Source organism: Paenibacillus sp. GM2, from assembly GCF_900069005.2.
Classification (GTDB): Bacteria; Bacillota; Bacilli; order Paenibacillales; family Paenibacillaceae; genus Fontibacillus.
The window spans coordinates 463,784-521,454 of sequence record NZ_LN831278.1 but is presented as its reverse complement, the minus strand read 5'-3'; the positions used below and the strand labels follow the sequence as shown (position 1 = coordinate 521,454).

At 48.3% G+C, this 57,671-nt stretch carries 57 protein-coding genes and 1 riboswitch (1 of these 58 cut by a window edge); of the genes, 22 read left to right on the top strand and 35 right to left on the bottom strand.

Annotation, left to right across the window (positions count from 1 at the left end; genetic code table 11):
- From cysW to BN1360_RS08950, 4 genes are all read right to left on the bottom strand, one after another.
- Window positions 1-508, bottom strand: partial view of a sulfate ABC transporter permease subunit CysW gene (gene cysW, locus BN1360_RS08965; RefSeq protein ID WP_068779540.1) — the 5' portion only. Its footprint begins 356 nt before the window's first position; 508 of the gene's 864 nt are visible here — the first part of the coding sequence; its start codon is at window positions 506-508; its stop codon lies beyond the left edge, outside the window.
- A 48-nt stretch (window positions 509-556) separates the two neighbouring features.
- On the bottom strand, window positions 557-1,399 hold the full coding sequence (cysT, locus tag BN1360_RS08960; RefSeq protein ID WP_372776310.1) for a sulfate ABC transporter permease subunit CysT: 843 nt from the start codon (window positions 1,397-1,399) through the stop codon (window positions 557-559).
- 118 nt (window positions 1,400-1,517) lie between these two features.
- Window positions 1,518-2,585 (bottom strand): sulfate ABC transporter substrate-binding protein, encoded by a 1,068-nt coding sequence (locus tag BN1360_RS08955; RefSeq protein ID WP_068779538.1) that lies wholly within the window; start codon window positions 2,583-2,585, stop codon window positions 1,518-1,520.
- A 534-nt stretch (window positions 2,586-3,119) separates the two neighbouring features.
- Window positions 3,120-4,265: a lactonase family protein gene (locus BN1360_RS08950; RefSeq protein ID WP_229520937.1), complete on the bottom strand. Its 1,146-nt coding sequence runs from the start codon at window positions 4,263-4,265 to the stop codon at window positions 3,120-3,122.
- Between the two features lie 114 nt (window positions 4,266-4,379).
- Here BN1360_RS08950 and BN1360_RS08945 point away from each other — a divergent pair, with 114 nt between their 5' ends.
- From BN1360_RS08945 to BN1360_RS08925, 5 genes are all read left to right on the top strand, one after another.
- Complete coding sequence (locus BN1360_RS08945) at window positions 4,380-4,892, top strand: CcdC family protein (protein WP_068779536.1); 513 nt, start codon at window positions 4,380-4,382, stop codon at window positions 4,890-4,892.
- 183 nt (window positions 4,893-5,075) lie between these two features.
- Window positions 5,076-5,187, top strand: a riboswitch (TPP riboswitch).
- Window positions 5,188-5,679: 492 nt separating this feature from the next.
- Window positions 5,680-6,714 (top strand): ABC transporter substrate-binding protein, encoded by a 1,035-nt coding sequence (locus BN1360_RS08940; protein ID WP_068779535.1) that lies wholly within the window; start codon window positions 5,680-5,682, stop codon window positions 6,712-6,714.
- A 114-nt stretch (window positions 6,715-6,828) separates the two neighbouring features.
- A complete protein-coding gene (locus BN1360_RS08935) occupies window positions 6,829-7,122 on the top strand; it encodes a thiamine-binding protein (protein ID WP_068779534.1) in 294 nt (97 codons plus the stop codon).
- On the top strand, window positions 7,119-7,889 hold the full coding sequence (locus BN1360_RS08930; protein WP_068779533.1) for an ABC transporter permease: 771 nt from the start codon (window positions 7,119-7,121) through the stop codon (window positions 7,887-7,889). Before BN1360_RS08935 ends, BN1360_RS08930 begins: the two co-directional genes overlap by 4 nt.
- 15 nt (window positions 7,890-7,904) lie before the next feature.
- A complete protein-coding gene (locus tag BN1360_RS08925) occupies window positions 7,905-8,720 on the top strand; it encodes an ABC transporter ATP-binding protein (protein ID WP_229520933.1) in 816 nt (271 codons plus the stop codon).
- Window positions 8,721-8,748: 28 nt separating this feature from the next.
- Here BN1360_RS08925 and BN1360_RS08920 read toward each other — a convergent pair whose 3' ends face one another.
- A complete protein-coding gene (locus tag BN1360_RS08920; protein ID WP_148466544.1) occupies window positions 8,749-9,099 on the bottom strand; it encodes a hypothetical protein in 351 nt (116 codons plus the stop codon).
- A gap of 41 nt (window positions 9,100-9,140) precedes the next feature.
- Entirely contained in the window at window positions 9,141-9,758 is a 618-nt protein-coding gene (locus BN1360_RS08915; protein ID WP_068779531.1) for an HD-GYP domain-containing protein, read from the bottom strand.
- A 224-nt stretch (window positions 9,759-9,982) separates the two neighbouring features.
- On the opposite strand from BN1360_RS08915, the gene BN1360_RS08910 reads away from it, so the two are divergent.
- Both BN1360_RS08910 and BN1360_RS08905 read left to right on the top strand, forming a co-directional pair.
- On the top strand, window positions 9,983-10,948 hold the full coding sequence (locus BN1360_RS08910; RefSeq protein WP_068779530.1) for a tyrosine-type recombinase/integrase: 966 nt from the start codon (window positions 9,983-9,985) through the stop codon (window positions 10,946-10,948).
- 592 nt (window positions 10,949-11,540) lie between these two features.
- Window positions 11,541-12,368 carry a TatD family hydrolase gene (locus tag BN1360_RS08905; RefSeq protein ID WP_148466543.1) on the top strand — a complete coding sequence of 276 codons (828 nt, stop codon included), beginning with the start codon at window positions 11,541-11,543 and terminating at the stop codon, window positions 12,366-12,368.
- Between the two features lie 44 nt (window positions 12,369-12,412).
- Here BN1360_RS08905 and BN1360_RS08900 read toward each other — a convergent pair whose 3' ends face one another.
- The 11 genes from BN1360_RS08900 to BN1360_RS08845 all read right to left on the bottom strand — a co-directional run bounded on the left by BN1360_RS08900 (window position 12,413) and on the right by BN1360_RS08845 (window position 24,712).
- A complete protein-coding gene (locus BN1360_RS08900; protein ID WP_068779528.1) occupies window positions 12,413-13,072 on the bottom strand; it encodes a response regulator transcription factor in 660 nt (219 codons plus the stop codon).
- The gene (locus tag BN1360_RS08895; protein WP_068779527.1) at window positions 13,050-15,431 is read right to left on the bottom strand and encodes an ATP-binding protein; all 2,382 of its coding nucleotides are present in this window, start codon (window positions 15,429-15,431) and stop codon (window positions 13,050-13,052) included. Before BN1360_RS08895 ends, BN1360_RS08900 begins: the two co-directional genes overlap by 23 nt.
- A 62-nt stretch (window positions 15,432-15,493) precedes the next feature.
- Window positions 15,494-15,670, bottom strand: a complete 177-nt coding sequence (gene comX / locus BN1360_RS08890) for a competence pheromone ComX (protein WP_157259339.1) — start codon at window positions 15,668-15,670, stop codon at window positions 15,494-15,496.
- 199 nt (window positions 15,671-15,869) lie between these two features.
- On the bottom strand, window positions 15,870-16,685 hold the full coding sequence (locus tag BN1360_RS08885) for a polyprenyl synthetase family protein (protein WP_068779526.1): 816 nt from the start codon (window positions 16,683-16,685) through the stop codon (window positions 15,870-15,872).
- A 350-nt stretch (window positions 16,686-17,035) separates the two neighbouring features.
- Window positions 17,036-17,422, bottom strand: a complete 387-nt coding sequence (locus tag BN1360_RS08880; protein WP_068779525.1) for a GntR family transcriptional regulator — start codon at window positions 17,420-17,422, stop codon at window positions 17,036-17,038.
- 231 nt (window positions 17,423-17,653) lie between these two features.
- The gene (locus BN1360_RS08870; RefSeq protein WP_068779524.1) at window positions 17,654-18,400 is read right to left on the bottom strand and encodes a nitroreductase family protein; all 747 of its coding nucleotides are present in this window, start codon (window positions 18,398-18,400) and stop codon (window positions 17,654-17,656) included.
- A 44-nt stretch (window positions 18,401-18,444) separates the two neighbouring features.
- On the bottom strand, window positions 18,445-19,842 hold the full coding sequence (locus tag BN1360_RS08865) for a YcaO-like family protein (RefSeq protein ID WP_068779523.1): 1,398 nt from the start codon (window positions 19,840-19,842) through the stop codon (window positions 18,445-18,447).
- Window positions 19,839-20,426 carry a TOMM precursor leader peptide-binding protein gene (locus tag BN1360_RS08860; RefSeq protein ID WP_068779522.1) on the bottom strand — a complete coding sequence of 196 codons (588 nt, stop codon included), beginning with the start codon at window positions 20,424-20,426 and terminating at the stop codon, window positions 19,839-19,841. Before BN1360_RS08860 ends, BN1360_RS08865 begins: the two co-directional genes overlap by 4 nt.
- A gap of 255 nt (window positions 20,427-20,681) precedes the next feature.
- Window positions 20,682-22,337, bottom strand: a complete 1,656-nt coding sequence (locus tag BN1360_RS08855; RefSeq protein ID WP_068779521.1) for a S8 family serine peptidase — start codon at window positions 22,335-22,337, stop codon at window positions 20,682-20,684.
- A complete protein-coding gene (locus tag BN1360_RS08850; protein WP_068779520.1) occupies window positions 22,321-24,465 on the bottom strand; it encodes a peptidase domain-containing ABC transporter in 2,145 nt (714 codons plus the stop codon). Before BN1360_RS08850 ends, BN1360_RS08855 begins: the two co-directional genes overlap by 17 nt.
- Window positions 24,458-24,712 carry a response regulator transcription factor gene (locus BN1360_RS08845; RefSeq protein WP_229520931.1) on the bottom strand — a complete coding sequence of 85 codons (255 nt, stop codon included), beginning with the start codon at window positions 24,710-24,712 and terminating at the stop codon, window positions 24,458-24,460. Before BN1360_RS08845 ends, BN1360_RS08850 begins: the two co-directional genes overlap by 8 nt.
- Before the next feature lie 238 nt (window positions 24,713-24,950).
- On the opposite strand from BN1360_RS08845, the gene BN1360_RS08840 reads away from it, so the two are divergent.
- The 4 genes from BN1360_RS08840 to BN1360_RS08825 all read left to right on the top strand — a co-directional run bounded on the left by BN1360_RS08840 (window position 24,951) and on the right by BN1360_RS08825 (window position 30,072).
- Entirely contained in the window at window positions 24,951-25,139 is a 189-nt protein-coding gene (locus BN1360_RS08840) for a mersacidin family lantibiotic (RefSeq protein WP_069188315.1), read from the top strand.
- A 44-nt stretch (window positions 25,140-25,183) separates the two neighbouring features.
- Window positions 25,184-25,420, top strand: a complete 237-nt coding sequence (locus BN1360_RS08835) for a mersacidin family lantibiotic (RefSeq protein WP_068779519.1) — start codon at window positions 25,184-25,186, stop codon at window positions 25,418-25,420.
- Between the two features lie 189 nt (window positions 25,421-25,609).
- Complete coding sequence (locus BN1360_RS08830; protein WP_068779518.1) at window positions 25,610-26,704, top strand: hypothetical protein; 1,095 nt, start codon at window positions 25,610-25,612, stop codon at window positions 26,702-26,704.
- 104 nt (window positions 26,705-26,808) lie between these two features.
- Window positions 26,809-30,072, top strand: coding sequence for a type 2 lanthipeptide synthetase LanM family protein (locus BN1360_RS08825; protein ID WP_068779517.1), 3,264 nt, complete (start codon window positions 26,809-26,811; stop codon window positions 30,070-30,072).
- 130 nt (window positions 30,073-30,202) lie between these two features.
- Here the strand turns inward: BN1360_RS08825 and nfsA are convergent, their stop codons facing one another.
- Both nfsA and BN1360_RS08815 read right to left on the bottom strand, forming a co-directional pair.
- The gene (gene nfsA, locus BN1360_RS08820) at window positions 30,203-30,946 is read right to left on the bottom strand and encodes an oxygen-insensitive NADPH nitroreductase (protein WP_068779516.1); all 744 of its coding nucleotides are present in this window, start codon (window positions 30,944-30,946) and stop codon (window positions 30,203-30,205) included.
- Window positions 30,947-31,098: 152 nt separating this feature from the next.
- Complete coding sequence (locus tag BN1360_RS08815; protein ID WP_068779515.1) at window positions 31,099-31,770, bottom strand: stalk domain-containing protein; 672 nt, start codon at window positions 31,768-31,770, stop codon at window positions 31,099-31,101.
- Between the two features lie 216 nt (window positions 31,771-31,986).
- Between BN1360_RS08815 and BN1360_RS08810 the strand changes: the two genes are divergently transcribed.
- The 4 genes from BN1360_RS08810 (at window position 31,987) to BN1360_RS08795 (ending at window position 35,876) form a co-directional block, all read left to right on the top strand.
- Window positions 31,987-32,841: an SPFH domain-containing protein gene (locus BN1360_RS08810; RefSeq protein ID WP_179013269.1), complete on the top strand. Its 855-nt coding sequence runs from the start codon at window positions 31,987-31,989 to the stop codon at window positions 32,839-32,841.
- A gap of 17 nt (window positions 32,842-32,858) precedes the next feature.
- Window positions 32,859-33,059, top strand: a complete 201-nt coding sequence (locus tag BN1360_RS08805; protein WP_068779514.1) for a type II toxin-antitoxin system antitoxin — start codon at window positions 32,859-32,861, stop codon at window positions 33,057-33,059.
- Window positions 33,040-33,648, top strand: coding sequence for a hypothetical protein (locus BN1360_RS08800; protein WP_068779513.1), 609 nt, complete (start codon window positions 33,040-33,042; stop codon window positions 33,646-33,648). The genes BN1360_RS08805 and BN1360_RS08800 overlap by 20 nt, the downstream gene beginning before the upstream one ends.
- Before the next feature lie 149 nt (window positions 33,649-33,797).
- Window positions 33,798-35,876: a serine hydrolase domain-containing protein gene (locus BN1360_RS08795; protein ID WP_324254252.1), complete on the top strand. Its 2,079-nt coding sequence runs from the start codon at window positions 33,798-33,800 to the stop codon at window positions 35,874-35,876.
- A 75-nt stretch (window positions 35,877-35,951) separates the two neighbouring features.
- On the opposite strand, the gene BN1360_RS08790 is transcribed toward BN1360_RS08795, so the two are convergent.
- The 8 genes from BN1360_RS08790 to BN1360_RS08755 form a co-directional block, all read right to left on the bottom strand.
- Complete coding sequence (locus tag BN1360_RS08790) at window positions 35,952-36,299, bottom strand: metal-sensitive transcriptional regulator (protein ID WP_068779512.1); 348 nt, start codon at window positions 36,297-36,299, stop codon at window positions 35,952-35,954.
- A gap of 189 nt (window positions 36,300-36,488) precedes the next feature.
- Window positions 36,489-36,773, bottom strand: a complete 285-nt coding sequence (gene qoxD / locus BN1360_RS08785) for a cytochrome aa3 quinol oxidase subunit IV (RefSeq protein WP_068779511.1) — start codon at window positions 36,771-36,773, stop codon at window positions 36,489-36,491.
- 1 nt (window position 36,774) lies between these two features.
- Window positions 36,775-37,371 carry a cytochrome aa3 quinol oxidase subunit III gene (gene qoxC, locus BN1360_RS08780; RefSeq protein ID WP_068779510.1) on the bottom strand — a complete coding sequence of 199 codons (597 nt, stop codon included), beginning with the start codon at window positions 37,369-37,371 and terminating at the stop codon, window positions 36,775-36,777.
- Complete coding sequence (qoxB, locus tag BN1360_RS08775) at window positions 37,368-39,311, bottom strand: cytochrome aa3 quinol oxidase subunit I (RefSeq protein ID WP_068779509.1); 1,944 nt, start codon at window positions 39,309-39,311, stop codon at window positions 37,368-37,370. The genes qoxC and qoxB overlap by 4 nt, the downstream gene beginning before the upstream one ends.
- 24 nt (window positions 39,312-39,335) lie before the next feature.
- Window positions 39,336-40,295: a cytochrome aa3 quinol oxidase subunit II gene (qoxA, locus tag BN1360_RS08770; RefSeq protein ID WP_068779508.1), complete on the bottom strand. Its 960-nt coding sequence runs from the start codon at window positions 40,293-40,295 to the stop codon at window positions 39,336-39,338.
- Window positions 40,296-41,004: 709 nt separating this feature from the next.
- Window positions 41,005-41,991 carry an ABC transporter substrate-binding protein gene (locus BN1360_RS08765; RefSeq protein WP_068779506.1) on the bottom strand — a complete coding sequence of 329 codons (987 nt, stop codon included), beginning with the start codon at window positions 41,989-41,991 and terminating at the stop codon, window positions 41,005-41,007.
- 158 nt (window positions 41,992-42,149) lie between these two features.
- On the bottom strand, window positions 42,150-43,166 hold the full coding sequence (locus BN1360_RS08760) for a helix-turn-helix transcriptional regulator (protein WP_068779505.1): 1,017 nt from the start codon (window positions 43,164-43,166) through the stop codon (window positions 42,150-42,152).
- A 255-nt stretch (window positions 43,167-43,421) separates the two neighbouring features.
- Entirely contained in the window at window positions 43,422-44,417 is a 996-nt protein-coding gene (locus BN1360_RS08755; RefSeq protein ID WP_068779504.1) for a diaminopimelate dehydrogenase, read from the bottom strand.
- 245 nt (window positions 44,418-44,662) lie between these two features.
- On the opposite strand from BN1360_RS08755, the gene BN1360_RS08750 reads away from it, so the two are divergent.
- Window positions 44,663-46,435, top strand: coding sequence for a copper resistance CopC/CopD family protein (locus tag BN1360_RS08750; RefSeq protein WP_068779503.1), 1,773 nt, complete (start codon window positions 44,663-44,665; stop codon window positions 46,433-46,435).
- 19 nt (window positions 46,436-46,454) lie between these two features.
- Window positions 46,455-47,195: a YcnI family copper-binding membrane protein gene (locus tag BN1360_RS08745; protein ID WP_068779502.1), complete on the top strand. Its 741-nt coding sequence runs from the start codon at window positions 46,455-46,457 to the stop codon at window positions 47,193-47,195.
- Window positions 47,196-47,279: 84 nt separating this feature from the next.
- Here BN1360_RS08745 and BN1360_RS08740 read toward each other — a convergent pair whose 3' ends face one another.
- Window positions 47,280-48,491, bottom strand: a complete 1,212-nt coding sequence (locus BN1360_RS08740) for an SLC45 family MFS transporter (protein ID WP_068779501.1) — start codon at window positions 48,489-48,491, stop codon at window positions 47,280-47,282.
- An 88-nt stretch (window positions 48,492-48,579) separates the two neighbouring features.
- Window positions 48,580-49,308, bottom strand: coding sequence for a glycerophosphodiester phosphodiesterase (locus tag BN1360_RS08735; RefSeq protein ID WP_068779500.1), 729 nt, complete (start codon window positions 49,306-49,308; stop codon window positions 48,580-48,582).
- A gap of 420 nt (window positions 49,309-49,728) precedes the next feature.
- Here BN1360_RS08735 and BN1360_RS08730 point away from each other — a divergent pair, with 420 nt between their 5' ends.
- From BN1360_RS08730 to BN1360_RS08715, 4 genes are all read left to right on the top strand, one after another.
- Window positions 49,729-49,953 carry a PspC domain-containing protein gene (locus BN1360_RS08730; RefSeq protein WP_068779499.1) on the top strand — a complete coding sequence of 75 codons (225 nt, stop codon included), beginning with the start codon at window positions 49,729-49,731 and terminating at the stop codon, window positions 49,951-49,953.
- Window positions 49,954-49,992: 39 nt separating this feature from the next.
- Entirely contained in the window at window positions 49,993-50,661 is a 669-nt protein-coding gene (locus tag BN1360_RS08725) for a PspA/IM30 family protein (protein WP_068779498.1), read from the top strand.
- 254 nt (window positions 50,662-50,915) lie between these two features.
- Window positions 50,916-52,145, top strand: a complete 1,230-nt coding sequence (locus tag BN1360_RS08720) for a hypothetical protein (RefSeq protein WP_068779497.1) — start codon at window positions 50,916-50,918, stop codon at window positions 52,143-52,145.
- 29 nt (window positions 52,146-52,174) lie between these two features.
- Window positions 52,175-53,041, top strand: coding sequence for an ATP-binding cassette domain-containing protein (locus BN1360_RS08715; RefSeq protein ID WP_068779496.1), 867 nt, complete (start codon window positions 52,175-52,177; stop codon window positions 53,039-53,041).
- A 281-nt stretch (window positions 53,042-53,322) separates the two neighbouring features.
- Here the strand turns inward: BN1360_RS08715 and BN1360_RS08710 are convergent, their stop codons facing one another.
- From BN1360_RS08710 to BN1360_RS08685, 6 genes are all read right to left on the bottom strand, one after another.
- Window positions 53,323-54,264 (bottom strand): SPFH domain-containing protein, encoded by a 942-nt coding sequence (locus BN1360_RS08710; RefSeq protein ID WP_068779495.1) that lies wholly within the window; start codon window positions 54,262-54,264, stop codon window positions 53,323-53,325.
- Complete coding sequence (locus BN1360_RS08705) at window positions 54,264-54,701, bottom strand: NfeD family protein (RefSeq protein ID WP_068779494.1); 438 nt, start codon at window positions 54,699-54,701, stop codon at window positions 54,264-54,266. Before BN1360_RS08705 ends, BN1360_RS08710 begins: the two co-directional genes overlap by 1 nt.
- Before the next feature lie 297 nt (window positions 54,702-54,998).
- On the bottom strand, window positions 54,999-55,616 hold the full coding sequence (locus BN1360_RS08700; protein ID WP_229520927.1) for a hypothetical protein: 618 nt from the start codon (window positions 55,614-55,616) through the stop codon (window positions 54,999-55,001).
- Window positions 55,617-55,627: 11 nt separating this feature from the next.
- Entirely contained in the window at window positions 55,628-56,185 is a 558-nt protein-coding gene (locus BN1360_RS08695; RefSeq protein WP_068779492.1) for a hypothetical protein, read from the bottom strand.
- Window positions 56,182-57,090: a type IV pilus biogenesis protein PilM gene (gene pilM, locus BN1360_RS08690; protein WP_229520926.1), complete on the bottom strand. Its 909-nt coding sequence runs from the start codon at window positions 57,088-57,090 to the stop codon at window positions 56,182-56,184. The genes BN1360_RS08695 and pilM overlap by 4 nt, the downstream gene beginning before the upstream one ends.
- A gap of 32 nt (window positions 57,091-57,122) precedes the next feature.
- Window positions 57,123-57,548 carry a prepilin peptidase gene (locus tag BN1360_RS08685; RefSeq protein ID WP_195714247.1) on the bottom strand — a complete coding sequence of 142 codons (426 nt, stop codon included), beginning with the start codon at window positions 57,546-57,548 and terminating at the stop codon, window positions 57,123-57,125.
- Between BN1360_RS08685 and BN1360_RS25905 the strand changes: the two genes are divergently transcribed.
- A partial coding sequence (locus BN1360_RS25905; protein ID WP_229520959.1) for a hypothetical protein occupies window positions 57,435-57,671 on the top strand: 237 nt, incomplete at its 3' end. The genes BN1360_RS08685 and BN1360_RS25905 overlap by 114 nt on opposite strands.

Sequence of the window (57,671 nt, the reverse complement as noted above, 5' to 3'; positions counted from 1 at the left end):
CAAACGGAAAAGTAACGAACAGCGTGGCCAGAATAATGCCTGGCAAGGCAAAAATAATCTTCACATCATGATCCTGCAGCCAGGGCCCAAACCAGCCATGTGCCCCATAGACGAGCACATAGATCAAGCCGCCGATCACCGGAGATACAGCAAATGGCAGATCGATCAGAGTGATTAGAAGCTGTCTTCCCCGAAATTTGAACTTCGTAATCGACCAGGCGGCCGCGACGCCAAATATTGTATTTAGCGGTACGGTAATCGCTGCGACTAGCAGCGTCAATCTTAATGCCGATAATGCATCGGGATCGGAAATGGCCTGTACATAGACGTTCCAGCCCTTCTTCAGGGCCTCTGTTAGAACAACTATCAACGGCAGACCGATCAGCCACATAATAACAAGCACGGCAAGGCTGATTAAGGTCCATTTGACGATGCCCGACTCCTTCGTACTGCGATTTCTAACTGGATTAGTTCTACTTGCTGTCGCTAACGGCACTGAACCTGCCACAAGACGCCCCTCCCTTGGCTTTATATATTTGATGAATCCCGGTCTTGCTCAACGCGCCGTCTTGCGCACCCGGCTCTGCAATGAATTGATCAGCAGCAGAAGTGCGAAAGAGATCAGGAGCAGCATTAGCGCGACCGCCGTCGCACCAGCATAATCGAATTGCTCCAGCTTAGACATAATGAGCAGCGGGGCAATCTCGGTCTTCATCGGCATATTGCCGGAGATGAACACGACGGAACCGTATTCTCCAATTCCTCGGGAAAATGCGAGGGCAAAACCCGTAAGCAACGGAGGGAGAAGCTCCGGTAAAATAACGGAGCGGAAAGTCCGAAGACGGCTCGCTCCGAGCGTTGCAGCAGCTTCTTCGACCTCCGCATCCAGATCCTGCAGTACGGGTTGTACGGTGCGTACCACAAACGGAATGCCGATAAACATCAGGGCGAGCGTAATACCCAGCGGCGAGAACGCCGTCTTGATGCCTAACGGTTCGAGCAAAGAGCCTAGCCAGCCTTTGGATGAATAGAGCGCGGTCAACGACACCCCGGCAACTGCGGTTGGCAACGCAAACGGGAGGTCGATCATCGCGTCGAATATTTTTTTTCCTGGAAATTCATATCTAACGAGAACCCATGCAAGCAGCAATCCCAGTACTGCATCAACCAATCCGGCCGCCGCTGCGGTCAGAAAGCTCACTCGATAAGAGGCTAATACTCGCGGATCGGTTGCAATCGACCAGAACTTCTCCCAGGTTAGTCCCGTAGAATTCAACAACAGCGCGGATAACGGGATTAATACGATCAAGCTTAAATATAAAATGCTGTACCCCATCGTTAGCCCGAATCCAGGCAGCACTCCGCGTCTGGTGTCCGTCCTGCTTGGCATGAAAGTCATCCTTTCTCTACCTGCATATAGCGAATCAGATCATCTAATGAAATGAAGCCTAAGTTCGCACTGATATGGTCTGATTCGCCACTTACACAGGTTTGCTCCTCCGCTGGTTGCGGTCGTATTATTTCGGAACATAGATCTGACTGAATATTCCACCATCATTGAAATGCTTCGGCTGCGCTACTGACCATCCCCCAAACACTTCATCAATTGTGTATAGCTGGATGTCCGGGAATTGATCCTTAAACTTCTCCTTCACGCTGTCCAGGGTCGGGCGGTAATAGTTCTCCGCTGCGATCGTCTGCCCTTCTTCTGTGTATAAATATTTTAAATAAGCTTCTGCTACCTCGCGAGTCCCCTTCTTGTCGACGATTTTATCGACGACCGCGACAGGCGGCTCCGCCAGGATACTTTCCGACGGATAGATGATATCGAATTTGTCCGGACCCAGCTCCTTAACGGCTAGCCAGGCTTCATTCTCCCAGGCAAGAAGCACATCGCCTAGTCCGCGCTCTACAAACGTCGTAGTCGCACCGCGCGCACCGCTATCCAGAACCGGAACATGTTCAAACAACTGTTTAACAAATTCCTGCGCTTTCGCTTCGTCATTATGGTTATGATGCAGGGCATAACTCCAGGCTGCGAGATAATTCCAGCGCGCCCCGCCCGAGGTTTGCGGATTTGGAGTGATGACCTCTACCCCGTCCTTAATGAGATCATCCCAATCCTTGATCCCTTTTGGATTTCCCTTCCGCACCAGGAAGACGATCGTTGAAGTATATGGCGAGCTGTTATGCTCATATTTTTGCTGCCAGCCTTCATTTATCAATCCGCTCTCCTGGACGGAGTCTATATCATATCCCAGAGCCAGTGTAACAACGTCCGCCTCTAGCCCATCAATAACTGCCCGGGCCTGCTTCCCCGAACCCCCATGTGATTGCTGTATCGTTACTTTCTGTCCTTTTTCCTTCTCCCAGTAGGTCGCAAATGCTTTATTGTAGCTCTCGTACAATTCCCGAGTAGGGTCGTAAGATACGTTCAGTAACTGGACGCTCTTCCCTTTGTCTCCATCCGCGCCAGCAGTCGCGCTCGCTTTGTCATTCGCTTTGTCTCCGCCGCAGGCGACCAGGGCCACCGACATAGCCAGCACCAAACTGACCAGAATACTCTGCTTCACCACTTTACTCATCGTATCACTTCCCATCTTCTCCCATAGTATCTTGCCTACCAAGCAAGCAGGAACCTTTTCCGACCGTATAAGGAAACCTTCTACGGGGCTGTCATAGCCAGCTGTACACCCGTTCCCCTAAAGTTTGGTCTTCTTCGCAATAGAATTCAGAACTCATCAGCTCCGCTGATTCGCTCTGTATCTATAACAAAAAACGGAGAAACGCCCTGCTCCCAACGGTCAAACCGAGCCGCTACCCGTGTCTGCCTAGGCAAGTAGAGCGTTCCTCCGTCCGTACGGTGAGAACATCTTTAATTATTCCTACCTGTTTAGTATGTTATGGTGTTATTTTATATGTACTGGGTTTTCTTGTCAAACGTTTTTTTCTCTGGAAAATGATAAGTTTCAACGTTAGCTGTGTTTAATCAAAAAAAACGGCAGAGCAGATGAGCTTCTGGCTCTCCTGTCTACCGAATTTATAGAAGTGCATAATTAGTTCCTGTTTAAAATATCCTATCCCACATGAACAGTGGGGGACTTTTGGAACGGCCTCCGTTACTCTAATACGGGTTCAACACAGGCTGCTTGACTTATGGCCAGCTCCTGCCCCGTCGCGGTCAGCTTGCCGCTAGCGGCATCGCGTTTGAAAGAGACGATATTGCCGCTGAATTGATTCGCGACCAGCACATAGTCGTTCAGAACAGCGAAGTTGCGCGGCCAGCTTCCTCCGGTCGATGTCCATTCCGGATCAACCAGTCTGCCTGTTACCGCGTCGACCTCAAAGCGTACAATGCTGTCGTGACCACGATTGGAGCCGTATAAATAACAGCCGTCTTCAGACAGATGAATATCCGCCGGATAGCTCTCTCCTGTAAAGTCCTCAGGAATCGTAACGACATGGTCAATAATGTCTAATCTGCCTTCCGCCTTATTATAGCTATAGATAGTAATCGTATTGTTCAGCTCATTAATTCCATAGGCGTACTGATCATTTGGATGAAGAACGAAATGCCTTGGGCCAGCTCCCGGAGGCAACGCCACTTCGCTATGGTGCGCCATACCGCCATCGTGCATGCTATAAATAAAGATCCGGTCCGCCCCCAGATCCGATGCAAAGGCATATTTCCCCTCCAGATCGGTCACCGCGCTATGAGCATGGGCTTTCTCCTGGCGATCGGCCACCGGACCTGTGCCGACCTGCTGAACTTTCGCCGCCATACGGCTTGCTTCTCCTTGCTCACCCAGGGCAAAACGATTCACAGTCCCACTGGAATAGTTCGATACGATTACATCCCCGTTAGGCAGCGAAGCCAGATGACATGGGTCCGCCCCCTCTGTTGGCACGGAGTCCAGCTCCGTTAGCGCTCCGCTGCCAATATCGATCCCATAGCTGACAAGACGGCCTTCAGACTGTTCGCTCACCGCGTACAATCTTGAAGCTTCCCCATTTACAATGACAAAGGATGGATTCAATATTCCGGAGCATTGGCTTACGATACGCAAAGCTCCTGTCTGTTGATTCAAGCCGCATAAGTAGATGCCCGGCTCCTCCGGTTTTGCGTATGTACCTACATAAAATGGAATTTCATCCTTCAGACCAAATTGCGTCATATCCTTCATCCTCTCGATTATAATTTGTTTTTTATATATTTTGACCGTTCCCGCATCTATAGCCCGGGTCCGGTTGATGCATACATCCATATGTGATTATTATCATGGTGAGGATTTATGATATAATGATTTCGCCTAAGAGGTAATTCAAAACGTTGATTTTTAGCGTAACTGACCCACCAAATACATTAAAGAAGGGGTGTTATTGTGGACGCCATTAGCCCTTTTTATATGCGGATCATTGCAACGGCTGTTATGATCCTGATGGCCGTATCAGTCATCATCGTCAGACTTAAGGCCAGCAACCGTCCGGTGACGATCAAGAAGATTATTATTCCTCCGCTTGGTATGGCTACCGGTTTCGCCATGTTCGTGGAGCCGCAGATGCGGATTCCCGTCCTGTATGGAGTCATTGCTTTTGCTGCAGGCTGGCTTTTGTTCTCCTATCCGCTCATTCGCACTACTCATTTTGAAATGAAGGACGGACAAGTCTTTGCCAAAAGATCCAGCGGATTCGCCTTCATTCTGATCGGTCTGCTTGTGATTCGACTGGCTCTGCATGAAGTGATCGAGCAATATGTCTCCATTCTTCAGACCGGCTCGCTCTTCTTTATTCTCGCCTTCGGTATGATTGTACGCTGGCGGCTCTATATGCTCAAGAAGTATCGCGCCGTTACGAATCAGACCGAGATGAACCCAGTAAATCCCGAAGCATGAAGCGATTAACCCTATCTTAAACAAGATTGGCAGCCAGAACAAGTGGCTGCAGATCGGGGCAGCGACTCCTTCCCCTCCGCGGTTAATGGCTCCATCTCTTCGGAGATGCGAAGCGATGATATTGCATTTTCTAACTGGACATATCTGCAACAGCGAACTATAATGGCAATTGTAATCCGTAGTTCAATAGTTCAGGGGAGCTGGAATAGGCCGGCTGAGATTGTATCCCGCGAAGATACTGACCCTTTAACCTGATCTGGGTAATGCCAGCGTAGGAAGAAATGCAGGTATGAAGCTATGCTCATATTCAAGTGCACCTATGCGTCCCGATCCGGGGCGCTTTTTTTGCATCCTGTATATTTAAGCCTATTAACTATCGGCTTCATTCGGAAGTGATCAGGGACACTAGAAGTGTAAGTTCCTCTGGAAGTGCGTGTTCAAAAAGTTCAGTTTTCAGCGAAGCAAAGGCTGGAACAAGCTGGGGCCGGGGCCTGAGGAGCGAAGCTGCACGTTTTCGTTAGAGAACGACTTTGTAAGCATCTGCTTAAAGCCCGGCTGAATTCAGGATTCGATGTCGAATAAGCGCTTGGTGTTACTTTATGTTAGATATAGAACTGATAGGTTAGCAGCTGCACTGATCAGATTTTATATCGCGGGAAAGACTACCTTGCGCATCGCGATCGCTCCTCCTTGAATCGGCCTCGAAGGTTTTCTGATCCAAATTGGCCTTTTTGGAACTGCTTCTGGAAGTGAATACGGATTAGACATTTTGAAGGAGGGAATATCCTTGCATCGATCAAAATGGATTCTGCTTGCCCTGTCCTGCCTGCTTGTTATCATCGCAGGTTGTGGCCAAGCTAATAACGCCAACACCCCGGCCGATAACGGAAATGCGGCAACGGGAGAACAGACGAAGGAACTGCACGATGTTAAATTCGTACTGGATTGGAGTCCGAATACGAACCATACTGGCCTCTATGTCGCACAGGCCAAAGGCTTCTATGAAGAGGAGGGCCTTAAGCTGGACATCCTGCTGCCGGGCTCTGGCGGTGCGGACGCAATGGTGGCATCCGGTGAGGTGCCTTTCGGAATCAGCTATCAGGAGAGCGTGACACAAGGCCGCACCCAAGGCGTGCCCCTCGTCTCAATCGCGGCCGTTATTCAGCATAATACATCCGGCTTTGCCGCGCCTGTGGACCGGAACATCAAGACACCTAAGGATTTTGAAGGAAAAAGCTACGGCGGCTGGGGCTCACCTGTCGAAGAGGCCGTCATGAAATCGATCATGGACATCGATGGCGGGGATGTTAGCAAGGTAAAAATGATCAATATGGGCGAAGCCGACTTCTTCACCGCCGTGAAAAGAGATATCGATTTCGCCTGGATTTTTTATGCCTGGACGGGGATCGAAGCCGAGCTGCGCGGCGAACCGCTCGATATGCTCTACGTAAAAGACTATTCGGATAAGCTCGACTACTATACTCCGGTTATTACAACCAATGAGAAGCTGATCAAGGACGATCCTGAATTAATCAAGGCCTTCCTGCGTGCCACTTCCAAAGGATATCAATATGCGATCCAGCATCCGGAGGAAGCAGCTGATATTCTGCTGAGTGCTGTTCCTGATCTCGATAAAGACCTGGTTATGGCCAGTCAGAAATGGCTTAGCCCGAAATACCAGGATGATGCTGCCCGTTGGGGGGAGCAGAAGCAACCCGTATGGCAGAATTACTCCGATTGGATGTATGAGAAGAAGCTGATTGAGAAACCGCTGGATACAGATGCTGCTTTCACCAATAATTTTCTGCCGGAGAACAAATAACAAGATGCCTGCACTATAAATGTAAACCTCAATTTCTATAAGTATGTACTCAAGGGGCCCGTTAGCAGCACCAAGACGGTTCTACAATTCTGTGATCAGAGAGGATGTCCATATATGGCTAATGCATTAGTAAGTATTCAGATTATTCCGAAGACACCGGGCGGGGAAGATTCGATTCCTTACGTCGATCGTGCAATTGAAGTCATTCAGGCTTCTGGTGTGAAGTATCAGGTGAGCCCGCTGGAGACAACAATGGAGGGCGAGCTCAGCCGACTGCTGGACATTGTCAAAGAAATGAACGAAGCTGTCATTGAATTCGGTAGCAAAAATGTAATCTCCCAGATTAAAATCTACTACAATCCGGAAGGTGCCAGCATGGATAAACTGACGGAGAAATACCGTCCATGAGACTCCGACGTATCTGGAGCAGTGTATGGCCGCCCCTTGTGGCGGTCATCTTGTTCCTCATTCTATGGCAAACGGCCACATCTTTATTTAATATCGATAAGTGGATGCTGCCGAGCCCTGTCGATATCGCGCAAGAAGCGAAGGCTGGTGTGGCCGGATTGTGGGAGCATACACAGGCTACGCTTAAGCTGATGCTGCTAGGGTTCTCGATCGGTACCCTCGTTGGGCTTCTGGTCGCTTTTGTACTGCACTATATCCCTTTTCTTAGAAAAGCGCTCTATCCGCTGATCATTCTCAGCCAGAATGTTCCGATCATCGCCTTGGCCCCCTTGCTTATGATCTGGTTTGGATTTGGGATTCTACCTAAAATCATCGTCATTACCCTGGTCTGCTTCTTTCCCATTGCAGTGGCGGCTATGGACGGGTTAAGCCGTACAGATCGAGTTATGCTGGACTATATGCGGATGGCCGGAGCTTCAAAGTGGAATATTTTCACCAAGCTGGAAGTGCCGTATGCATTACCCGCGATCATGTCCGGGGCAAAGATTGCCGCTACCTACAGCGTTATGGGGGCGATCATCGCAGAATGGATCGGCGCGGACAAAGGCATCGGTTATTATATGATGCTGCAGAAATCATCCTTTCGCACCGATAAAATATTCGTCGCTATTGCGATCATCGTAACGATTAGCCTGGCGATGTTCCTGCTTATCTCATTCATTGAGAAATGGCTTATTCGCTACCATCCGTCCAATGATGATAAATAGAAAGGGGCTTACGCCATGAATACAAAGATGAATGAGCACACGCCGCTCCCTCTCGCTCTGGAAGTCCAGATGGCCCGTCTGGCATTTCGCGAGAGAAAACAAAGTTTGCCTGTGCTGAATAATGTCTCATTATCCGTTCCAACCGGGAAGTTTGTGTCCATAATCGGTCCGTCCGGCTGCGGAAAGAGCACTTTATTCCACGTCATCGGCGGCCTGGTCAAGCCGGACGCGGGCAAGGTGCTGCTGCATGGCGCAGACATCACAGGGCAGCGTGGCCACATCAGCTATGTTCCGCAAAAGCCAGCGCTTTTTCCTTGGCGCAGCACGCTCGACAATGTTATTCTGGCCAGAGAAATTGCGGGCATGCCGATGAAAGCGGCACGTGAAGAAGCAAGAGCCTGGCTGACCAAGGCCGGATTGGCTGAATTCGAACAGGCTTACCCCCACAAGCTGTCAGGCGGTATGCAGCAGCGCGCTTCCTTCTTACGTGGCCTGCTTGCTCCGCAGGAAGTTCTCTGCCTGGACGAACCCTTCAGCGCGCTTGATGCCTTAACCCGAAGCGATATGCAGCGCTGGCTGCTCGATATATGGGAAGAGAATCAGCGCACTGTGCTTATGATTACACATAGCATTGAAGAAGCGCTTATGCTGTCGGATACGATCTATTTATTTTCCAGCAGACCGGCGTCCATATTGCACAAGATCGATGTCCCTTTTGCCCGTCCTCGCTCGGAGCAACTGCTTGATGATCCTCGCTTCCTGGAGCTTAAGCGTGAGATCGCCGCTCAAATGCGCGAACAAATGCACAAAAAAACAGCCGCGGTGAATTGACTACTGTCGTCACTTTCGGCTGTTTTTTTTATTGGCAAGTATACTCTGTGATCTTTACTTGATCGACATCCTGCATCAGCAGCAACCACTGCCGGATATATTCCGGCTCTGTATCTACAGCGATAAGCCAGGACGTCTGATAGACCTCTCTGCTCGCTTCCTTTCCTAACCACATCGGTACCTTCGGATTGCTGTCGAACACCTGATGAACGGCTCCAAGCTTAGCATCGATCATGCAAATGCGCAGTAAAGGCTGCTCACAATCCAAAGATAATACTACTTGCAAATTAATCACTCTCATACCAGCCATCATGGCTTCTTTCAGTTTCTTGTCACTTACATCCGGGTACTCGAGAATTTGCAGATCTGCTTGCATCAATGATGTATCCTCCATTTCCAGCCCAATATTTAAGCTTAAATCTAGTCTAGTGAAAAAATATTCAGAACCTGGTCCGGCAATTTGGCCAAAGCGTCCACAATCTCAGGATCAAACTCGGTCCCCCGTAGCTTCAATAACTCACGCTTGGCATCTCCCACCTTATATTTCTTGTTATCCTTTCGGCTTGACATCATCAGGTCAAAGGTGTCAATTACTGCGCAAATCCTGGCCGTATAAGGAATCTCCTCCCCATTTAACCCCTCCGGATATCCGCTTCCATCCCATCTCTCCTGATGATACTTAACGATGTGAATAATATCCGAGCCAAAGCCCGGATTACTCTCAATCATCTCGGCCCCTATGATAGGGTATAGCTTGATAATCTCAAGCTGATTCTCCGACAACGATTCCTTCCGGAGCACAACCTCGCGGGGAATCATCGACTTGCCTATATCATGCAGAAAACAGCCACGAACGAGCTGCCCCTTATCTTCCATGCTCAGCTCCAGCGGCTTTGCTATTTTTTCGGCTAGCATAGCCACTCTTACAGAGTGATGATAGATCTCGGGATGCTTGTACAACAATAACTTGATCCATGATGCCATATCTGAATGCTTATCTATATACAGTTGTTCTATAAGATCAGCTGAAACGACCACGTTTATCCCCCTAAAACTTAGTCTGCCTGAAGCTCTGGTTACACCACATTAATCCCGCCTGTCCTATGGTCCGCCCCTTCTTTAATTTTCAAAAAACTACCAACCTATAAAAGTAGAAATATACCGGAATTTAGCCGATATGAATAAAATATGATCACCACGGGAATGATGTCGTACAATATTAATTATGCGACATCACAACACGTCAACAGGAGGCTAATACCATGGAGCTACATAACTATATGATGGAAGTTTCGGAACAATATTTTTTCCATTCACTGAGCCAAGAATATCGTGATGAGCAGATCATACAAATGTTTCTGGAAGTATGTGCCAAGGTACCCAATACGAGAAAAAATTATTATCGAGCACTTGAGCATTTCCGTGGTTTTTTATCAGGTATGCCCATGAAGGATGTCACCTGGAGGGAAATCGAGGCTTATAAGCTTTATTTGTCACAGGGCATTTACCGGGAGGGCGGGAGATCCCTTGCGCCAGCGAGTGTTGCAGCATTTATCGCACCGTTGAAGTCCTTCTATAAATGGGGAAGTGACAGCAGTATCGGTATTTTTGACAATAACCCTACGTTAAGTACAAAAATCCCGCAAATTACTGTGACAAGCCGCAAAAATTTTTTAACCAAAAAAGAAGTTGGCAAGCTGCTGGATAGCTTGCGCGAACAAAGTCTGCGTAACTACTTGATAGGACTATCCCTGGTCATGCTTGGACTGCGTGTCTCTGAGCTTACCCATATCCGTTGGGGAGATTTCCATACAGATCCACTGGAGACGTCGATCTGGCTGACCATCTCTTATGCTAAACGAGGTAAAATCCGTGAAGTGAAAATTCCGCATAAGTTGTGGGTTTTGTATACCGAGCATGCTCATTGTCTTGCAGAGAGTAAGGATCCAGATCCGGATCTATTACTGTTTCCAATTTCGCCCAGACAAATTCAGCGTATTATTCGGGAGGCAGGAGAGCGGTGTAATTTGAGCAAGAAGCCTACTCCGCACTGGCTGCGGCATACAAATGCAACTCTGGCTCTGCTGCAGGGGGCCTCGCTGCAACAGGTTCAGGAGAGTCTCGGGCATTCGCATATTAATACAACACAGAGATATCTACATACAGTGGAACAATTAAAGAAAGCGGCCCCGGATTTCGTTCAGGATTGTTTGCAGGAGTTTATTTAAGCGAAGGAGAAAGTTAACTGCAAAATGCAAGCAACTATCATCTAGGTCATTTGTTTTTAATAGTTACTGTAAACATACGGTTTTGATTAAAAAAGGCCCGGTTTGAGGAGAAAACATAAAAAATTCCTGCATATTTGCAGGAATTTTATTAAGATTTAAGAGTATCACATGAAAAGGCTGCATTTTGCAGTTTTTCTGCAATGTATCGTCGTATACAGTGAAGCTGTCATGTCCACGTGGAGAGAGAAGTCCCCCGCCATGGATGTATAAGTAGTGAATAGCATGACATTTTTACAGGATTCATCCGAATATTTTCCAATTCTATTAAAATGTCAAGTACAATTTTAATAAATTGAACCTTTTTTCCTACTAATGTAACTTTATAGCCGTGCAAACGTTGTTCTTTTGTCCTATAATGTTAAATAGTTACAATAACAAACCTTACCAATACTCGTTCTTTTTGCATACTCTACGTCGCATAATTAATATTGTACGACATATCCGCCATATTTCACGAGGATATAGCATTAGACCTGCCATAAATGTATAGTAAAAGGTGAAAATGAACGTTCAGGAAAGGAAGGAATCGCTGATGAGTTCAGATCTTTCACCGCTAATGAGGCCCAAGTGGCTGCCTTTGATGGATGCCCATATTCATTTTGAGATGTATGAAGCAAATGAGAGGACAGCCATCATCCAAGACATGCGCGACTATAACATCAAGGCTATGATTGCTGTCTCCAAGGATCTGGAATCCAGTCAGGAGAACCTGAAGCTCGCTGAATCATATCCTGGATTTTTATACCCGGCCTTTGGCTATCATCCGGAACAGAGGGTGCCTTCCGAGGAGGCGCTGCAGCGACTCCTGCAATGGATGGATAATCATACCGCGGAGATGGTTGCGGTCGGTGAAGTTGGCCTGCCTTACTATTCGCGGCTGGAAGCTGCTGAGCAGGGGAAGCCATTTGATCTGGAGCCATATGTCCAACTGCTTGAGATCATGCTCCACTTCGCAAAGAAACATAATAAGCCGGTTATCCTGCATGCCGTATACGACGATGCCGACCGAGTCTGCGATCTTCTGGAGCAATATGAGATCAAAAAGGCGCATTTCCACTGGTTTAAAGGATCGGCCGCAACGATTGCCAGGATGGCTGAATCCGGTTACTACGTATCATTCACTCCTGATATTCTGTATGAAGAGGAAATTATCGATCTGGCTCGCGTTTACCCGGCTGACCAGGTGATGGTGGAGACCGATGGACCCTGGCCTTTTGAAGGGCCTTTTACCGGGCAGATCACCCACCCGAAAATGGTCAATGACGCAGCTGTTGCCTGGGCGAGGATTCGGGGCCTGCCGCTGGAGGAAGCCAGAAAGATGCTATACGATAACACTCTCCGCTTCTATGGCCTTGCCTAATATCATAAAGAGCCATCCCATGGGATGGCTCTCTCTTTGCGTTTTTATACGAACTCACTGGAGTGAATTAACCCCAGCCGTCTGGCCTCCACAATCGCTTCCGATCGTGAACGCACATTAAGCTTTTCGAAGATACGTGTCAGATTATATTCGACCGTTCGCTGGCTCATCAACAGCTTGGAGGCAATCTCCTTATTGCTGCTTCCATTCGAGACCTCCTGGAGTATTTCCTGCTCCCGCTCATTAATCGACACCTCTTCCATCGATTTCTCTTCCCGCCCCTGGTTCAGGCGAATTTCTCTACGCCGCAATTGACGCAGCAGCGATACCGGAATCACTGCCTCATCGCGCAGAACACAACGGATCGCATTTAACAGCTGCTCACGGGTTGCGGTCTTACTGACCACGCCGCTGACGCCCGATTCCACGAGAATGTTGAAATTAGGGCTGATCTCATACCCTGTATATATCAGAATGCGGCTCTCCGGCTTAACCTTCATAATTCGCTTCGTTAGCTCAATCCCGCTGATCACCGGCATGTTCAAATCAAACAGCATCACATCGAAGCTCTCCTCCTCCACCAGCTCCATCGCTTCCATCGCAGACATAAGCACCGTGACCTTCATATCCGGGTCCTGCTCAATCATATTTTTGGTCCCCTCGCCTACTGAGGGATGATCATCAACCAGCAATATTCGAACCATCTGTATCCTCCTCGCTTTCTCTGTCCATACTTGCTGACTCCAGCGGTAATGATATCTGGACTTCGAGCCCTTCTCCAGGCTCCGATCTGAAGTGGATCGCTCCCTCCAGGCTATGCACCCGCTCCTTAATGCCCGATAAACCCATATGCTGATAGGAATCGTTGAGATCCTCCAGCTTCAGCCCGATCCCGTCATCCTTATAGGTAAGCCATATATCGCTTTTTTGTTCCAGGGTTATGATAATATTAGAGGCCTTGGCATGCTTGCCGGCATTACGAAGCAGCTCCTGCACGATACGGAATATCGTAAGCATCTGCTCATCATTAATATCCGCCGTAAATGAATCGGACTGAAAATCAATCACATAATTTGAGCGGATCTGCGCCTGTTCAAACAACCCCCGCAGAGCTTCGACAATCCCCATCTCCTGAAGCAAAGGCGGACGCAGCTCATTGCATGTCTCGCGAATCTGGTGAATAACATCCAGCAAGCCTTCTCTAATATCGACCAGGTTCTGATGAAGCTCCGGCGACATATCATGGTCCAACATCGCGGATTCCAGATTGCGATACCAGATCAATTGATCCTGAAGCGCCGAATCATGAAGATCCGAGGCCAGCTTGCGCCGCTCCTTCTCAGCCAGCTTGAATATCAATCGCAGCAGCCATGGCGAAGAGTCGGCTCCCTTCTGCTTCTGGAACTCTACCTCCAATTCCTCAACCAGGCTCTCAATCAGATACAAATTCTCATATACGATCGCACTGTAGTTAGCCAGCGTGCGCAGCCAGGCCAGTTCATCCAGATTATATTTGGTCCTGTTCCCCTTCACATCCAGCCACATCAAATGCAGAATACTCTGCTTCTTGCCGGCAATCACACAGATGCCTCTCTCCACATTAAGCACAGTTCCAATCATTAAATGGTTCGCGGAGCCCCGGACTGCTTCAATCACAGACTTCCGGATATCGGCAAGCGATTCATCCAGCTTAAGCTCCCCAAGCTGATCCGTATCGATCTCAAGAAAAGCCACTTTCTTGACCGGCAGCACACTATAAATTTCCTGCTCCAATACGCGTTCCAGGTCAGAACGCTTCATAACGCGTGATATTCGAGCAGAGAACCGATTGAGACTGCCTTGAAAATTATGCAGATCCTTATTTAGCCTTGGCCGCAGCTTCAGATCCGCATACTCTTTCAGGAACAGCATCAGCGTAATCAATAAATAGCAAGCGAGAAACAATTGACACCACTTGACCCAGGATTGATTATTCTGATTCAAAATAAGCACCGTCAGCAAACAGATGACAAGTGTAGGCAAAAAGGACAGACTGGCATAATAGAAAACCCGATTGATTAGAAAATCAATATCAAACAACTGCTTAGTCGTGAACATATACAAATAAACAATTGGAATAGTCAAGAGAAATACCGCAGCGATTTCCGGAGATAAAAAGGATATGCCAAACAACTGGGGCACAGCAAACAAAAATACAAACGGGAAAAAGCCCGTTATATGTCCGATCAAAATTAATTTAAATAAAGACTTCAACGGTCCGTGGCGATGAGCAATAAACTTTTGCGCCAATCTTAAGACAATATAAATATTAATACCTATAAAATAGATCAGTATCAAGGTTGATATGACACTTGGCGATCCGTAATTAAATATTATTTTGCAAATATTGAGTCCAAGAACGATACAAACTACGGTATAGAAAAATCCTAGAGAATAGCGACTAATCATTTTCTCCTGATAGCGATCCAGATAATACGTCATAAATTGCAGGAAGAAGATCGGCACCATGAGAATGGCAAACGTCATGGTCAGTCTGCCTATCGGGTCAGCTCTTCCTGAAGAGAGCGAGCTTAAATAAGCGATTCCGATCGATAAAAAAAACAGAATCAACTGGATGGCGGCCGGATCGCCCTTCTTCCTCTGATATACGAAGAGGGATAAACCGGAGAATAGAAGTACGGAGATAAGCGGCGAGATAAGCTGGATCATCAATTCATTCAACGATAGCTCATTGGATACGTGAAGCAAAATAATGTTTGGTGTGCCATCCTCACCTGCCCGGTTCAGAACGATCGAAGATGCCCTCTCCAGCAAGCCGTATGTCTTAATCGTGAAGAAGTCCTTCGCCGGCTGGCCGTTTACCTCCAGAATCGTATCCCCGACTAATATTCTCCCGTTCCCCCAGCTGCTCTTGGAAGAGAACTCTGTGACCACATACTGTCCTGTGCCCTGATCAGCAACTAGCGCTCCGATAAAGGGGTTCTTATATATGGAGAAAGATAGATATCCTACAAGAATGCTTATAAGAACTATGAATACCGACATTTTTGTTTTATGTGCCAATGTTGTTCCCTCACATTTTAGATTAGTTCACTTAATCAGCATTCTTTATAAGAATGATGTTATTAGCACCATGGAATAAAACGAAGCGGTTCTTTACTCATATCTCCTTGGTCTTTAAGCACATCGATTAATGCTCTTTCCTCGACGGCGCTCATGCCTGCCAATTGAAGCTGTCCTGTCCGAATATTCATCATTGCACCGGAATCTTTAACCATTGCTTGAATCAGTTCCTTCAACATCTTAAATCCCTCCAATTGGGTTATTTGATTAAGAGGTTTTCCTCTTAAGCCCAATATACAGGTCATTTCAAACGTTGAAAACGACAACCGCTCCCGTATTTCCCGCAAACCTTTTTGCGGGACTTGCGTGATTTGCGGCCGCCATTTGCGGTTGCTTAGTATATGGGGCAAAATTTTCAATATCCCGCGGCATCAGCCTTTATTCTGCAAAAGAGAGCATCTTCTCCTTCCAGTGCGGCTCCAGATTAAGACGTTCGATATGATCCAAATAACGGTAATAGTGCGTTCTCATGCGGACGGAGGTATAGATCAGCGTTCCCGTTGATTCTATCATCTGCTCAACCTCCTGCCTGCGTCCTACAACATCGGCAAAATCAAGACGCCCCTCGAAATAATCGATGATCCAGTGTGCCTCTTCGGGGACGGATTGCAGCAAGTACAGCGTCGGGAGCGTCTTTTTCCGATTCAAAAAGTCATTCTTATCATCCCAATTAAGCAGGTCACGAATGTCATTTTTGATCTGGGCGGCGATACCCAACTGCTCCGCATACAACTTGACTTCCTCGATCCATTCACCAGTCGCCAGCACCGTACCGATCATACTCGCGGTAACGAGAAGGGCCGCCGATTTCTGCGATACCATCTCAATGTATTCTTCTTCCGAGCCGATCTCGTTGTACAGATCCGTCATTTGCCCGTTCACGGCGATAAGAATCCCTTGATTAAGAAGCTGCGCCGCCGCTAATCTCCGTTCATCCGGGAAACCGGTTGATAGAATAAGCTCCCCGGAGAGAGTCAGCATACCGATACCGATATTCAGGGCGATTTCGGACGGCAGCTGATTCCAGGCCATCTTCCCGTTATCCTTATCCTGTATGTCATCAATGATGTCCAAGCTAAGCATCATCAGCTCGATCGCCGCAGCTGCCCGGTAAATGTCCTTTGTGTCTCCACCTGCGAACATCCGATAATGAAGTACGGTCATTCGGCCCAATAGCATAGAAGATTCTTGCATTTTGTCCTCAAGACATGCGAGTGCGTGTTCATAGAGCTGTGGGACACTAAAATAGGTTCTCAAACTTTCGCGCAACTCTATTTCTAGTATTTCCGCAAAGGGCTCCACATTATAACCTCCATATGAAACAAATTATAAAAATATCCAATTCTTTATATGTATTCCATAACTACGAATTAACCCCTGCTTCCCTAGCAAAAATAACCGGGGAAAAATTACAAAAAAAAAAGCTTATTCCATGAAATATTCATCGAATAAACTTTATAAGCAAGCTCTATTCTGTTAATTTCTGATGGCAAGCCCTGAAGCTCGGCAAGTAGTCTCCTAAGCATGGAATATATTTTTTATATTTAGTCGCAGTATAACAACTGATGGAGCATATTCGTCATTTCTTCGGAAGTAATCTGATACATCCGAGCCATCTGAACAGCCCCTTCCAGCGCGCGACTGACTTGCGAGCAGCTCCACTCGTGATTGAAGCAGCCGTTTTCAAATTTGACAAAGGTGCCGATCCCTTTTCTGACCGTCAGCAACTTCTCTCGCTCAAGGTCCGTATATACTCGGCGTACGGTCACAAGGCTGCAGCATAACTCCCTGGCTAATTCACGGAGTGAGGGCAGCATCATGCCATCCGGCAGGTCGCCGCTAACAATCAGGGCCCGAACCTGTTCGCGAATCTGAACATATAAGGGCTCATTGGACTCCGGCGATATAACGATAGGCAGTATACGGCTCATTCGTATCCCTTCTTCCTGCATAACGCAAGCCCTAATTGGGCTGAACATCCTGTTCGAAGATCAGCTCGTAGTGGTTGGCAGTTCCAAATCCTTGCGCACTGGGGGCGAAAATTTGCAGCAGTCTTCATCCCTGTCTGGCATGCTCATGCACAGCCTCATGATAGTCCTGGACCGGTTTATTCTCGATAATTCCGCGCAAATCAACTCTCTCAAATTTATATTCGTACATCCCTATTCCTCCCCGCGAAATATGAGGCTCGACAGCACAACATCATAATAGCCATCCACGCCAAGCAGCTCCTGCACTGGCTTATCATAGAACGTCATTACCGGAACGAGCGATGAGCCTCCGCCCTCTTGCGAGCTGCGCACAAGGCGCTCTGTCAACCGGCCGCCCTCAAGCATGCATAGGCGGTAGCCCCGCTCTCCGAACAGCCTGATGCTGCGGTTCATATTCGCGGTGATGAACAAGGCCAAGTCCCCATCGCAAAATTCCAGGCTTTTGTCAAAAGCCTTGCTCCACCAGCGTGGATCCTCCTCTTCCTTGACATATTCTATGAATTTCTCTACCGGGCTGTAATAGAAGAGCTCGTAGTTTCCATCGGTCTGACTCTTGGACAAAAAATATAAATCAAGAGCGTCCAGCTTATCGGTTGGACCCAGGCCTTTCAGGCTCTCGAAATCCCAGAACGGGACGGTCGTGCGCTGCAGCTTCTCCAGGCCTGCGATCAACTCGGCTATATAGGGATGGCCCTCTTGATAGAGTTCATCGACCTTGAACCGCTCCGCGGCATAATAACGCTTGGCTGGCGTTACTGCCTGATTCATCTGCATGAACAGATTTTTCAGCATTTTCATGCGTGATCGGGTCAATACATCCAGCTGCGGATAATGATTGGAGTTGAGATGATAAGTCATCGCTAAATGCTCCTCCTCCAAATCCTGATCGGATCGCCAATCCATATATTTGATTTGCATGGGTATCACATCCTTATGATTTGATGAGTGAAAGCTGGTGATCTTTATGGAAACGGATGCGGGCTGCGATTCAAATTTTGCGGCTGGATCGGCTCTGTTCGGAGGGCCAGCTCCACCGGCGTCTTATAGATCCGTTCACTGGTAATAATCCGCTCCTTCTCGCTGCGCGGCAGCTGGACCGTACCCGGAACGATCATCTTGACGACATGCAATCCAAGTTGACGGACATCGTCCGTGGTTAAGTCGACACACAGCACTTCAAGCCCCCGGTTTGCAAATTGCTGAACGATATATTGAAGGCGCTCCGTTTCCGTACCCGCTGCAATAGGCGGAGCCGGCTGGACGGATCGGAACTCGCTGGAAGCCGTGGCGAATGCTAATTCTTCATGGGCAAAGGGCTGTTCATAATAAGGTTGCCTCAATCCGTAATCAGTAACCTGATGCGGCAGCAGCGGCGGGAGCGATTTCGAATAGAGTTGCGACTTATTACCGATGAACAATTGGCTTATCTCCAGCAGCGTCTTGTATACAGCTTCCCCCATCGATAGCCGGGCCGATCCGCCGACCGATACTTTGCCTTCGCGGGTCATCAGCAGACCCAATGCGGAAGGGATACCGATGTCGCTCGTTGTATCGATCATCGTTAACTCGAATTTATTCGGATCGAGCAGCTCCTTGAAATGATCCATAACGGACAAATGGCGGGTATCCAGTCTCGGCAGCGAGAGCGAATTGTACCACATAATCATGAAGGCATCCCGCTCGATGATCTCGAGCAGACCTTCAATCATAGCCTGCTCCTTTGTTGTTCCCGCCGCCGACCCGGTCATGAGGCCGAAGCATATCGCTTCCTCATCTCCGCTCTGCGGGACATACGAGTCCCAGGCGATTGCGGCCGGTACCCATTTCGTTCGGCCCGTTGTCAGACTGCGGCCATGCACCCAGCGAATCTTGGATCGCTCTGTGAAGGGCTGATATGGAAATTGCCACTGTTCGTACTGCTCTTTTGTAAATAACGGAAGTTCGGCCGGATGCAGTGCATCCTCGCCAAGTTCTTCCCAACTTGCAAGTACCAGACGTTCCGGAATAACGTAAGCGGCACAATAACGCTCAATCGCTTTCGCAACAGCGGTCGTATTGGCCTCCTCCAGCGTCAATCCCACTCCGCGGGCTAAGAAATCGATCAGACCATGCTGTCCCTCCGCGAGAAATTTCGGGTTGGCCGGAACAGCTAAACTCAAATATAGTCTGGGATCCCCAGGGTCCGAACTTAAATTCATTAATTCCCTGACCATGCCCCCATGCGGACTAATCGCCTTCCGCAAATGATCTGGCACGGTTGATGTCAAGCCTTGAAGCTGAACCGAAACCACGGCGTTGTCGGTCCCAGGGCGGCCTGCATAACTCGCCCTTCCCGACCTTCGAATCAACGTACGGCTCATGGCCCAAGCACCAGGTCCGACTCGCGCCAAGGCTGTGCGGCGAGATGAGCCTGGCTCCTGGCTCCGCAGGAAGGACAGGTCGGCACCTTGTAGACCGGATTCACGTCCCCCTGCAGGTGGAAGGCGTCAAAATCAATCATATGACCGAGCGATAACGGTGGATAGCTGCTCGTATGGCGCGAGATCCATTTTGCCGTCTCGATGGCGATTACACCGCTCAGTACAGACCAGGACAGATCGAACATGATATCCCTCGCCTCCAGAGGAGCAAGGCCGTTCGAACTGCCGCGCCGCTGCGCGCATTCATAACAAGCTGAATAACCGGGAACGATAATCGGTCCAATTCTGCCTGTGGAGTGGGAAAATTGTACAGGCAGCCAAGTGATCCCCTGCTCCAGTGCATAGGTATTGAACGCTTCCCCCCATTGTTCAGCCTGCAGCACGACAACCAGCTCGGAATCTATGCTAACATCCGCAAACTTACTTACTGTGCTCACTTCAACGCCTAGTCCTGCAAGCAAGCCTTCGAGCGGATCCGCCAGATTAACAGCCTCCTTCTCGTACAGAATCGTGACCTGACTCATATGGATCGGCCACCTTTCCCAACAATTAAGCCTCTTACATTTTCCTCCTCAAATACTCCGAAATACATCTCTTCAACCTCCCCCTAGAAAGTTTTAAGTAATCGCCCATCCTCCGTCTACAACAAAGCGATAGCCTGCAATCATTTCTGCAATTTCCGTTAAGCTAGGATCAGACATTCCTACCCGAGCGAACATGACGAATGGGGTTAAGAAATCGAGTAATCCCAGAATACAGCGGATCGTTGTTGCCTTTCCTCACTTACTCATTGTATTTTTTAGAGCCTCGTATACATTGACCACACCCACTCCGAAGTCCGTATCCGGACCTGTCACTCCATAGTCTGTGGCACTGCGGAACAAGATCTGCTTGACATCCTCCGGACTCATCGGCTTGCCTTTTTCCCGTCCCTCCGCAATAAGCAGGGCGGCGGCGGCTGAAACTTTGGGGGCGGCGAGACTCGTTCCAATCATAAATTCGTAGCCTGCAGGCAAACCGACAAGCTGGCTAAGATACGACTGGGGCAGGTTAGTAGGATAAGTAGTGAGACACATACTTAACAGATTCAACTCTCCCTTGGTGAACCATGTGCTGCCATAATCACCGGCTGGCGCAGCTATCATATTACGTAAGCCATAGTTCGAATAAAAAGCTCGTTCATGCTCCCGATTTGTCGCCGATACGGTGATGACACCAGGGAGACCACCCGGAGCATGGACCGCCAAATTCTTCCCCCAGCCCAAGTTTTCTGCCAATTGGAACGGGTTGCTAATATCCAGGCCATCGGTACCGGACGAAGCCACGACGACAACCCCGTGCAGATAAGCATAAGCCAGAGCCCGTTCATAGGCGATTAAGATGGCTTGATCCTCACGTTTGATCAATGATTTATAAGTGCCCAGACTCAAATTAATAACATCCACTTTATCACGTACGGCTTGAATAATGGCCTCAACGACCCAGGAGCTGTCGGCCTCTCCCTCGTCAAACACTTTATATGCCGAAATTCCCAGGTTAGGTCCGACTCCCAAGAGCTGACCATTGGCAGCGATCGTGCCGGCAATCATCGTTCCATGCCCGAGACGATCTATGGTATCGTTGACACCAGGTACAAATGATCGTCCTCCGTTAACGACATTACCGCTTAAATCTGGATGCGAGGCATCAATCCCGCTATCTATGACCGCAACGACCACATTATGATTTCCGGATTGCATGGATAGGCTTTGCCCGTCTCCGGTTACCTCCTTAATATCCCACCCCCAGCTTTGATATAATGGAGCACCTGCAGCAAGCGGCGATGAGCCCGTTACACTGTCGGCTGCCTCTTGACGGCGGGCACTTGGAAACTGCGGTCTGTTTAAGTTCAGGATATTATAGGTTTTTTTGCTAGCTATCCCGGCATCCTGCAACGGGTCCGTAGCCTGATCACTGATCGTAATCTTAGGGTCCTCTCCCACCTCTTCAATATCAGAGGCAAAGGCTGCGGTCAGCGCTGCTTCCGCATCCAGAAGCCGATCCAGTGAATAACCAGTTAATTTCAGCATGCTTACTTCAGGCAGCAGAGTAATCTCAATATCCGGCCACTGCTGCAGCAATTCCTCCGGATATGCAGGCAATCTGCCTTCCTTGAACATAATGAGCCGGCTCTGCGGATCTCCCGATGTAATACCCTCGTCCCATTCCAGAGATTGCAGAGGGTGGTACGTGATATCTGTAACCGACACCGGAGAAATAAGGTTTCCGTATTCCTGCTCGGCCTTTGCACCATTCGCCCCCTCCATTACCGCCGCAAGTACGCCACTATGGCCTGGAGACGTTACCAGAAGCAGAACAACCGCCATTACAAACATAATCTTTCGCCTGCGATTCCTTTTCTTATTTCCCACTTCCGACTTAAATTGCGAGTTCATGTTCTTTTTCCTCCTCACTCATATAAAGTTGATAATATAGCCCTTTTTTCGCCAGAAGCTGCTGATGTGTTCCCGTCTCGGCGATCCTGCCCTCGCTCATTACAATAATCCGGTCGGCATTGATGACAGTACTAAGTCTATGGGCAACAACAAGCCTCGTACATTTCATGACCGACAGCGCCCTATCGATCTCCGCCTGAGTTAGATTGTCGAGCGCACTGGTCGCCTCATCCAATAATAAAACCTGCGGACGGTTGATGAGCGCGCGCGCCAGAAGCAAGCGCTGTCTTTGTCCTCCAGACAAGCTTGTGCCGTTCTCGGAAACCACCGAAGCGTAGCCAAGAGGTAGCTTCATAATTTCGTCATGTATATTGGCCGTCATGCAGGCCTCTACAACTCGTTCCAAAGGAATATGTTCGTCCAGCATACGAACGTTCTCCTCGACTGTTCTCTGAAAAAGCCTCGTGTCCTGGAGAACAGAGCCGATACATCGCCGTAATGAAGAAAGCTCCAATTCATCTATTAGCCGACCATCATAACGTATTTCTCCTTCGGTACAGCGATACAGTCCTAACAACAGCTTGATAAGTGTACTTTTTCCGGAACCGGAAGGACCAACAATGGCAACCTTCTCACCGGGTTCAATTTCAAGATTCACATTACATAGAACATCTGAGGAGAAGGGTGAATACCGGTAGGAGACGTTGTTCATCTCAATTCTCCCTTGCAAGCTCGTCACTGCTTCTCCCCCTTCCTGCTCCGGCTTTGCCTCAACGACATCCTGCATCCTTTGCAAATATGATCCTACCGACAATAGCTGGGTATAAGCAGACCCGAGCGAAACAATAGGTATCATAAATGCGGCGGCCAGCGCATTGAATCCAAGCAGTCCCCCCAAGGTCATGTCTCCTTGAATAACTGCACCGCTCCCTGCCCACAGCAACAGCAGCGGCAAAATGAATTGAATTCCCGTAGAAAAAGAGTCCAATAGCGAAATCCAAATATTGCGCTTCTGTGTTGTACGGAGTTGAGTGCGGAACAAACGGCCCCAGGTGCCAAACAAATGGTTCTCAGCCCCCAGCAGCTTCATGTCCGTTATACCGTAGATGCATTCCGCCAAGAAGCTTTGCGTCCTGCTTTGTTCGGTAATTTCGCGGCTGGCAAACTGCTGGGTCACCATCGTCGTAACAATCAAAATACTGAATATCCCAACCCCCACGCCAATTACCATGCTTCCCAGCGAAACCGAACTTGTGAACATTAGGACTGCATAGGAGATTAGTAAAATGAAATCAATTATGATGCTTACCATACGGTTAGAGAGAATCTGCCTGATATACACATTGGCATTGGTACGGAAGAGCAACTCGCCGCCTGTTCGCGATTCAAAGAAGGAATACGGCAGCCGGAACAGCTTGCCAATAAACGTCTCCATCATCAGCAAGTCCATGGCCGACTGTAATTTGGCCAGCAGCCAACCTCTTAGCATGGAGAACAATTCAAAGAATATGAACAACGAGAGTAATGCCACAGCGATGATGGATGCTTTATCTTGTGAGGAGTTCAGTAGTAGATGGTCTGTAGTGTAAGCTGTAAGCTTCGGAGCGATTAAGCCGAAGCTTTGTAGAGCAAGAGAGACGCCAAGAATATACAAAAGCCATTTGGGTTGCTTCAACGCGATTGTGAGAAAAAAACTCCACTTGCTTTTTTTCCTTCTCGGCTTCAGGGATTCGCCAGGGGCAAGGCAAAGAATAAATCCGCTGTATAGTCCCTGTGCCTCTTCCCTGCTGATTTTTTTGCGTCCAAAAGACGGGTCGACAATTGTCACGCTTCGTTTGCCTATACGTTCAATAACAATGAAATGCTTCTCCTCCCAATGAGCAATCGCCGGTAGCGGTAAATTCAGAAGTTGTTCAAAATCAGCCTTGAAAGCTTTGCTTATCAAATTGTAGCCTGAACTGATATTGATTAATTGCAAGAGCGAACTTCCGCCCCTGCTGATCCCGTACCGTTCACGGATCTCGTGAAGGGAGACAAAGGTTCCATAATAGCCCAGCACCATGGCGATGCACGCTATCCCGCATTCGGAATCCTCCATTTGCTCGATGAACGGTACTTTTCTATACATGAGTAAGTCTCCTGTTCATCCCCGCCATCTCAACCTCTGCAGCCGACTCCGGAGGGAAGATCCATCCATAATGGTAAGCCATGATCCCTATTTCGACCCTTGAAAATATCCCCCATTTATCTTTGATTCTAAAAACAATCTCACCAACTCTCCTACGGCTGATGTACAGCTTCTGTGCGATCTCGACATCCTTCATCCCTTGGGCAATCAGAATAGCCACTTCCTTTTCCTTCTCGCTTAAATGCATGGTGTAATCAGCTCTCCTTCCATAATTCATTTTTCAAGTTCCATATTAGTATTAACTGGTCCCGCTTGCACCGAAAATCCAGCTTCGGATTACCACAAATTATTGGCGGGGCAACATTGTGGAGCAGCGCAATAAGAGTATGGAAAATACTGCAATTTTGCGTAGTACACAACCCGCTTAATCGAAATTAAGATTAGAGACGTAAGAAACAAAGCAAACAAAGAAAGGAGGTTAACCTATGAATCGTCAAGCTGCTCTACTCTCCTTGGATATGGAGAACCCTGCAGGCATGGCGCTAATAGAACTAAGCAACGAGGAATTGAAGCGCGTCCATGGCGGTGCCGATGTTCAGCCAGAGACAACACCATTGTGCGGGTTTTTTGTTGGTGTCGGTATCGGTGTCATTTTGTCTGTCGCCAAATGCTAGTCTGATTGGTCAAAATTCAAATTTAAAAATGGGAGGTATTTCAAATGAAAAGAGAAGACGTATTATCCGCTTTTAATCAGGTTCATCCTTCGGGGGAGGCTCTAGTAGAGCTTAGCCATTCTGAATTATCCCGCGTATACGGCGGAGCTGACGTACAGCCTGAGACAACTCCGATCTGTGCGGTTGCTGCAACGGTTGCTGCATCTTCTGCAACTTGCGCCGCGGTAGGCGGAGGCATCGCAGTAGGGGTAACCATCGTATTGACGATCAAAAGCTGCTAATGTTAAAAATGCCATATATAAACACATATCCCTTAAAGTGTACAGCCGAAATGCGGCTGTACACTTTGTATTCCCAGCATAAATAGAATTTGAATATATAGGGTCTTTTGGGTTTGTATCCCTAATTAAAAGAATATATGATTGAGGTATCGCAACCTACCGCAAATAATCAAGAAAGCAGGTGTTTCCATGAATATAAAGAGGCTTCTGAGACCACTGCCGTTCATTCTCATATTAATCCTGATTGGTGTTCTCACGGTCCTTTTGTTCCCGGCATCCGGAAAAGCAATTACCCATGCAGCCCTTATGATCTCAGCCTTTCTATTTGCGGTTCTCGCTCACGAGACAGGACATTTGCTGATAGGCACCTTGGTAGGGCTGAAGCCCGAAGAGCTGATTGTTGGTCCGATGATGATCGTCTTTACGAAAGGCTCTATCCGCTTGCGACCAAACGACAGCTGGTTGCGTTTTGGTGGAACGATGCGTTTTTCGGCCTGCTCAGCAGATCTGAATGTAATGGCCCGAAGGTGGTCCTGGATGGCTCTTGGCGGACCTGCGGCAAGTTTATTCACCGCACTGCTCATTCTGCTCCTCCCCCCTTTCTGGCCACTATTCAAGGAGCTATTATTATGGATCAGCTTTGTTGTTGGAGCAGCCACGCTCTTCCCCTTATCGAACGGGTCCACTCATTCCGACGGAAAGCTATTTTTACTTCTGCACAAGAGTTCGGCAAGGGCTCATTTATTAATGGCCGGGGTTATACTCCAGAAGGATTATCTATCCGAACGGCAACCCGCCGACTGGAACCCAAAAATCATTAACGCAGCCGCCCAGTTATTGAACGGTTTGCCGGAACGTACGCCGGAGCAGCTTGCTGAGGAGAATGAACTGCGAATGTATCTATACCTTCACTATGCCGACAAAAGGCAACCTGAAGAGGCGTTAAAATATATTCGCCCTGTCTGTTTAACTAAACATCCCTATTCTTCCATTCCAGTGTCCCGGATTATGATAGATAGCTTATACGCCAGTCATTTATTGCTGTATCCTCCGCAAGACATACGGTCCTGCGAGGAAGCCGAAGCGCTTGTAAAAGCTTTGCCAAACAACGAGCCCTACAGCTATCACAAAGCCTGGGCAGCTCTGTTGTCCGTACAGGGTAACAAAGAGGAAGCTATGGAGCACTTATCCCAAGCTCGAGTCCTGCTTGACCGCTGGTTCAGGCCGTTCGGAACCTACCGTCTCGAGCGGAACATATTATCGCAAATTGAAAATCAACTGTAGCAGTCCCTTCTCTTGGCTCTCGCAAAAAGCGCCATTTTGCGAAGTACCGACCTCAAAGCGGCAGTGCTAACATTAAGGCATTAAGAATTTCGGGAGGGATTATAATGCCATCATTAATAGATAAAACCGCCAAAGGTGAGCTGAACGAACGAAACGCCCCGTCCCTTTTTCTCAAGGAACGGGAAGCTCTGCTGGGGCTTCATTGCAAGCCTCATGACGAAGCTATGGAGATGAATTCTAACGAAATCGAACGTTGGAGAAAGGACGCACTTCTCTTGGATGACAAACAGTTCCGCAGCAGGCTGGCCGCGGAACGGTGGACAGAGGAAAGATTCGGCGAAGTAATTTCGGCCGTAATGAACTCGCAGCAGCTTCCGGCAGCCCTGCCTGAAAACAGTTATTACAATTGGGTGGGCTTACCTGAATTACAAGAAGCATTGCGATTAAATCGCACTATTTCCCCGCAAGAACCTGTCAACCTGAAGCTCCACTCTGCCTTTCGTCCCTTTTTACTGTGGGCGGCACAGAGATGGGATCAGGCCATCGCAATGAACCAAAAGATCGAACAATTCGTGGATACGGAGGCAGTACGGGAGAAACTACTCAATGAACTGGCCGACTGCTTGCTGCAGTGCGGTGCCCGAACGCTGGTCCTAGAACTGCATGTAGCGAAGAAATTGGAGGAATTGGAGGGCGGCACGCCGGCAGAGAGATTTCAAAGCTTCGTAAAACAAAAACTATGTGACATAGATGGATTAGAATTCATTTTTAGCGAATACCCTACGCTTGCTCGGATTCTGATGATTCGAACTCGCTTTATCGTTGAGGCCGTACTGGAAGCAGTAATACGCTTCTCCAACGACTATGATGAAATCATAACGACCCTAGCACTACCGCAAGGCATACACAGGCTACAAACCTTTTCGGCCGGTATGGGTGACGCTCACCAACAAGGACGTTCCGTTATGCGTATGCACCTGGATTCCGGTGATATATTAATGTATAAACCAAAGCCTCTCGGGGCCTCCCTTCATTTCAGCAAGCTTCTGTTGTGGCTGAACAACAAGGGGTTTTCGCCTGCCTTTAAACCGCTTCATGTGCTGGATAAAGGCGACTATGGCTGGGAGGAATATGTGAATCCAGAAAGCTGCAGCACAGGTTCTGAGGTCGCGCTCTTTTATCAGCGCCTGGGGGGATTACTCGCTATTTTATACAGTATGCGTGGAACAGATTTTCATATGGAAAATGTAATTGCTAAAGGTGAACATCCGGTCCCTATTGATTTGGAGACCTTATTTCATAATGCGCCCGCCCTGAATTTCCCGGATACTGCCGATGTAGAGGCCAAGAAAAAAGTCGTTGATTCCGTAATCGGCACCGGATTATTACCGCTCCTGCTTTATCAGAACGAGGAAGGCTTCGGCATCGAAATGAGCGGTATGGGAGGAGCAAGTGAACAACCGCTGCCATTCCCGGTATTACAAGTAGAGAACGAGGATACAGATGAAATGCGGTTCGTGCGTAAAACAAGATGTTCCAGCCCTTCCAGCAACAGACCTATGTTAAACGGACAGGACACGAATGCCAGCAACTATGTGGATGACATCGTACTCGGATTCCGGAAGGTTTGTTCTATTCTGCGTCAGAATCTTGCACAGCTCTTAGATGAATCCACAGGTCCGTTGGCCCCTTTCAGGAATGTTCCCATCCGGATCATTCTTAGACCGACCCAGTTTTACGCCAATTTTCTAATGGAAGCCAACCATCCCAATTACACTAAAGATGCGATTGAACGGGAGAAGCTGCTCGATCGTCTCTGGTATACGGTTCTGGATGAACGAGCGATTGCTTCCGAACGGGAAGACCTGCTCCTGGGGGATATTCCTTATTTTATAACGACCCCTACTTCCCGCGATTTGTTCGATAGCCGGGGCAAGATCATTCCGGACTTCTTCCCGGAGACTAGCTATGATCTGGCCATACAGCGACTTACCGCATTGGATGAGGCGGAAGAAGAACGCCAGACTGGCTGGATCATTTCCTCCATCCTCGGTTCGGCGGAATGGAACACCAAGAATTCTGAATGCTGTTCTTCCGATAATTCCACTTGTGTCATGAATGAAGCCACGTCAGCTTCCTCTAGTGCTCAAGCGAAAAATTCGTCAGACGAGTATATTAAGCAAGCGACTGAGATCGGAGACTATCTGCTGGAGCAGGCCATCTTTAACAAAAGCCGCTCGGACGCCACATGGATCGGTGTAGGAATGAACTATCGTGGACAATGGAACGTATCCGCCATGAAAGGGGGATTATATGACGGTACTGCAGGTCCTGCGCTTTTTTTGGCATATCTCGGAAAAATCACAGGAGAACAGGCCTATACGGAAGCTGCTCGCCTTGCCATGCAAACCTCCCTGGCTTCGCTTCCCTATCATGCCAATTTCAGCTCCGCCTTTTACGGTCAGGCCTCCATTCTTTATGTATTATCCCAGTTCATCGGACTCGGGGCTGCCGATCCTTCGTGGAAAGATATCCAGACTCATCTTGTCGATCATCTAGGCACCATCGTTGAAAATGATCATTGCTATGACCTGCTCGGCGGCGCAGCCGGAGTTATTCTCGTACTGCTTCAGGTCTATAAGAAATTCAAGATTGAACAGGCATTGGCCGCCGCCATAGATTATGGAGAACACCTTTTGTCTCAGTCCGTTCCGACAGAAGGCGGCATCGCTTGGCCGTCGCTTCTTCAGACACGAAAACCTTTAGGAGGCTTTGCACATGGAACTGCCGGTATTGCCTTGGCTCTGCAATCGTTATGGGAAGCATCCGGAAGAGCGGAATTCCATGAACATGCAGAGCAAGCTTTAGCCTTTGAGCGCTCCTTGTACTCGATCAAGCAGGGGAACTGGGCCGATCTGCGTAAAGCTGGACCAGAAGCCTACCATGCTAAATATTGGTGCCACGGTTCTGCCGGAATTGGCTTGGGTAGAGTTCTTATGTATGATATGCCGGCTATGGATAAACCCGCATTGCTTGCTGAAATCGAAGCTGCCATCGATACCACACTGAAGGGTGGAATCGGAGCAAGTCACTGTCTCTGCCATGGAGACATGGGTAATAGTGAGCTGCTGCTTCAGTCTGGAAGAAAGCTTGGACGCCCGGAACATATTGAGAAGGCTTATTCTCTAGCCAATCAAATGATTAGCGAGAAGAAAAAAGCAGGATCATTCCGAACTGGAATTCCCCGCGGATTAAAAACACCCGGATTCTTTCTGGGTTACTCAGGTATCGGTTACCAGTTATTGCGATTAATTAATCCAGAGTTAGTCCCTTCTGTGTTGTCTCTGGAAATTCATCCAGAAACGTAATCATACGCAAGTCCTGAAGAGAAGTCGATATATCGACTTCTCTTCTCTATTGCCAATAGCCGGAACCGCCTATTCTGTTCATTTTCTATGGGCGCTTGCACGTTCCTCTTCTGCCCTTCTGCTCCTCTTCTCATTCCAGCTTAAATCCACGCTGCTCCAAAAACTCCTTCATATGAAGACGCGATGGATTCGCCAGCTTCTCGGCCATCAGCCTGGACCACGATGTATCCTTGGCCCCACCCGTACGCTCGCGCAAATACTCGCTCATGATCTCATCATATATAGCAACCTGCTTCTCACTTTCAGCGCTGTCATATTCCTCCCAATGCAGAACTGCCGGCTGAGGCAACCTCGGGCGCTGACCCGGGCCTTGATCCGGATAACCCAGACACATGCCGAAGATCGGAAAGGCCAGCTCTGGCAATTGGAGCAGTTCAGTCACTTGCTGAATCTGATTGCGGATTCCCCCGATGTAGACGATGCCAAGACCAAGCGACTCGGCAGCGATAGCTGCATTTTGCGCCGCCAGAGCAGCATCAACTGCAGCAACAATGAAATTCTCTGTCGCTGCTTCGTACGATTTTGAATCCGGCAAATGATGCCGGGCAGCATTCTTCAGGCGGGACAAATCCGCACACCATACCAGAAAGACAGGGCATTCCACAATGTAAGTCTGGTTGCCGCTAAGCTGCGACAGCTTTTGTTTGCGCTCCGGCTCTGTGACAGCTACTACGCTGTAACCTTGTACATTGCTGGAGGTCGAAGCCATTTGCGCCGCACTAATGATTTGCTCGACGATCCCGCGGGACACCGGCTTGTCCGCATATTTGCGGATCGAGCGGTGCGCCATTAACAACTTGATGGTCTCATTCATGCTTTTGCCTCCCTTCATGCTGTTTATGGTTATAGCTAGCCTCATTCATAAAAGATAAGTCACTCTCCTATTATACAACTTAACTATTCCCAAATAAGAAAAACCAGTCCAACACGGAAGACCGTGCCGGACTGGTTGATGAATAGATAAATTTATTTATAGTATGAAGTTGTTAAAGGCACAAACATGGCCCCATTACTGAGTACATCAGCATAAATATACAACTCATTAACGCCTGCGATATCTACCTCAATCGTCTTAAGACCGTCGCCCACCGCCACTTTCTCGGTCGTCAGCTTCACATCCTTCTCACTGTCTTCGATGACAAAGTTATCGATATCTTCACCAACAGCCGCGACCTGCAGAACCAGCTTCTGATACTTTCCCTTCGGATATAGCATAAAGCTGCTGCTTCGATTCCCACTGGCATTATCGAAATAAGCTTCCTTATAATCCTTGCCCTGGTAAGTCGTCTCTTTCGGGTCCTTCGTATAATACATGTTATCGAAGCCTTTGGCGATCGCTACGCCTTCTGCCTTCTCACCCAATTCCACCGTATAGGTCTCCGGATTATAGGATACAGCGACTCCTACGATATCAGCAACTGCACGGACAGGCAGATATGTCGTTCCGTTATAGGTAAGCGGAAGAACCGCATTCCCTTTCTCATCCCTTGGCTGCACAGGCGTTCCATTGTATTTGAGTTGAATGCTGCTGTTTAGGTAAGCTTTTACCTCCTGCAGTTTTGCACCTGCATATACACCGGTTCCGGCTGTCAGCATCAACGCTGCCACCATGGTACTAATCATCCACTTCTTCTTCAACAGATCCTCTTCCCTTCTATAAAAATGGATTACTGCGCACTCCTATGAAGAATATAAAAATTTAATTTACTAAATTCAAGTTACTTATTAACTAAATAACGAAGAATCCACCCGACTTTAGTACTGTTTTCACATTATCAATTTACAATATATCCTAAAAGTGATATCATATAAATATCAAATTAATATTAAATAACTGTTGAGGAGTGCTTCACTATGCTGAAGGAAAAACAATTATCTTATTTGAACGGATTTGTTGCGCTGCTATTCTTCATTGCCTTTGCGGGCGCTGGAGTATATCTGTTTACCATTGCTACGCCTCTTCCCATCATCCTCGGCGCCATCTCTTGCGCAATCGCCTTTGTGATCCTCACCGGGCTTACGATTGTGCAGCCGAACCAGTCCGCTGTCGTGACCTTCTTCGGGCAATACCTTGGTGTGATCCGCAATAGCGGATTCTATATGGTAACCCCTTTTTCCAACCGGAAGAAAGTATCGCTGCGTGTACGTAACTTCAACAGCGCCAAGCTGAAGGTTAATGATGTTAACGGCAACCCGATTGAAATTGCTACCGTGGTTGTATTTTCGGTCATTGATTCCGCTAAAGCGCTCTTTGAAGTTGATGAATATGAAACCTTCGTAGAGATTCAGAGCGAGGCTGCCCTGCGTCATGTAGCCAGCAAATATCCTTATGACCAGTTGGACGGTGACGGTTTCTCCTTGCGTGGAAACACGGAAGAAATCGCTAAGGAACTGACCGAGGAGCTGCAAAACCGCTTGGCGATAGCCGGTGTCAAGGTGATCGAGTCCCGCTTGACTCATTTGGCTTACTCCACAGAAATCGCCAGCGCCATGCTGCAGCGTCAGCAAGCCGAAGCCATCATCTCCGCTCGCGAGAAGATTGTTGACGGCGCCGTTACGATGGTTCAATTGGCGATTGAGCGCCTGCAGGCCGAGAGCGTCGTTGAATTGGACGATGAACGTAAAGCTGCTATGATCAATAACCTGCTTGTCGCGGTCGTATCGGACCGTTCCGCCCAACCTATCATTAATACAAGCAGTTTGTATTAAATGGAGCCCCATTCACGATGGCTAAGAAGAAGAGCTTCCCGCTGCGCCTGGACCCCGTCGTATATGAAGCTTTGGAACGCTGGGCGGCTGACGAATTCCGAAGCGTGAATGGTCATATTGAATATGTACTACGCGAGGCCCTACGGAAGGAAGGGCGCTTGCCCTCACCCCAAATGCGTGTCAAGGAGGCCTTGGAAAATGACGCGGACCAAGATTAAATCTGTTAAGCCTTGGTGGGAATCAAAGTCGAAGTTCCTGCTGCAGGAATATGCGAACCAATATGAAGCCACTTTTATAGAAGCATCTTTCAAGAATTGGAAATACACCGGACGGCATGTGCTGATTCAGCTGCCGCAGGGACGGGGCCAAATGTATCTCACAGTTACCGATTCCAACTCGAATAGTTCCAATACAAACAGCGGTCAAGTAGTCGGGATCAAGTATAAATACAAACCGAGAAGAAAGCTTGAATGCTTGCTGAGCTCGATCAAAAGCCCTCTACTTCTGATCCTGCACGGGAATTTACGACAAGTGACTTTGCCGAATCCCCTCAGCAAATCGTTCCATGCCGGAGCCTCTCACCCCAGTCTGTTAAGAGCTATTCTGAAGCATGAAGGTATAGCAGACCTGCTGGAGGATCATAAGGGCTTCCGTCTCAAGGCGCGTGTCAAAGAGCATGAAGCCCAGCTTACCTTCTCGGAGACGAATAAGAAAGCCGATATCGTGTTCCTCCGAGGATGTGTCCGGATCATGGAATCGTTTATCGAAGCTATGTATGAGCAAGGTATCGTCCACGTGGGGAAATAGAAGTCGAGCAAGCGGATGCTGTCCTGCCACTGCATCCGCTCCTCTATATAATGAAACCTTTGAACACCTGTACCGTAAGAATATGTTAAGACAGAATGACTGTTACACCTTTAGTGGAATTCTGGATACAATGACATGGGGAGGTAAAAATGAAGATGAGAATGAAGAAGCGCCTAGCGATTTTCGTGATGGCAGCCCTGTTGCTGACATTACTCGTGCCTGCCGGAGCTTTTGCCGCCGAGAACAGTCCTTCTTACGAGGCAACCAAGCAATTGGCAGCGCAGAAAGCCGATCTGCTGACGAAGAATTATGGTACTTACAGCTTGCAATACGCACTCATTGATCAAGGGAAGATTGTAGTATCCGGGCAATCCGGCATTAATCATGCGTCAGACAATACCCCATTAACAGCTGATTCGATATACGGCATCGGCTCTACTAGCAAAATGTTCACAACCGTTGCGGTGATGAAGCTTGTTGATGAAGGAAAAATCGATTTGGATCAGCCTTTGACTGCCTATATTCCTGAGTTCAAAATGAAAGACGATCGATATAAAAAAATCACTCCGCGTATGCTGCTGAATCATTCCTCCGGCTTAAGTGGCTCAACACTCGTCAATGGCTTTTTATTCGATGATAATGATACATCCGGATATGACAATTTGCTGAAACGACTGGAGGTACAGCGGCTGAAGGCTGATCCGGGCGCATTCTCCGTTTATTGCAACGACGGCTTTACTCTAGCAGAAATATTAGTAGAGAGAGTTAGCGGCATGGACTTCACAGACTTCGTACATAAATATATTTCTGAGCCGCTTGGTATGAAAAATACAAAAACTCCGCAAGATGACGTGAATCATGCGCAGCTGGCTGGCGTCTTTTCTCCTAGCTATCAGGGAGAGCTTCCTGCGGATACGGTTAACTTTATCGGTACCGGTGGTATTTATTCCACAGCCGAAGATCTTGCCCGCTTCTCGCAAATCTTCACAGGGAATGCCGACGGACTTCTGACAGAGAAATCAGTGGCAGCCACGGCCAAAGCAGAATATAAGAACGGGTTGTGGCCGCAAGAGGCAGATAGCTCAATCGCCTATGGATTAGGCTGGGATAGCGTCAACCTGTTCCCGTTCAACGATTACGGCATTCAGGCTCTGACGAAGGGTGGGGACACCCTGTTGTCTCACGCTTCGCTGGTCGTATTGCCCGAGCACAAGCTGTCTGTAGCGATCCTCTCTTCCAGTGGTTCGAGTTCACTAAATCAGGTTATGGCCAGTGGGATTCTGTTAAGTGCTCTGCAGGAAAAAGGGATCATTAAAGAGTTGAAGCCTGCCAAGTCATTTGGCGTACCTGTAAAAGCCAATATGCCGGTGGAGGTATCGACAAATGCAGGGATCTACGGTACAGCAGGTCAGTTGATCAAGCTGGATATTAGCAAGGACGGCGAGTTGTCCTTAAGCTCGCTTGCAGTACCTGAAGCTCCGGTTCAGAAATTTACTTATACAGCAGATGGCTCATTCGTCAGTGAGGACGGCGGTACGAAGCTTAACTTAGTCACAGAAGACAACGGACGCACTTACTTATGGGTTAGATCTTATACAACCATTCCAGATCTTGGCCAAATAGCTATGTCCGACTATCAGGCGGAGAAGCTGGAACCAAATGAATTATCTCCTGAGATCGCTAAAGCATGGGAAGCGCGTGAGGGTAAAACCTATTTTCTCGTAAGTGAAAAATATACCTCTCAGGCCTACTTCATGCAGCCTCCTATCGCTTATATTGCAACACTTAAAGATATGCCAGGATACTTAATGGCCAATAAGATCACAGGTGCCAATGAAGCTCTGAATTTGTTGAACATCCCGACATTGATGGGCAGAGACGCAAGTGATCTCATCTTCTTCACAGAGGACGGTGTTGAGTACCTGGAGGCTGCCGGAAGCCGCTTTGTAAGTCAGGACAATGTCGTACCGCTCTATATCGGCAAGCAATCGAAGACGAAGATTCAAGAGAATGGTCAAACGAGATGGTACACCATTCCGGAAAAATCGGCAGGCAAGACACTGGCGGTTAACTTGCCGGAGGCAGGTTCCTTTGCAGTCTATGATGCCAGTGGAGCCTGCGTAAATTTCACTGTAGTCAGCGGCGTAAACGAAGTGGTACTGCCGGAAAATGGTTTCATCGCCTTTATTGGCGACCCAGGCTCACAGTTTGAAATTTCATTAAAATAAACATAAGCCCCACAAGTTATGAACTTGTGGGGCTTACTGTTTTGATATACTAGTACGGGGTATATTTCGCGCGGATTACTTCATCAATTTATTTACGGTGATCAGCAGTTCATCAACTACATCCATCTCACCAGCCTGAATCCGCTCAATCACGCAACTCTTCATATGACCCTCCAACAGCAGTTTGCCAACACTATTCAGTGCGGATTGAACCGCTGCGATCTGATTCAGAACATCATCACAATACGTATCCTTCTCGATCATGCCTTTAATGCCACGGATTTGACCTTCAATCCGGTTCAAACGGCTCGTCAAATTGCTCTTCACAGCTTCGGAATGATGGCTATGACGGACATGGCCCTCGCCCTCATCGCCGCAGCACTCCTCAGTCGCGCCATGCTTCTTGTCTACTTGTTCCGCCATGTTATCACCTCGCTATATTGGGACCTTTACATCATAATATCGCAATCCAGGCAACCTTTCAATCGGTTGCAGGCATTAGACAGCAATGCCCTGTCCCATCCGTCGATACAAAAAATCACCCTGCCCCTTCGAAACAAAAGGCGCAGGGTGATTCTTCTGACTAGATTAGGCTGAAGCCTCGTCTTGGCTTTATTGATATCCCCAGATCATGGTGAATAGCGTACCGAAGAGGGTTACAAGGCCAACGAACAGAGCATATGCAATGTTGGTATACAATGAGGTCTTGGACCCGGTCTCGCCGATATGCATGAACATGAACAATTGGACGCCCATCTGGATCGCCGCACAGACAAGCAGGATCGTCATACCGACAGCCAGTGGCATATCCCATAGAATGACGGACAGAGCGACGACCGAAAGGATCAGCGAGAACACATATCCCATGACATGGTGGACAGGGAATAATTTTTTCATGTCACATCATTCCTTTCAGATATACGAAGCTGAAGATAAAGATCCAGACAACGTCAAGGAAGTGCCAATAAAGCGAGAAAATAAATGATTTATTCGCTGTATCAAGCGTGAAGCCCTCGCGTTTGATCTGTATCATAATGCCTGCGCCCCACAGCAAGCCCAAGGTTACGTGGGCACCGTGCGTACCAAGCAGAACAAACAGACTGGACATGAAGGCGCTCGTGGAAATCGTTGCTCCTTCATTAACATAGGTCACGAACTCGGTAATTTCTACCCCTAGGAAGATCAGACCCAGCACCAAAGTGATGAAGAAAAAGACCATAGCTGCCTTTTGCATTCCGTGGCGCATGCTGTTGATCATCAGACCGATCGTGAAGCTGCTTGTGAGCAACACGAAGGTCTCGATCAGCACCGGACCGATCTCGAATATTTCTTTACCGCTCGGGCCGTTGCCGGTCCGATTCCAGAGTGTGAAATAGACGGCGAACAGCGTTGAGAACAACACGATTTCCGCGCCAAGGAACAGCCAAAAACCGAAAATCCGATTACTGTTCTCTTCTGAACGGTATTCCAAAGGCAAAGAGTTATCTAACTTCATGCCTGTTCACCCCGCAATCTAGCTTCCGTTTCTTCAATTTCACGAACCGGGATATGATGCCCGTGATCGCGTTCGAACGAACGAACTGCCAACATTACAATTACACCAAGCCCTCCGATAATCGCCGGAATCCACCAGCCGAATATCATAGCAAATCCAAAGAAGAAGAAGATCGCTCCGAGTATAACTGGCTGACCGCTGTTATTTGGCATATGAATCTCTTCATAATCGCCTTTATAGAGCTGATGTCCGCCCTTCTTATGCTCCCAGAACGGGTCAAGCCCTTGAACCGTAGGAGTGATGGCGAAGTTATAATCTGGAATCGGACTATGCGTACTCCATTCCAGCGTACGTGCGTTCCAAGGATCGCCCGTCGTCTCTCTAGGCGCATAGCGGAAGCTCCAGTAAATGTTATAGACCAGAATAATAAATCCAATTGCCAGGCCAAAGGCGCCGATCGTTGCGATCATGTTAAGCGGTCCGAAGCCTGTATCCGCCGAATAAGTGTACATCCGGCGCGTCATGCCCTTGAGTCCAAGGAAGAACAACGGCAAGAACGTTACGTTGAAGCTGATTGCAATGACCCAAAATGCCAGTTTGCCTTGACGCTCGTTCAAGCGGAATCCGAACAATTTCGGGAACCAGTAATAGAAACCGGCGATTACGGCAAATACTGTACCTGGAATCAACACATAGTGGAAGTGGGCAACCAGGAACATTGTATTATGGTACTGGTAGTCGGCACTCGCCATTGCGAGCATGACACCGGTAACCCCACCGATCGTAAAGATCGGGATGAACGCAAGCGAGTATAACATCGGCGTCGTAAACTCTATCTTCCCTTTATGGAGCGTAAGCAGCCAGTTGAATATTTTCACCCCGGTCGGAACCGCAATGAGCATCGTCGTTATGGAGAATACGCCATTGACCATGGCCCCATGACCCATCGTATAGAAGTGGTGAGCCCATACGAGGAAGGACAGCAACGAGATGATAACCATACTGCCTACCATCGATTTATATCCGTAAAGGTTCTTCCGCGAGAAGGTCGAGATTACTTCACTGTAAATCCCGAACGCCGGCAGAATAACGATGTATACTTCCGGATGCCCCCATACCCAGAACAGGTTGGCCCAGAGCATATCCATACCGCCGTTAGCCATCGTGAAGAATTGAGAGCCGAACATTCGGTCGAACATCATCAGCGCCAGCGCTATTGTAAGAACCGGGAACGCGAACAAAATAATAACGCAAGTGATCAAGACTGACCAGGTGAACATCGGCATCTTCATCAGCTTCATGCCAGGCGCACGCATCTTCAGGATGGTAGCGATAAAGTTAACGCCTGTCATCAGCGTACCGATACCGGCAATCTGAATCGCGATCGAGTAATAGTTCATGCCTACCGAAGGACTGAATTCATTGCTGGCCAGCGGGAAGTAAGCTGTCCATCCTGCATCCGGCGAGCCGCCGATGACGAAGGATAGGTTGAACAGCATGGCTCCGGCAAAAAATAGCCAGAAGCTGACCGCATTTAGTCTCGGAAATGCAACGTCGCGCGCGCCAATCTGCAGCGGCACAACTACGTTCATTAAACCAATAATGAACGGCATTGCCATGAACAGGATCATAATGACCCCGTGAGTCGTAAATATCTCATTATAGTGCTGCGCATCAAGAAGTCCGTTCTCTGGAACCGCAAGCTGCGACCGCATGAGCAGCGCGTCAACGCCGCCGCGGAACAGCATCAAGAGCGCACTGATAATATACATGATACCGATTCGCTTATGGTCAACCGTTGTCAGCCACTCGCGCCATAGGTAGCCCCATTTTTTAAAATAGGTCAAGCCGATGACAATAGCCAAGGATGCAACCACGATGCTGACCATCGCACCATAAATCATCGGTTCGCCAGTGACGAAAAATTCGTCCCATTTCATGTCAAGCTTACTCCCTTCTGTTCCCTAATTTCCGTGCGAGGCATGTTCAGCCCCGTTTTCATTCGTGTCGGAGTGGTCCATATTCATATCCATATCCATTTCGGAATGATCCATTTGTGTGTCGCCGGAGGAGTCTCCGCCATGATTATGACCTGCATGCTCACCCTCAGGCGCCGGACTGAATTCCAAATGTGTCGAAGAATAGGTCTGTCTGCCTACCTTCGCAGTATCCAGCAGGGAATTGAACTGCTCTTCAGTCAATGGAACGGCTGTATTCTTGACCTCATTCACCCACTCGCCATATTTCGCATTCGACATCGCCAGAACTTCAAATTCCATATCGGCAAACCCTTTACCGGAGAAGTTGGAGTTCTTACCCATAAATGAGCCTTCGTGCTCCGCAACGAGATTGAGCTTGGTGACCATATCGCTCATCGCGTATTTTTGTCCGCCTAATTGTGGAACCCAGAAGCTGGTGATCGGTCCGTAGGAGTAGAGTCTGAACTCAACCGGACGATTCGTCGGAATGTTCACATAGTTAACTGTCTCAATTCCTTCCTCCGGATAACTGAAATGCCACTTCCAGTTGGAGGATGATGCATAAATAACTAACGGTTTTTGATCTTCATAGCCCGCCGGTACCTTATCCAAGGCATTGGTAGTCCGAACTGTAACGACCGACAGGATCGTAACGATAATGATCGGAATAGCTATCCATGTGAATTCCAGCCATTTGCTGCCCTCTACATGCGGCGGTTCATAATCCGGAGCCGATTTGGAAGCACGGTACTTCGTAAGCATAAAGATGTACAAAACATACACAACCAGCAAGATTAGCGCCATGACCAGCATTGAGAAAATAATAACATTAGACTGCGTCTTCGCTACCGGCCCTTTCGGGTTCAATACGGCCAGCGAATTACAACCGGTCAAGAGGACAAGAAACGCTGAGAAAACGACCAGCAGCAATCCTTTCCTTTTCATAAAATTCCGTTACCCCTTTCCAGCAATATCACGCACCACCCACTCTTCCAGGGATGGTAGTATTAATTATCTAACACTATGTTAGGTAAGCTATTAAACAATAACAATTCATAGCTAATTACATTTATACTAAAAATTTACATTTATTTTTCGTTTTCTCTCTTTAGATTTAGAACAAAAGTTCAAATTCGTCCAAATTTGATCGTATTTTAGCAAATTCGTCGATTTTGATAATTGTTCACATTGCCCCTTCTTTAAGGTATTGTTCGATGAATTGTCATATTTATTTGAATAGTTCGTGATTATTATCACTTACCTTATTGATCTATAAGGTAAACTCTTGTTATGGAATTTTATTACTTTGATGCTTTTTTCTTATTTCCCATCTCATCCTTGTCCTGCTAGTGAATTAGGCGTAACATGCGCTTCTCCAGCGATATCAATCCGAAGATATTGCCGTATTTCGCAGCTATTATGTCATTGTTCACTCATATTTTTTGGCATTCAGCCTATATAAATATATACACAAAAAAGCGCAGGCCAGGGGACGAACTGCCCCGCAGCTTGCGCTTTGTATTTATGATCTGCCCGCTGAGAATTGCGGGACAGCTTCATTCTGTCATTATCATTGGCCTCAAGTTCATGCCTTTTATCAACTGTCCAAGTCCTTGAATAAAAATTAGGCACAATATCGATAAGCAGCCTGTCCCTATTGGGCCAAAGCTTTCATAATCGATTCAATACCGTCGATTTTGGCCAATGCCATAGGACCCGGAAGCGAGGGATCCTCCAAGAAGTACACCTGATCTTGCTTGACGGCATTCAGGCTGTTCCATACTCCATCGTCCTTCAAATCATTGCGGACACCGCCTTCAACAGGCGTCTGCCAATTGTTGATGAGAAATAAATGATCCGGGTTCAAGTCAGCCAATCCTTCCAGCGTCAGCTGCCCTATATTGGAGGTTAGGCCAGGCGGCGGTGTCAGCCCGAGGCCTTTATAAAACGGATCAAATCGGCCGTCGTTCCAGGTAACGAATTGCTTTTTACCCGAATACATCGCGAACATAACCGTTTCATTCTGGCGGAAAGCTAACTTTTCTTTGTACTCTGCAGACTTGCGATCAAACTCCGCCAGCACCTCATCCGCTTTCTGTTCCTTGCCTATAATTCGGGCGATTTCCTGCAGGGTTTCCCGCCAATCCCCCGCTTGCGGCAGCACAACCGTCGGTGCGATCTTGCTTAATTGTTCGTATTGATCCGCCATGTCGTCCGCTGCAAGAATAAGATCGGGACCGGAGGAGAGCAGTCTCTCCATATCCGCTTCCATGCCTAGATCAATAACCGTTTTCCCGGCCAGACGTTTACTCAAGCTTGGAAAATTGCTCATAATTGTCTCGACCCCTTGAGCCGAGATCGGATATTCATCCAGAACCGCCAAATAATCGACAAATGCGATGTATGGCGTTGCGATTTTTTTCGGCCTGGCTTCAAGAACGGTCGTACCGCTTAAATGCTTAATTGTCAGCGGATATTCCTCTTCGGAAGCCGCTGGCTTCGTTTGAACCGTTCGCTGATTCCCTCCGTTTGCTTTCGTTGCGTTTTCTCCCGTTCCTTCAGCATTTTGTACGCCGCAACCTGCCATTCCTATCGACGCAGCCAGCAATAACAGGACTGCCATGCTCTTTATTCCCTTCATCCGTTTGAACCCCTCCGTATCGCATGCTCTTCCAACAGCTTCCTTATAAGAGCATCCATTATAATGATAATGATTCTCATTATCTATGGAAGCATTTTAGCATGCTACCTCGGCTAGTCTCTACCACCAGGCGGAATATGTGCAGCGGTTAGCGGGATTTAGAGCGAGGATGGGTATCGGCCAGACTCTGTTTTGACCTCCTTCATAAACAAACCGGGATTAACTCCATATTTACTTCGGAAGGCTTCTGCGAAATAACTGGGGTTAAGATAGCCAACCGCGCAGGCTGCTTCACCAACATTGACCCGCCCCGTCTGCAACATGAGCATCGCTTGCCTTAATCGCTCGTCTTTCAAATATCCAAAAACGGTCGTACCATATAATTCCTTAAAACCGGCCTTCAGCTTAAAATCGTTAAGGCCAATCATTCGCGACAATTCCATCAGTGTTGGCGGATCGACTAACCGCTCCTTCATAATTTGCCGGGCCTCTCGCAGCTTATCCATCTCATCCCGCGACAATGACACCGCTCGGGAAGACTCCTCTTCCTCCTTCAAGAACAAGCGGCAAGCCAGCGTAAAGATCTCCAGCGCATGGCACTCCAGCTCCAGGTTGCTGACTCCAGGCTTGTCGACGGCAGACGCGAAGCGCTTCATCAGAAAGGAAACAGCAGGCCCAATCTTCTCTTGAAAAACCCGCAAGTGCCGATCGCCCATAATCCGCTCAAAATCAATCAATACGCCTGTATCCCATGCCTGTTCCATAAAGCCGTTGAACGTCTTGACGGGAATTCCGATCGATAGCATTCGGAAAGGCTCTCCTCCGGCAAACTCAAACCGGGCGGCGCCAGGCTTCCCGAACTGCAGCGCAAAACTCCCCGCCGTCGCTTGATGGCTGCTGCCCGACAAGTTAATCTCCCGCTTCCCCAGCAAGCAGCAGTTTACTTCCACCATCGCCGCACAGGGCTGAAGTGAAAAAGCGTAATCCTTATTCAAAGTGAACTCGGATACGACGATTTCCATATCACTCCTTTGCGACCAACGTCTTATCGATTTATGGCCAAGCTCCGGCTGCTCCGGCAATGGCTCGGCACAATCCTTCCGTGCTTCCGGCAGCCCTGCCCGAATGGAATCAAAGAATAAATCAAAGTTCTCGTGGAAATCAGACTTTTCCATGGTAACCTCATCACGCCTCCCCCTGACCTATTTCCCCTTCAACAAGCGCTTGAACGTTGAACTCCGACTGCTTTTTGTATAATTGATAATGATTATCATTTTCATTATGGATTATACGTGATAAATGCAACAGTTTCAATATTCAACACCTATTATAAAGACTGAGCCCCTGCCAAGCATCCCGTACAAAAAAAGCCTAAGGCCATCGGCCTTAGGCTTTTCTTATATGCTCTACAACGGTTTGTACCGCATCTATTACAGAATTTCCTTACGAAGCTGTTCTGGCGACTTCGGTGACATCAATCCAAATGGAATATCGAATACCGTTCTGGCTCCGGATTGTCCGGCTTGGGACAATCTGTATACCGCACGGGCATACGCTACCAGCACACTGGCTGTAAATTCCGGATTGCTGTCCAATTTAAGCGCAAATTCATAAATTTGCGTGCTGTTCTCCCCAGTCTTGCCGCTTCTGAGTACCATTCCACCATGAGGCATAGCTGAGTGATTCTTCTTCAGCTCTTCTTCACTAATAAAATGAACAACAGTATCATAATCCGCAAAGTAGTTCGGCATTTCCTTGATTTCGCTCTCAATCTTTGCCAAATCAGCGCCTTCTTCAGCAACGACAAAGCACTCACGCAAATGCTTCTCGCGCGTCGACAATTCCGGATTTTCGCCCTTACGTACACGTTCAACTGCGGCCTCTACAGGAATTGTGTATTGAACACCGTTCTTGACGCCGGCTACACGGCGGATCGCATCGGAGTGCCCTTGGCTAACCCCTTTGCCCCAGAACGTATATTCCTTGCCTTCCGGCAATACGGATTGTGCAAGCAGACGATTAAGAGAGAATAAGCCCGGATCCCAGCCTGTGGAGATCAAGCTAACATGACCGCCTTTGGTCGCCGCATCATTTACTTGTTCGAAATACTCCGGAATTTTCGCATGAGTATCGAAGCTGTCTACCGTATTAAACATAGCCGCAAATTCCGGTCCTTGCTGAGGAAGGTCGGTTGCAGATCCTCCACAAAGGATCAAGACGTCGATATCGCCCTTGTACTTCTCAATTTCAGAAATATGTACGACGCCATTTGCAGCCGCTACATCGTCTGGGTTTCTTCTTGAGAAAATGGCGCGCAATTCGATGTCAGGATTTTGTTGGATTGCTTTCTCTACACCGCGCCCTAAATTTCCGTATCCTACAATGCCTACTTTAATAGTCGATGTCACTAAACCTTCCTCCTTCATATAATAGCTCTTCAACTATTTTAGCTCACTCTTGTCCATTTTTAAATATTTAACATAAAAAGTAAGCGCTATTCCCTCCATTACAGCTCGGATTTATTGAAATTTTCATATTTTAGACATACTTAGTACGAGATTTGCAATTTGAATAGCCCATTATAGCCATACTCATTTTGAAAAATTAACTTTAAAATAGGAGTTAAATGTAACAAATATCATTGCATCTATAAATAAGGCGGTGTGCAACTGTGCAAATCTTCAAATCCATTTCCTCCCGCTGGATGCTTCCGCTGCTCTTGATCGGTATCTTCTCTGTGTTCTGCTATTCGGGTCTGGCATCCGCTCATGCGACCGTCACCTCTTCCTCCCCGGCGGCAAACGAGATTCTGGCCTCGCCCCCGGAGGAAGTCTCCATCACATTTAATGAATCGATTGAGCAGGCCTTCTACTCCATTATCATAACGGGACCAGATGGAAGACGCGCGGACCAGGGGGACGCCGCCATCGATTCAGAACATCCTAATCGTCTGGTCGCCAGCCTGAAGAATAACTTGCCAAACGGCATCTACAGTATGAAATGGAAGGCAGTATCCAGCGACGGACATGCCATTAGCGGAACGATTCCCTTTGGGATTGGTGCGGAAGGAAGCGGGTATGCCGTGCATACTCCCGCCGGGGATGACAACGTACTGCCCCGGGCAGGCTTATTAATCATCCGCTGGCTGTTCTACATCGGATTAAGCCTATGTATCGGCACCATCTTCTTCCGACTTCTGCTGCTCCCTGCCGGAGCCCGTACCCTTCGCGGCAGCTCTTCGCTTGAACAGCGCAGTCTACTGCTTCTCTACCTGGGGCTCGCCTGTACCGTAGTTGGGGTATTGTTCAGTCTTCCCCAGCAAACAGCCAGTGATGCAGGTGTCTCATGGCTTCAGGCCTGGGACCTCGATTTGCTGCAGGAGACTTTGCGCTTCACCAGCTTCGGACAAATCTGGACCTGGCAAGTCATCCAAGTCATGCTGCTCGCTGTATTCATCATGGGCCTATGCTACACAATTTCCGGCACCGAACAGGACGAACCGCATGATAACGTCATGAAGCTGATGGAAAAAGACCCTCCCAAGGCTTCAGACAGGGCTATTTCCAGATTTATCGGACAGGAGCATCTGTGGTCCTGGCTCGTGCTTATCGCTTGCATTGGGCTGATGGTCGCCAAGGCTTTTATCGGGCATGCAGCCACAACCAGCCATAAGCTCATGGCTATCAGCGCTGACTTTATACATCTGCTCACAGCCGCAATATGGCTTGGAGGTATTCTGGCGATTGCCTTCCTGCTTCCGGCGGTTCGTCGACATACCGAGCAGTCGGACAGTCTCAGACCGCTTTATTGGGGAACCATCCGGCGTTTTTCACTGCTGGCCTCGCTTTGTGTCTTGCTGTTGCTGCTCACCGGAGTCTATGGAAGCCTTCTGCATATCCCAACCTTGCATGCGCTCTGGAATACCCCATACGGGCTTGTTCTACTGGCTAAATTTGCGCTTATGCTCCTTATGCTGGCTTTTGCCTTATCGGCATTCCTGCGCGGGAGAAAGCGCTCCCGACCGCTCGGACGGGGCGTATGGTACGAATTCTGTCTCGGCGCGGTCGTACTCGTACTTGCTGCTGTTCTGGGAAATCTGCCTTCCGCCTCTTCGTCACCAGGTCCAGCAGTGCTTCAGACCACAACGGAGGATGGATACCGGATTACACTGAAGGTCAGTCCGAACCGGTTAGGCGAAAATCACTTCAGCCTCGAGGTTCAGGACGCAAGCGGAACCAAGCTTAATAATATTGAGCAGGCTACTCTCAGCCTGACCTCCAGAGAGATGGACATGGGCGTCATTCAGATCGAAATGCCGGGTTCCTCCCCACTGGAAGCAGATGAGATGATTACTATGGGTGGGGAATGGAATATACGCATTCATATTTTGTTGTCCACCCTCGATTCCATTGATCATGATTTTATTCTGCAGAGCGGAAATTAAAAAATAAGGAGCGTTATGTATGAACAAAAATTTCACTAGATTAACTACATTATTGTCAGCCGCCGTATTATTTTTTATTCTATTTGCAGACAACGCCAGCGCCCATGTTACCGTGTCGCCCAACAGTTCGGCGCCTGGCTCCTGGGAAACCTACAGCATCAAGATTCCATCGGAGAAAGACCTCCCCACAACCAAAGTGGCTTTGAAAGTCCCGGAAGGCTTTGACTTTAAGCAGTATCGGCCGGTACCGGACTGGAAGGTTGAGCTAACGAAGGACGAATCCGGTCAGATTACTACCGTAACCTGGTCTGCGGAGAAAGACGGAATTGGTCCGGGAGAATTCCAGCAATTTGAATTTGTTGGCAAAAACCCGGATAGTGAAGCGGATCTGGCCTGGGACGCTTTTCAATACTATAGCGATGGAAGCATCGTGGAATGGACCGGCGCGGAAGGCTCAGACAAGCCTCATTCGATGACCAAGATTACCAATGACCTGCAAGCAGGCGGCTCCTCATCTCAGGGAGATCACCATCATGATGCCTCCAGCGATTCTACTGCCCCATCAGATAACCATCAAGCCCAGGATACCAACAGCGCCAACAGCAGTCAGAGCAACGCACCACAGCAAACCGCCGAGTCTGCCCAAGGTCAAGGTTCAGCTTCATCCACCACTTCGATTATTTTGTCCACTGCGGCATTGATCGTCTCCATCCTCGCTCTGTTTCTCGCTCTGCGCAGAGCTAAACGTTATAACAGGTAAGGACATAAATAAAATGCACCAGCACGGGGAAGTCCTATTCCCTATGCAGGTGCATTTTCAGTTACGATCCCAAATTTATCTCTATTACCTGATTGGCAGCTGCGTACCGTCCTTCGGCTGCTGCCCGGAGGATTTCTTCTCGGATGCAGCTCCAAATAAGCAGGCGAGAGCGAGAAGCATGCCAAGCGAAGCGCATACGAACAGCGCAGAGTAGCCAAATATATCAATTATCCAGCCCAGCAACGGTGGAGAAGATATGGCCGCCAGTGACGATACAAAATAATAGATCCCTGTTCGCGTGCCAATGCTCTCCTCCCGACCGGTCGAAATGACCCATGGATAAGAGTTGATGTTAATGCATGCCCAGAAAATGCCGCCAATGATCAGAAGTACTCGCAGCCATAATACGGAATCGACAAAGATCAATAAACCGAAAATGACAAACAGACCGCCTACCCCAATTGAAATGATTTTCTTCTTACCGAACCTGGCCCCAAGCCAGCCGCTCGGCAGGGCAAACACGAGAAAGGCAAGCGAGAAGAACGTCAGCGAGAAGGAAGCCTCACTGTCAGACATGCCGATATATTTGGTGCCATACAGGGTAAATAAAGCCTCAACCCCTTGATAGGCTACGAACCAGAAGAAGATCGCGCCCAATATGAACAGCGTCGTGCGGTTCAGCTCTTCTTTAATGGAGATTGGACGGATTGGCTTTGCCGCCGCCTCCTGGCTTAGCAGCGTAACCGGCTCGCGGATGACTGCTTTTAACACAACCAAGGAAGCTAACATGACAATTCCGGCAAACAGGAATGGCATATACGAACTGATTCCATACATCTTGGAACCAAGGGCAAAAGCCAGCACTGAGCCCACGCCGCCCATAAAATTAATAATTCCATTGGCCTTGGTTCGATTCTTCTCCTCTGTGATATCAGGCATCAATGCGACGGTCGGCGACCGAAACAAGCTCATCGACAAATTCATTAACACCATAAACAATACCAGGGTGAAGAAGCTTGTATGCCAAGGAATAAGCGCTGCGAATACCGCGCCAAGCGGCATCCCAATTAACAGATACGGCATTCTGCGTCCGTATCTCGTATTCGTTCTATCACTGCGGTGACCGACCCATGGCTGTAGAAACATCGCGAAATAATTATCAATCGTCATCATAAACCCTATCATCGCTGTGCTCTTCAAATAATTGTCCAAGAACAGCGGCACAAAGGCGTTGTAAAGCGCCCAGGTCAAACTGATGCTAAAAAAACCGAGTCCCAACAGCCAGGTTTTCTTCATTCAGCACGCTCCCTATTTAGAGGTTGTCTAAAAAGCCATCCTTAGCTCCATCTAACCCTCCCGGTACTGAAGATGCACTTTGCAAATACTAATTTGATAATAGCTGTGCCAGTCTATCCGGATAATCGGTAATAATCCCCGCTACCCCAGCCTGGATCAAAGCCTTCATCATGCTCTCTTCATTTACTGTAAACGGATGATAAGCAACCCCGTGCTTGGCCGCCTCGGCAACCAACTCCGGTGTTAATGCATACATGTATGCGTGCAGCGCGTCAGCGCCGATTCCCTTCGCATAGGCCCATGGCTCATACAACCCTTCGCCATACAGAATGCCGGTGCGAATATCCGGGGCGAGCTGATGGCATTCCCGCAAAGAATAATGATTAAAGCCGGAAATAATCGTTCGGTCCGCCATCCCATAGCGCTTAATCATCTCGATTACTTTTTTCTCTAATTCAGGATATTGAATGAAGCCATTCTTCAGTTCGATATTGACGATCGTCCCTTTATCACGGGTAAGCTCCAGCAATTGCTCCAGAGATGGCAGCCTCTCCCCTGCAAAATCGGCATGGAACCAGCTCCCTGCATCCAGCGTCTGAGTCTCCTCCCAGGTCAAGTCCTTCACCAACGCCTTCGTTCCCGTGGTCCGCTCCAGCGATTCATCATGAATTAGCACAAGACGGCCATCCTTCGTCATCTGCACATCGGTCTCAATCCCGCTGGCGCCAAGCTCCAAAGCGCGGACAAAAGAAGACATGGTATTCTCAGGACAATAAGCGGATGCCCCACGATGGGCAAAATTTATCAAGTTAGTCACGTTGTATCCTCCTTAGGCAAATCCCATTATTTATAAATAATATTATCCATAAGCCTAGTATACTCCTGCAATGTTAAGCCTGTATTACCTTTTTTGTATTTGCTCCCGGTCTTGTGGCGTGCTTCCCCGCCCGACTAAGGTCTAGTTCACAAACCATCTTAAGCCCGTTATGCCGGGAACCGAATCCATATACAATAAAAACATAAGAAAACGACGCACCAACCAAACAAACAACCAAGCAACCAAAGCCGGAATGTAAAGTAAACGTTCAAAAAGGTCGGTTTTCAGCACCGAGAAGATTGAATCAAGCTAGAGACTGAGGAGCAGAGCTACACGTTTCCGAAGGAAATGACTTCGATCGGTTTTCTTATCCAAAGCGGACTTTTTGAACTATCTCTATAAGAAAGTGAGTGTTGAAAAATGAAAAAATTGTATCGTTCTGCAACAGACAGACAGGTGAGTGGGCTTTGCGGAGGTATCGCAGCATGGCTTGGCGTAGACCCTACGGTCGTTCGACTCGTGGCTGTAGTAGCTGCTCTCTGCAGCTTTGGCACAGTGATCGCCCTCTATCTGATCGCTACACTGATCGTTCCAAAGGAACCGATCGGCGGCGCTGAGTACTTTGACCATTTCAGCAATTACTAATCACAAAATACGAATCCAAATTAAAAGGAGCAGATAACAATGAGTATATTTGATAGAATCTCCAACTTAACCAAAGCAACCGTCCATGAAGTATTGAACAAGCTGGAAGATCCGGTCCTTATGACCGGGCAGTATTTGCGCAATATGGAAGATGATATCCGCAGGGCCGAGGAAAATATCAAGGGACAGCAAAGAGCAGCTGGCGTAGCAGAGCGGAAATTAAATGAAGCCGTACAATCCGTTAAAAAATACGAGCTTCGCGCCCTCTCCGAGCTTCAGGCCGGCAATGAGGCCGCAGCCCGCGAAGCAGCTATGCTCAAGATTCAATTTGAAGATAAAGTGCAGCAGCACACCTTGGAAATGAACCAAGCGAAGGAACATGTTCTTGAACTGCAGCAGGGGTTAAGCCAAGCAGAGGAAGAATATGCCCGCCTTAAGGAAAAGCGCAATGAATTGGCAGCCAGAGCTCAAAAAGCCAAGGAACGGGCCGCAGTACAGCAGCCAAACTTCAGTCGTGGGATCGAGGGCGGCGATGCGGCACGGGGATTTGAACGAATGGAAGAGAAGATATTGGAGTGGGAGACGGACCTCGACCTTTCGCTGAATTCCCGAGGCATTCATAGCGAAGCCTCCAACGCAGCTGATTCTACAGCAGTCAATGAAGAATTGGATCGGCTGAAAGAACAGCTCGCCAAGCGCAATTCCTAAGCGGTTTATTATACAAAGGGCTGCTGGACAACGGAGATAAGGTTCGTTGGTCAGCAGCCCTGGCATTATACATAGATTGTCAGACAAGCGGGTTATCGCACCCATTTGGCAGCCTCTCTCCATACTCGCCATATACACATAACAGGATCAGGACTCCCCTCCTTCTCTTTATAACAATTTGTTCTGGCAGTCCGTTTTATAAGAGTCATTACATATTCGGGAATTAAATTATGGTAAATAAGAGGAATCGTTCGATGAAAAATATAGTCATGCTTGAATACAAAAGGCTTAATAAAAATTATGGATGGTTTATGATCGGAGCCGCCGTATTATTAGCTGCGTTTCTGAGCAATCCGATACTCCCCAGCTTCCTGGCCGAGGATCAGGCGGTTTCTTTATTCACCCATCATTTAAGAACCCTCGTTCTTTGTGCCATGCCGCTATCGATCGCCATGATCTTGAAAGAACACAAAGGCACTTTAACAAACCATATATTATTCTCGCAACCGATCCCGCTTTTTAGCATTGCATTGGGAAAATGGCTGACTATTCTGTCCGCCTATCTCTTCTGTTCCCTTGTCGGCTTAGCCCTGTATTCAGTGAGTCCATTGCTCCTTGGACGATCCCCATACAATGCAATCAAGCTGTTGTCTGCGTTTGTCCGAGTGGATGTTCCTGTAGTGGTAATCGCTTCCCTATTTTGCAGCGTTTTATATATTTTGCTGCGCAGCAAGATTGTTTCTTATGTGGGAATGCTCTTAATCGCAAACTACGTTCCGGCTATCTTTGATTTCACTTTATTGGCTTTGCTCGTCTTCGTCATACTTATTACAACCTATATATGGCTGTACTGTGTCCAGTTGAACCAGGATAGCTCCAACATGGACCATTCAAGAAAATACAGACGAAAAGTCAGGAAAATATGCTCATCTTACAACCAAGCGATTTTGCTCAAGGGAGCTGCGCCCGTTATCACAGTTATGCTCCTCCTTTGCATGTATGCGTTTATTTCGAAAGACCACTCATTCTGGTCCATTTTTAAATACGTTATCGTGCTGCTACCTGGCTGCATACTGATTCCTATTCATTCGGAGATATATGGAAATAAGCGGGCCGGGTACATTTATACAAGCAATACGCCAGGATATAGAATCATGCTCGAACGCTTTATTTTTGGCGCGCTGGTCTCGGAATCATTGATTACCTTGATGTATATGGCAGCGCTTCTGTTCGGACTTGAGAACGGCATGGGCAGATTATTGATCCTGTACAGCTCCAGCCTGCTTCTGGCAGTAGTTGGACTGACGACAGCGAATATTACAAGAAATAGCATGGCCGGTTATATCGCTTCATTGCTGCTTTGGGGGGCGGCATTATGGGACGGTACAAACCTTGAGGGAGAGCTCTGGACGACTGTTTTGATCATCATCACAGCGTTGCTGTTAATTTTGAATGTATCGGCCATAAAGGGCAGAAAGTCATAGACTAGGCTAACCCGCCTAAGGAGGTAACAATGAACATGCTGGAAGTTGCGAACGTATATAAATCCTTCAGGAAAAATGAAGTGCTTAAGGACATTAATTTTAGAGCTGATACAGGCATATTGGGTATTTTGGGAAATCACGGGTCTGGCAAGACGGTATTGATGAATTTGATCTCCGGATTAACAAAACCGACGCAAGGCAAGGTTCTCATTCATGGGCTGGATACCCTGGACAATTCGATACAGGTCAAAGAACGGGTAGGCTATCTCCCTCAGGACTTCAGCCTGTATGATGAGCTCAATGCCTACGAAATGCTGGGTTATATCGCCAAGCTCAACAAGATGGGGACCCGGCAGCAAATCGATGATCGTATTGATGAAGTTCTGGAGTGGGTCAACCTTAAAGGTGCCGCCTATCGGAAGGTTGGTTCCTATTCCCCGGGAATGCGGAGGAGACTGGGAATCGCCCTCGTCTTGATTAAAGATCCGGACATTATTCTGGTTGATGAACCAACCACCGGACTTGATCCGCTGGAGAAAATTCGGTTTCGAGCCTTGCTGGGCTCACTGGGAGAGCGTAAGCTCATCCTGCTGTCGACCCATCAAGTGGATGATATTGCAGCAATTTGCGACCAGCTCCTCTTCCTTAAGAATAAAACCGTGGACTTCTACGGAACCCCAAATCAGTGGCTGGCCGGCATCCAAAGCCGGATTGCAGAAACGGTGGTAAGAGACCGCCATCAATTAAGCGCATTGGCCCGGGAATATAAAGTGATCTCGATGAAGCAGGTGGAGGGCGGAGTTCATGTCAGACTCGTCCTTAGATCTAATGAGCCCTACTTCCCCTACACATTAGTGAATACCGAGCTGGAGGACGCTTTGGTCTACTACTCCTAAGGTGATCCATGGACCATTGTATCTCTAACGAAACCACAAACCGTTATTTCAGCAACAATAACCTGAAAATAAATCTAACGAAACTATGGATCGTTATTCGCGCGATATGAAGCCCTGAAGCCCTTATTTCGCAAAAATAACGTTTACCTGTTTCGTTAGCATGCCGAGAAGCCTCCTTTAGCCAGAATAGCGATACCGGGTTTCGTTAGAAAAAAGAGCCATCCCTTGGCAGCATCATAGCTGCTGGGAATGACTCTTCATAAATCTTATGTCAGGAGGGCTTACTTGGCGCCCTTCCCTTCCTTGAACAACTCGCCGATCGCTCCAAGGCTTCCGAGCGTCTCAACTGCGTTAGATGGGATGAATACTTTATTCGCCGGTCCCTTAGCTACTTCCTTCAACGCTTCAAACGACTGATAAGCAAGAACCTGCTCGGTTAATGCAGCGTCGCGCAGCATTTGAATCCGCGCCTTCTCCGCCTCTGCAACCGCCTGGATCGCTTTGGCTTCCCCTTGTGCTTCCAGCTCCTGCGCCTGACGCAAACCTTCCGCCTCGCGAATACGCGCTTCCTTATCCCCTTCCGCCTTCAGGATTTTACTTTGCTTATCCCCTTCGGCACGCAGGATCATATCTTGCTTCGCGGCTTCCGCCTCAAGGACGATAGCCCGCTTGCTCCGTTCTGCCTTCATTTGTTTGTCCATCGCTTCTTGGATATCAAGCGGCGGCTTAATATCGATAACTTCAACCCGCTCGATACGCACGCCCCACTTCTCTGTAGCTTCATCCAAAGCAATACGAATTTCTGTGGAGATTTTCTCCCGTCCGGACAACGTCTCGTCCAGCTCCAGCTTACCGATAATTTGACGCATCGTCGCCGTAGAAATATTTCTTACCCCATATACATAATCTGAAATTCCGTAGGTAGCCTGTTCTGGCCCAACCACCTGATAGAAAATAATCGTGTCAATTTGCACCTGTACGTTATCTTTGGTAATAACCGTTTGCGGCGGCACATTCGCCTGTTGAATCCGCAAATCATGGAACACGCGAACCTGATCGATCACCGGAATCAAAATATTGAGTCCCGGCATTAACAGGCGATTGAACTTCCCTAGGCGTTCTACGACACCTACGCGTTGCTGTGGTACGATCTTAACGGTAAGTGATATAAAGACTACAACAACTAGAATAATAACGAGTATAACTATCCATTCCCAGCTCATTAAGTGAAATCCTCCCATCTTTCTACTTCAATTATTGTACTGCTTCGCTTCAACACCCGAACCAGTTCGTCCTTCTTCAGAGAACGAGCTGATGTAGCACTCCAGGTGTCTCCGCCGATCTTCACAATTCCAAACTGTCCTTCATCAATAGGTTCAACAACAACTCCCTGTCTCCCTACCAGTTCTGTACCCGTATCCTCATACCCCTTGGATGAATGGCGAAATTTTCGCGATAATGGCTTAGTAAAGACCGTAAGCACAATAGCCACTACGCAGCCTGCCAAAACTTGCAGGATATAAGCATCTGGAGCTATCCAGGCGACAACCGCTGCGACTACTGCTCCAAGGCATAACCAAAGCAAGTAAAATGTCAGCGTCATCATTTCAAATACGAGTAGTACTCCTGCGGCAATTAGCCAAAGCACCCATGCATCCATTTTGCCAGATGCACCACCTTTCCGCGTATTAATACTAGTATATACGACAACAGCGGCAAAGCGTCTCAATAATTTGTAAAGATTACTGATAGTATACCTGGAAGATGTCAAATTTTCAGTATTAATGTTGGAAAATGCATCATTTTATCTAAAATAAACACCGTTCTTTCGGAGGACAGTAATGACTAGTATAAGCATACGTATCAGATCTAAGACATAGAACGTTAAATCGTCTCGCTTTTCACTCGAACCCAAAAAATGCCGATGGATCTCCCCTTAAGGAGGGAGTCTTATCGACTATGGATTATAGAAGCTCCGCAGCCGCAGGCTGGCTGTCCCGCTCCCCTCCCCACTGGCCGCTTTGAATTGTATGGCTTCAGCGATATACAGACGTTCCTTGGAATGGATAGCAGCCAGATAATGTTTAGTTGCTTCCAACGATCCTTCCAGGCGAAGCTCGATTTCAATTGACAAGAGCCCCGGGATTTGTTGATTAGCTCTCTCCAGCAAACCGCCAAATTCATCAGGGGCAGAGAGGTTCTCTCCCTCTGTAGAAACTGCAGTAGGCCGCTCCACGGTGACGGACTCCTCCAGAAGGAATGACGCGCCAAGCACCTTGACACCCGAGAGATCCTCCGCCGTCTCCAAGTCGCGCAGCATCCCTTCCTGATCCACCTTCTTCGGCAATTGCCTCTGGTCCAGGCCCGCTTGCTCCACAGCGGCCTCCCTGGCCTGAGCACGCTTATCTTCAGCGATTTGCTCCGTCTTATGTAAGAACTTCACAGATTCCTGCTGTTTTGCTGACAAGCCATGTGATTCATTTAATACCGGTCGATACCATAAAAAATAAAACACACCGCAAAATACAAAAATAATGACGGCCAGAAATAATAGAAATCCATCTCTTCGCTCCATCTGTCCCGAGATCATCCGGCTTCACCTGCCTGCATTTGTCCAAGAATTGTCGGGATGTCCCTTCCTAATAAACGGAAGGTCCCGATATAGCGTCCATCCTGCTCATTTACGGAGGGAATAAATACTTTTCCCCCTGTAAATATCTGCTGGATGGAAGTCGAATACGCCCCAACTTCGTTCATATTGTAGAAAGAACAAGTCCACTCCACACTGCCAGCATCAAATTGCAAGCTTTCCATTTGCCCCCCTTCTGGGAGGGGAGCCTCCATCTCACGGATGACAAGCTCCAGATCCGGGCGAAGCTGACGCAGGCTCTGGAGCAGTTCCTTCGCTTCGCTCCCGACTCCGTGCATTTTGCTAAGCTGCTGTATTTCCAGCTGCAGTTCGGCCTGCCGCTGCTCTGTAGTTCGGATGCTTGTCCTCAAGGTGCCGACCGATTGACTGAGTTCTATGTATCCTACAACTAAATATGCAGCAAGCAACGTCCCGGCCAGCAAAAGAATGACCGGCAACAGAAGCGTGGACCATACCGGTCGTGGGCGCGGAGGGAGAAGGTTAATCTCAATCACGATGGCTTCGCCCCCTTTAGCGCCAACCCAAGGGCAATGGCATAGCTATCTTGGCAGTCCGAAGATACAGTTGTAAAATACTCCTGAACATCCAACTCCAAAACATTTACCTGACCAAAAGCTGTATTTAGCTGTTGTCTGATCATCCCCTTGTCGGAAGCAGATCCAGCCAGAATAATGGTGGAAATTCGCTCCTTGCCTTCATGCAAAGTATACTCGTAGAAATTAATAATTCGCGTAACCGATGAGACAATCTCGCTATACCGCCAGTTATTCAGACTATCCTCCGACACCTGTTCAAGGGAAAATGTACGGATGAAGTCAGGAATTCCCCGATTATATAAATACACCTCCGCTTCCTTTTCTTTAAAGAAAATCACCATTACACACTCCTGCTCCAATTGATTCTGGCGTTGTAATATCCGCGATAAAGCAATAGCACCGAGATCCACCGATTCTATGCGGAGGCCGGCCGTCTCAAGCAAATCTACCATCTTCACGATAAGCGGACGAGGAACAGCGGCGACGAACGTAGGCAGCATGCCTTGCTCCAGATCCCCAGGCCGTTCATCCATCCAATGATAATCTATAATCGGCTGCTCAAAAGGAAAGCGGAGGCTTCCCTCAATCTCAAGCGCCGTCACCTGCCTCTGCTGTCGCGGTTTTACCTTGGGAACACGCAGGATGCGAATAAAGGACTGTCCGGTTGGTGCGGCAAGATGCGCCTTGCTGCCGCTTAATCGATGACGCACCAGCCAAGTCTGCAGTGTATGAAGATGAACGTTTAATTCAGGCCCGCCCTCCTCGTTGATCAACGAAGGAAGGGGCAGAAAATCGCAAGCCGTTGCGACCCCCAGCTTATGATCGATCTGAACGAAGCGGACCCCCTCCTCCTCCACTGTCACTCCGACCCCAGCCGGTCGTATCCAGCGATTAATTATAGATGAACTACGCTTGTCATATACCAATGGATGATCTCCTTTCCGTAGGCATGTACGATCAGGGCGGCCGCAGCCAGATACGGACCGAAGGCTATCGTACGATGCCCGCGGCCGCGCCGGATCATCTGCGCCAGACCGACGCTCATGCCAAGCAGGCTAGCCAAGAATAGCAGGATCAGAACGCCGGGAAATCCGACAACCGCGCCGAGGATACACAGCAGCTTGACGTCGCCCATCCCTACGCCGCGGCCGAAGGTTAGTGCAGACAGCAGCAGAAACAGCACGCCGCCGCAGGCCAGACCGAGCAGGTGAACCCAGAGCGGTTCACCGCTTATGAACGGCGCAGCGATGAGCAAAGCGGCGCCAAAGAGCAACACGATCCCGTTCGGTATAATCCGCGCCGTGAGATCGGTGTAGGTCACCAATACGGACAGCGCGGACAGCAGCAGTCCGATCCCCCATGCGCCGGTGAAGCCGAAGCGCATGGCCATGAGGGCGAACAGCACCGCCGTGCCGAAGGCGGCGGCGCTGTTCGCCGCAAGGCG

What these genes read in the sequence shown, in the direction of transcription:
- cysT (WP_372776310.1), bottom strand. Translation starts at nt 1,399, where the DNA reads ATGACTTTCATGCCAAGCAGGACGGACACCAGACGCGGAGTGCTGCCT.
- BN1360_RS08955 (WP_068779538.1), bottom strand. Translation starts at nt 2,585, where the DNA reads ATGAGTAAAGTGGTGAAGCAGAGTATTCTGGTCAGTTTGGTGCTGGCT.
- BN1360_RS08950 (WP_229520937.1), bottom strand. Translation starts at nt 4,265, where the DNA reads ATGGATGTATGCATCAACCGGACCCGGGCTATAGATGCGGGAACGGTC.
- BN1360_RS08935 (WP_068779534.1), top strand. Translation starts at nt 6,829, where the DNA reads ATGGCTAATGCATTAGTAAGTATTCAGATTATTCCGAAGACACCGGGC.
- BN1360_RS08930 (WP_068779533.1), top strand. Translation starts at nt 7,119, where the DNA reads ATGAGACTCCGACGTATCTGGAGCAGTGTATGGCCGCCCCTTGTGGCG.
- BN1360_RS08925 (WP_229520933.1), top strand. Translation starts at nt 7,905, where the DNA reads ATGAATACAAAGATGAATGAGCACACGCCGCTCCCTCTCGCTCTGGAA.
- BN1360_RS08910 (WP_068779530.1), top strand. Translation starts at nt 9,983, where the DNA reads ATGGAGCTACATAACTATATGATGGAAGTTTCGGAACAATATTTTTTC.
- BN1360_RS08905 (WP_148466543.1), top strand. Translation starts at nt 11,541, where the DNA reads ATGAGTTCAGATCTTTCACCGCTAATGAGGCCCAAGTGGCTGCCTTTG.
- BN1360_RS08900 (WP_068779528.1), bottom strand. Translation starts at nt 13,072, where the DNA reads ATGGTTCGAATATTGCTGGTTGATGATCATCCCTCAGTAGGCGAGGGG.
- comX (WP_157259339.1), bottom strand. Translation starts at nt 15,670, where the DNA reads ATGTTGAAGGAACTGATTCAAGCAATGGTTAAAGATTCCGGTGCAATG.
- BN1360_RS08885 (WP_068779526.1), bottom strand. Translation starts at nt 16,685, where the DNA reads ATGCAAGAATCTTCTATGCTATTGGGCCGAATGACCGTACTTCATTAT.
- BN1360_RS08880 (WP_068779525.1), bottom strand. Translation starts at nt 17,422, where the DNA reads ATGAGCCGTATACTGCCTATCGTTATATCGCCGGAGTCCAATGAGCCC.
- BN1360_RS08870 (WP_068779524.1), bottom strand. Translation starts at nt 18,400, where the DNA reads ATGCAAATCAAATATATGGATTGGCGATCCGATCAGGATTTGGAGGAG.
- BN1360_RS08865 (WP_068779523.1), bottom strand. Translation starts at nt 19,842, where the DNA reads ATGAGCCGTACGTTGATTCGAAGGTCGGGAAGGGCGAGTTATGCAGGC.
- BN1360_RS08860 (WP_068779522.1), bottom strand. Translation starts at nt 20,426, where the DNA reads ATGAGTCAGGTCACGATTCTGTACGAGAAGGAGGCTGTTAATCTGGCG.
- BN1360_RS08855 (WP_068779521.1), bottom strand. Translation starts at nt 22,337, where the DNA reads ATGAACTCGCAATTTAAGTCGGAAGTGGGAAATAAGAAAAGGAATCGC.
- BN1360_RS08850 (WP_068779520.1), bottom strand. Translation starts at nt 24,465, where the DNA reads ATGTATAGAAAAGTACCGTTCATCGAGCAAATGGAGGATTCCGAATGC.
- BN1360_RS08845 (WP_229520931.1), bottom strand. Translation starts at nt 24,712, where the DNA reads ATGCATTTAAGCGAGAAGGAAAAGGAAGTGGCTATTCTGATTGCCCAA.
- BN1360_RS08840 (WP_069188315.1), top strand. Translation starts at nt 24,951, where the DNA reads ATGAATCGTCAAGCTGCTCTACTCTCCTTGGATATGGAGAACCCTGCA.
- BN1360_RS08835 (WP_068779519.1), top strand. Translation starts at nt 25,184, where the DNA reads ATGAAAAGAGAAGACGTATTATCCGCTTTTAATCAGGTTCATCCTTCG.
- BN1360_RS08830 (WP_068779518.1), top strand. Translation starts at nt 25,610, where the DNA reads ATGAATATAAAGAGGCTTCTGAGACCACTGCCGTTCATTCTCATATTA.
- BN1360_RS08825 (WP_068779517.1), top strand. Translation starts at nt 26,809, where the DNA reads ATGCCATCATTAATAGATAAAACCGCCAAAGGTGAGCTGAACGAACGA.
- nfsA (WP_068779516.1), bottom strand. Translation starts at nt 30,946, where the DNA reads ATGAATGAGACCATCAAGTTGTTAATGGCGCACCGCTCGATCCGCAAA.
- BN1360_RS08810 (WP_179013269.1), top strand. Translation starts at nt 31,987, where the DNA reads ATGCTGAAGGAAAAACAATTATCTTATTTGAACGGATTTGTTGCGCTG.
- BN1360_RS08805 (WP_068779514.1), top strand. Translation starts at nt 32,859, where the DNA reads ATGGCTAAGAAGAAGAGCTTCCCGCTGCGCCTGGACCCCGTCGTATAT.
- BN1360_RS08800 (WP_068779513.1), top strand. Translation starts at nt 33,040, where the DNA reads ATGACGCGGACCAAGATTAAATCTGTTAAGCCTTGGTGGGAATCAAAG.
- BN1360_RS08795 (WP_324254252.1), top strand. Translation starts at nt 33,798, where the DNA reads ATGAAGATGAGAATGAAGAAGCGCCTAGCGATTTTCGTGATGGCAGCC.
- BN1360_RS08790 (WP_068779512.1), bottom strand. Translation starts at nt 36,299, where the DNA reads ATGGCGGAACAAGTAGACAAGAAGCATGGCGCGACTGAGGAGTGCTGC.
- qoxD (WP_068779511.1), bottom strand. Translation starts at nt 36,773, where the DNA reads ATGAAAAAATTATTCCCTGTCCACCATGTCATGGGATATGTGTTCTCG.
- qoxC (WP_068779510.1), bottom strand. Translation starts at nt 37,371, where the DNA reads ATGAAGTTAGATAACTCTTTGCCTTTGGAATACCGTTCAGAAGAGAAC.
- qoxB (WP_068779509.1), bottom strand. Translation starts at nt 39,311, where the DNA reads ATGAAATGGGACGAATTTTTCGTCACTGGCGAACCGATGATTTATGGT.
- qoxA (WP_068779508.1), bottom strand. Translation starts at nt 40,295, where the DNA reads ATGAAAAGGAAAGGATTGCTGCTGGTCGTTTTCTCAGCGTTTCTTGTC.
- BN1360_RS08765 (WP_068779506.1), bottom strand. Translation starts at nt 41,991, where the DNA reads ATGAAGGGAATAAAGAGCATGGCAGTCCTGTTATTGCTGGCTGCGTCG.
- BN1360_RS08760 (WP_068779505.1), bottom strand. Translation starts at nt 43,166, where the DNA reads ATGGAAAAGTCTGATTTCCACGAGAACTTTGATTTATTCTTTGATTCC.
- BN1360_RS08755 (WP_068779504.1), bottom strand. Translation starts at nt 44,417, where the DNA reads ATGAAGGAGGAAGGTTTAGTGACATCGACTATTAAAGTAGGCATTGTA.
- BN1360_RS08745 (WP_068779502.1), top strand. Translation starts at nt 46,455, where the DNA reads ATGAACAAAAATTTCACTAGATTAACTACATTATTGTCAGCCGCCGTA.
- BN1360_RS08740 (WP_068779501.1), bottom strand. Translation starts at nt 48,491, where the DNA reads ATGAAGAAAACCTGGCTGTTGGGACTCGGTTTTTTTAGCATCAGTTTG.
- BN1360_RS08730 (WP_068779499.1), top strand. Translation starts at nt 49,729, where the DNA reads ATGAAAAAATTGTATCGTTCTGCAACAGACAGACAGGTGAGTGGGCTT.
- BN1360_RS08725 (WP_068779498.1), top strand. Translation starts at nt 49,993, where the DNA reads ATGAGTATATTTGATAGAATCTCCAACTTAACCAAAGCAACCGTCCAT.
- BN1360_RS08720 (WP_068779497.1), top strand. Translation starts at nt 50,916, where the DNA reads ATGAAAAATATAGTCATGCTTGAATACAAAAGGCTTAATAAAAATTAT.
- BN1360_RS08715 (WP_068779496.1), top strand. Translation starts at nt 52,175, where the DNA reads ATGAACATGCTGGAAGTTGCGAACGTATATAAATCCTTCAGGAAAAAT.
- BN1360_RS08710 (WP_068779495.1), bottom strand. Translation starts at nt 54,264, where the DNA reads ATGAGCTGGGAATGGATAGTTATACTCGTTATTATTCTAGTTGTTGTA.
- BN1360_RS08705 (WP_068779494.1), bottom strand. Translation starts at nt 54,701, where the DNA reads ATGGATGCATGGGTGCTTTGGCTAATTGCCGCAGGAGTACTACTCGTA.
- BN1360_RS08700 (WP_229520927.1), bottom strand. Translation starts at nt 55,616, where the DNA reads ATGGAGCGAAGAGATGGATTTCTATTATTTCTGGCCGTCATTATTTTT.